Below are 41915 nucleotides of genomic sequence, written 5' to 3' on the forward strand. Positions count from 1 at the left end.
GCGTCATTCGTAAGGCGATCAAGAACCGGAAGATTTTTCGGACTGATGAGTCAGTCATGAAGGTAATCTATCTGGCCATGGAAAAAGCTTCCGAGAAATGGACCATGCCGATCAGGAACTGGAAAGCAGCCATGAACCGGTTTGAAATTATGTTTCCTGACCGGTTCAAGGAGTAATAGTTTTGGTGGCGTTTACACAGAATTATTTACAGGCTCGAGCTTAATTGTTGTAAATTGCTCAGCCCGGCATGTACCTCCATTTTATACCTACCCATGTGTTAAGAATAAAGACCGCTAGTATAGATATATAGTGGAATACTTTGACTAACCTTACTGTTAGTGTAAATAACACCACCATTGATGGGGGAGTGTAATCTCATTTGTCTTAGTGTATTAAGCCGTATAAGACATGCATTCTCTCAAGTTGCATTCTTTAAATAGTCATGAATTTTTTGATTTGATGTTAACTGTACTTGATAATCTATCTGATTCGATTGGTTGAAAAATGATGGACGAATTTTTGAGAAATCATAATCAGTCATCCAGTAGATGTGTGCTTTAAATGATTTGAAGCAAAACGCTTTTTACTTAAAGCTGTAGCTAACCTAGCTGATCAACCATAATGGCATTAGAATAAATCAGGCTGCCATCGGATATACTGCGCCCTACGAGGTGAAAATGTCCTCTTTGGTTTTCTTTGCTCAGATATACCCTTAATTGGCAGTCAGTCAGGTTTCCGCAGTCCCTGGAAGTTTTAAGCTCCATTGTGCTGATATCAATATCGATTAACATCTCATTCTGACCATTTTCCAACAGTGCTTCTTCTGCTTGCTCCAGAAGTAGGTGATAATGCTCATTAACCCTGAAATGTATCATCTCGACGGGAACTGCTTTTGAAGTGCGTTGCGCCTTTTTCCAGCCTTCAATAGTAAGTGTGTTCATTATTTTTCTCCTGTTTGTTACCAATATTATTACGTTGGAATACAGGAAAACGGTCACACCTGATTTGTATAAATCCGTTTTTTCTATTTATTAATATTTATATTTCTAATTACTTTAAATAAATGAACAATTATTAACCTTTGGGCTGATACTGCCTGGTCAGCAGCATAAGCCCAGTCAAGATTGGGGTTTTATGAGTTTCTCATCTTCTGGCGATAGTTTTGCATATCCGTCAGCTTCTGCTGAAGTTTTGACTTGAGAGAGAAGTTATCTCCTGACATTTTTAGAGCATACTGCAGGTGTTTGATGGCATCATCTATATTGCCATTCAGGTAAAAGTACTCAGCTCTTGACTGATGAAGGCCTACAATATCCTCTGCAAGCCCCTGAACTTCAGCCAGTTCAAACCAGATATCCGGATCGTCCGGGCGGAGGCGGCTGAGTTTTTGAAGCTCATTTCGTGCGCTGGTATAGTTCTGCTGTTTAAGCAGAATTTCTGTGCGAGTGGCCAGAAGAGGGTAGCTTTCCGGGTTGGTGCTCAGTGCCTTGTCGATACGTGCAAGGCCCTGGCTGGTTTTGCCGGATGCTGCTTCCAGCAGGGATTTGGTCATAATCAGATGAGGGTTGTCAGGGTATTGTTGCAGCAGGAGTTTCATCTGATGCTCTGCTACTGTGAAGTTTCGGGTTTTCATACTGGCCAGCACCAATCCATATCGAGTAGGAGCCCGGCTGGTTTCTGATGCGGCAGTTAATCCGGATTCTAATTCCTTGTTCAGCTGTCTGACCATTTCATGATGATTGTTACTGTTCAGGACAGCGGCGCGCATTCTCATGAACTGGTAGTTCAGTGAGCCTTTATTTGTTCTTATTTTCTGTGCTGACATCTGATCCGCACGAGCTCTCGAGTCGGCAATCCGATTTTCGGTTACCGGGTGAGTGAGCAGGAATTCGGGTGGTCGGCTGCCGTATCGGCTGGCTTTATTCATCTGCTCAAAGATTTCCGGCATTGCCTGTGGGTCAAAGCCTGCTTTGGCCAGAGTGGTGATACCTATGTTATCGGCTTCGCGTTCAAACTGGCGGCTGAACCGCAGGCGCGCACTCTGCATCCCGGCGACGGTTGAGGTCAGTGCTGCAGCACCGGCATCGCCACCCGCCGTTGCCATAATAAGAATAGAGCCAAGAATGGCGGCAGCGTTTGGGATGCTCTTATTGCGAGCCTCTTCTACATTTCGGGCATAGTGCCGTTGGCTCAAGTGAGCGAGTTCATGTGCCAGCACTGCGGCAAACTGGGCTTCAGTATCGGCATTGAGAAAAAGTCCGGTGTTGACTCCTACAATGCCTCCGGGTGCGGCAAATGCGTTCAGAATGGGGCTGTCAATTACCAGAGGAACGAGCCGATGGTCCTGAAGCTGGCTGGAGGCCGCGAGCCGGAAGATAAGATTTTCCAAATAGTCTTTTAGCTGAGGGTCAGAAACCATGGGGGTCTGGTTGCGAAGGGCTTTCAACCATGAACGTCCCAGCTCATACTCTTCCTGCTGTGAAATAATGCCAGAAGTGGTATCGCCAAGACTGGGCAGGTTAAGATTGCTGCTATGTACAGCACTGGAGTAGCTGGACAGTGCAGTAGTCAGTATCGTTGTTAGTAGAAGCGCTGACAGAATGCCCACTCGTTTCATAGAATATCCATACTCGTGTTTTCTACGGTACACTTTATCACGAATCCGTTTATGACGAAGCTGTCTAACACGGTGCTGTTATAAAAATGGTTGATCATGGGTAGGATATTACCTCTTTTGATCTTTTTCCCGCTAAAGTGCTTACACAGTTTTGACGCTTTTATATTGTAGATGTTCTGGTTTTTTTCCCGGTGTCGGCAGTAAGTGTTGTTTCCTGTGGCTGTTTCAAGAGGGAGTATCGCTATGATGGATGTTGATCAGGAACTTGATCTTAAAGGGATGAGCTGTCCGCTACCATTGCTGAAAGCAAAGCAGGCATTGAGCCGAATGCAGTCAGGACAGGTTATTAGAGTGTATGCTACAGATCCTGGCTCTGTCAGGGATTTTGCCAGCTTTGCCAAAATCAGTGGGCATGTTCTGATTGCCAGTGAAGAAGAACAAGGGGTTTTTATTCACACACTGCAGCATAAGTAAGTCAGACAGGCGAGAGCTCACCGGTTTATAAGGGGGCGGTAGCCAAACAATAACGGAGCATTTGATGCTGAATGTAATTAAGGGATGGTTGCACAGCTATCTTTCTGATCAGGAAGCGGTCGTTCTGCTGGTTATCCTGCTGGTTGGCTTTCTTGTCGTCCTGACAATGGGGAAAATGCTGGCTCCTGCCCTGGCTGCTTTGATTTTTGCTTTCCTGATGCAAGGTGTGGTGAACTGGCTTGAGCGGCGACGGATGCCTCATCTTCTGGCGGTCAATCTGGTCTTTATGGGGTTTATTGCAGCGTTGCTGCTGGTAATTTTTGTTGTAGTGCCCTTGGTCTGGGAGCAGGTAACTCACCTGTTAAATGCAATGCCGGGCATGGTCCGCGAAGGTCAGACTCTGCTGGTCAGTTTGCCTGATCTATATCCGGGCTTTGTTTCTGAGCATCAGGTTAGTTTACTGGTCACAACCATTAATAAGCACCTTGCCGACTTTGGTCAGTGGGCATTTTCTTTTTCACTCTCTAAGCTCCCCGGTATCGTTGCTCTACTGGTCTATTTGATACTGGTGCCTATCCTTGTCTTCTTTTTTCTAAAGGATAAGGATGTTTTGCTGGGTTGGATGATAGGTGTTTTGCCTCGCCGTCGAAGGCTGATTGACCAGGTTGCTGACGAGATGAATGACCAGATTGCCAACTATATTCGTGGCAAGGCTATAGAGATTGTTATTGTTGGAGGTGTCAGTTATGTGCTGTTTGCCATATTAGGGCTAAGCTACTCTGCACTTCTGGCTGTGATGGTCGGTTTCTCGGTTGTTGTTCCCTACATCGGGGCGACAGTGGTGACGATTCCCATTGCCATTATTGGTTTTTTTCAGTGGGGTGTGGGTGATCAGTTTGTCATTCTAATGGTGGCCTATGCGATTATTCAGGCTCTGGATGGCAATGTTCTAGTACCATTGCTTTTTTCTGAGGCGGTGAACCTTCATCCGGTTGCTATTATTCTTGCTGTTCTGGTTTTTGGTGGTTTGTGGGGGTTCTGGGGGATCTTCTTTGCAATCCCTCTGGCGACATTATTAAAGGCGGTAATGAATGCTTGGCCTGCAGTGGTGGATGTGGAATCAAGTTAAAAAAGTGGGCCTGGCCCACTTTTTTAATTTAGAGTGTGGCGCTTTTATTACTCCTCTTCGTCGCTCTCTTCGCTGTTGTCTGTCTGGGCCTGAGTATCTACCATTTGTGCGGCCTGCAGAACATCTTCAACGTGTCCCTTAATACGAACCTTACGCCACTCGTGTTGTAGTACACCATTACTGTCGATCAGGAAGGTGCTGCGCTCAATGCCCATATACTCTTTGCCATACATCTGCTTTAACTTGATGACGTCAAACAGCTTGCAGAGCGTTTCATCTTTGTCTGAAATCAGTTCAAAAGGAAAGTCATGTTTGGCACGGAAGTTTTCATGAGCCTTGATGCCATCTTTGGATACGCCAAAGACGAGCGTGTCTGAATCTTGAAATTGTGTGTAAAGGTCTCTGAAGGCCTGTCCTTCACTGGTGCAGCCGGGGGTGTTGTCTTTTGGGTAGAAAAACAGTACGACTTTACGACCTTTGAGCTCAGAGAGTTTGACCGTCGTGTCGCTGGTCGCTTGGGCGGTAAAGTCAGGAACGGGTTGGCCCAGAGTTACGCTCATGTTTTATCCTTAGTCGCTCTCATTTGGTTAAATAGCTGCAGGTTCTATTGGTCTAATACAGCAGCCCCAGAGGATTATAAATTTATCGGCTCAGGCAGCGAAAGTTCGACCACTCCCCCGCCTACATTTCTAAGGCGATGCTGCCTCCTCTTCAAAGCCATCTTATATGAGAAGAAAGAACCCTGAAGCCAATACGGAAGTCATTATTAAATTCAGGGGGATAGTTTAAACCATCACTGAAAAAAAGGCAGGTTCTGAAGCTGTATTCAAAAATTTGAGGCTTTTTCTCTCCATAAGCTTCTGCTTTTTCAGCAAAGAGCCGGGTGGTGGTGGATTTCGGCCTTGTGAATATAAAGGGGCATTAGTAACATTACGCGAGATTCTGCCTTTAGGAGTGAACTGATGATTACCGGGAGCCTGGTGGCAATTGTTACCCCCATGTATGGCAATGGTGAGCTGGACTGGGAGAGTATGCATGCACTTGTAGAGCATCATATCGACCAGGGAACAGATGGGATCGTGGTGGTAGGCACCACAGGTGAGTCAGCTACTCTGACTGTGCAGGAACACTGTGAAGCCATTAAACGGATGGTGGATCAGGTTAATGGTCGGATTCCTGTGATTGCCGGTACAGGGGCGAACTCGACAGCAGAGGCAGTACATCTGACAGCTGAAGCCAAGGCATTGGGGGTTGATGCCTGTTTACTGGTGACACCTTATTACAACAAGCCAACTCAGGAAGGTCTTTATCTTCATTATAAAATGGTGGCTGAATCGGTCTCGATTCCCCAGATTCTCTATAATGTCCCCGGTCGTACTGCGGTAGATCTTTTACCAGAAACTATAGGTCGCCTGAGTCAGCTTGATAATATTGTTGGTGTTAAGGAAGCTACGGGTATTATTGAGCGCGGCAGACAGATCCGGGAACTGTGTGGTGATGACTTTGCTATTTATTCCGGTGATGATGCTACAGGCATGGAGCTGATGCTCCAGGGGGCAAATGGTGTTATCTCTGTCGTCAATAATGTCGCCCCAAAAACTATGCATGAATTGTGTGTTGCTGCAATTGCAGGTGATCGAAGTAAAGCTGAAGCACTCAATGCCCAGATTGACGCATTGAGCAGTAAGCTCTTTCTGGAAGCCAATCCGATTCCAGTAAAATGGGCGTTAAAGGAGATGGGTATGGTCAAGGAAGGTATTCGTTTGCCATTGACACCCCTCTCGGAGTGTTATCACTCCGATGTTAGAAGTGCACTGCAAAAGGCGGGGTTGGTTTGATGGTTCCAGGTCAAAGGATTAGTGAGTTGAAAAGGCACACCCGGTTGGGCCTGTCTGTTGCTATTGGCGCATTGGTGCTGACAGGTTGTGCCAATCCCTTTGGCCAGCAAGGGTATCTGCGGGACCGTGCCGGAGACTACACCGAGGCGCAGACAGCTAAGCCCATTACATTGCCAGCGGGATCTCAGGCCAAAGAGCTGGGTGATGTTCTGGTCATTCCTGAGGCTGGTCAGGCTGGTCAGGCTGGTCAGAAACTGTCACGAGAGTTTGAGGTTCCAAGGCCTTCCCAGCGATTAATGATGAAAGAGGGTGATCATTACAGTATTGAGCGTGATGGCAGTCAGGAATGGTTGTCCGTTGATCGTCAGCCCGGAGAAGTATGGCCTGGTGTGCTTGGCTACATTGAGGCGTTGGGTGTTGGCATCGGTATCAAAGATGTTTCAAAAGGCGTTATTGAAACCCAATGGAATGACTTTGGTAACGATAAAGATCATGGTGTGATGTATCGAACACTGGGTAAGCTGTTTGGTGTCGATGACCTTGATCCGATGGAAGATCGCTTTCGCTTTGAGGTTCGTAATGGTTTGAAAGGGGGGACGACAGAGGTTCATGTCTATCATCAGGGGCGGCCATTCTCTAAAAAAAGAAAGCAGTCCCCGATTCCTGAGGGCTGGGATAACCTGGGAGAGCGAAGCAAGCGGTTGGATAACGGTGTGCTTGCAGAGCTGCTGGTTTTTCTGGCACGCAACGAAGCTAAATCATCGGTTTCTCTGCAGGCTCAGGGGGCTGATATCGCTTCGCTTACGGAGTCGGGTCGAGATGGTAATGGCAATCCGGTCCTGACCGTTCGAGGGCTGTCTTATGCCCGTGTATGGGACGCTGTTTCCAATGCTCTGAATCAATCTGGGCTGAAGGTTGTGGATCGTAACCGCTCCGCAGGCCTCTTCTATCTTGCCGATAGTGTTCCACAACTGAAACAGGACGAGAAAAAGAAGAGCTTCTGGTCAGGTTGGTTCAGTGATGATGAAGAAGACACTGATGTTTCTGATGAGAAGAAAACGTTGACGGTCAGGGTGAGTAATTACTCTGAAGTGGTTCAGCTTTCTGTAGAAAAAGATGTTAATACATCGGCTCCTGCAGATGTTAGTCGAAGGCTGCTCAAGGTTATCCAGGACAACCTTCAATAAAAGAAGCAGGCGTAGAGCCTGCTTTTTTATAACTGTTGATTTTCAAAGTGCAGGGTTCTGCTTTGCCATTTATGGTGTGTCGATCAGGCCATATTCTTTAGCCAGAACCTCGATAATCTCGGCCTTGGGGTTGTCAGAGATATTCAGAGGCTTCCCGGTAATTGTCTCGGCGATGTCTGTATAGGTCCTGGAGAGATCCATAAATGCACTTTCTGGTAATGCATGCTCCCGGGCAAGCGCTTCCCGTTCTGGCATTCTCTCTTTGTTCAGTAGAATATCCGGATCAGGGAAGTGGTTGAGCAGGAACTGCCTGAAGCTCTCTTTTGATTTCTCAATCACCTTGTCTTGTCGGTATGCTTCACCATCCCAGATTCTGGATGAGTCTGGAGTACCAACTTCATCCATATAAATCAGCTTTTCCTGCCCGCTGGCATCGGTAACGTAACCAAACTCGAATTTGGTATCAACAAAGATCTGGTCCAGGGCTGACAGAGACTGGCTGATAACGCTGAACCCTTCCTTTAGCAGTATTTCGTATCGATCAATGTCTTCTGGTGTACTGAAATTAAATGAGGAGAAGTTATCTTCAAGGTTTTTACGGGTAATGTTTACGTCATCGGCTTCGGGGACGCCGGGAACTCCCCTCATTACGCCTTTTGTTGATGGTGTAATTAATAGCTCTGGCAGCTGCTGGTCTTTTTTCAGCCCTTCCGGTAACCGGATTCCACAGAACTCGCGTTCTCCTTTACTGTAAGAGCGCCACATTGAACCGGTGATGTATTGGCGACAAATAGCCTCAACCATGACCGGGCGTGCTTTTTGTACTATCCATACCAGTGGGTGGGGGATATCCAGAATATGGCTGTCAGCCAGACCGTGTTCCTTGAACAGGTTAAACCAGTGGTTAGAAATCGCATTCAGTGCAGCTCCCTTACCTGGAATCCCTTTTAATCCACCTTCGCCATGCCAGATACAGTCAAAAGCACTGATACGGTCGGAAATGATCATAATGGCCAGTGGCGCATCGTGAGCAACATCATAGCCTTTTTCATGAACAAGACGCCTGCTGTCAGCTTCGTTAAGCCAGTAGACGGAGCGGACTTTGCCGGAATGAATAGGAAGGTCGGTTCTAATCGGGAGATCGTTGTTAACGGCCAGGACCTTATCAGCAAGACTCATTGCAACTACCTGTTCTGTATTGTCGATTTATGACGAATGATGGTGGTACAACTATACCCAACGCTATTTGAGGTGCTTGCAGGCAACAAGTGAAAGAGTGTCGACCTTCAGCAGCCTGAATGCTGGTGAGTATTTTCCTGGCTGATGACAGCTGAGCTATGAAAGGCCTTTTATCATGCAGGCTAACTACTTAACTATATGAAGGTAGAACTGGTAGTTGGCAGCACGTAAATGCTCAAAAGCTCTTTCACAGGGAATGGCTCATTACTGTCTGAGTCTGTGCATCCTTGAACAGAACCTAACCAGCGCAAGGCGTGACCGGGGGTGTTCAGACTCGAAATCATAGCAAATAACCGATGCTCTCTGTACAGGAAAAAAATCCATAGTACGACTTTACGGGCTTGGAGTTGCTCAACAGGGGCTGGTTTATTAATAACTGTTTGTTATTAAGGCTTTGGTTCGGGATCTTTGGCGGGAGCCTTAAGGTGCTGGTTAGAAGAGGGCTCTAATTTTTTTTATGCACAAATGTCAAGCGATTGACGTGTATTTTTTTTTGGCGCCATAAGTGACTGATTTTGTAAGTACTTATCCTAAGTGCATGAAAAATATAGAGAAAAAATAGGTTAAAAAATGAACAGTTTGATAAAGGGGTAGTAAACATCAGTCTTTGTGACGGGTTGTGTGGGGTCATCCACAAACTTATCCACAGTTTCTGTGGGTAAAGTAAAGATGGCTGTCTCGGGTTGAAGCCTATTTATGCAAAGTACCGCTAATTCCAAGATATTCTTAAAGAAAAGTTTTTTTCTGTCGGGGTGATTTTGCGGTGGATTGCGGCGAAGTGTTCAATCACATTCCTTCAGGTAGAGCCTGATCATTAAAAAATGAAGGTTTAAAAATGCTGGCAGAGGCCTTATCGCCAGGTGAAAGTATCTTTATCATCCCTACATAGCTTAAAGTTGCACTGTGGTTATTGCAGCCAGAAGTGCGGCATAGGGTCAGCAGGATTTTCAAGGTGGCAAATGTGATGAATGAGCAAAGCTTCGTGGTGGATGTGACAGAAGCGAATATTCAGGAAGTGCTTCAGCAGTCCGTCGATCAACCAGTACTTCTTTATATAGGTATGCAGAGTGATCCGGCCTGTTCGGCTCAGCTGGGTGTTCTGGAAACGCTGGCTGCATCTTATCAGGGCAAGCTGATACTGGCGAAAGTGGAAGCAGAAACAGAACAGATGTTGGCTCAGCAGTTGGTGAATCAGTTGCAGGTAAGAGCATTGCCTGGGCAGGTGGTTTTACACCAGGGCCGGCCGGTTCAGGTGTTCAGCGGACCTCAGTCAGAAGAGGTGCTTCGTGAAGTGCTGGATCCACTGACCATGAGTCCGGCAGAAATGATTCGCCAGCAGGTTGAGACGTTGATGGCCGAAGGTGAGGCAGGCCAGGCACTGGAGCTCCTCCAGAATATTCTGAAAGATGAGCCTGATAACCATGCACTACAGGTGTTGCAGGTTAATCTGCTGTTGGAGGTTGGGCGTATTGATGAAGCCCGTCAGTTGATGGCTGTACTTCCGGGAGATGCGGAAGGTATTGCCCAGCCTAAAGCCAAGTTGTCCTTCTATGAAATGGTTGCAGATGCACCTGCCCGTAGTGAGTTGGAAGCCCGGCTGGCCGACAATGAAAATGATCATGAGGCTCGTTACCAGCTGGCGATTCGGCTGGTGATTGCTGATGAGAATGAAGAAGCGCTGGAGAATCTGCTGACGATTGTTCGTCGGGATCGTGAGTTCCGCGAGGACGGTGCCAGACTGCTGATGTTGAAGGTGTTTGATCAGCTGGGCCAGGGCAACCCGGTTGCCAAACGCTATCGTGGAAAGCTCTTTGGCCTGATGCACTGATTGTTTTGAACCACAAAGATCACAAAGAGAGCACAAAGTTTAAAAATCTTTTCTTTGTGCTTTTTGTGAACTTCGTGGTTCAACATCTTAAACGGTCTCTTTTTCTGGAATATCCACAGAGAAGCTGGCCACCTCATTTCTTTCCAGCGCTTCTTCGCTCATTCCTCCAAGGTTTTCCATCAGTTCGTCCAGCATCTGTTGCAGCGTGAGTGTCATGATGGAGAAATCAGCGTCAAACTGCTCGGCTGCTGTTTCAGCATTGACTTCATCAAGCTGCTCCTGAATAGAGTCGGTGAACTTCAGTTTGCGAATCACCAGATCATCACCAAGAACGAAGCTCAGGGCATCATTCCATATCAGTGCCATCTTGCTGACCTGTTTACCAGCTTGCAGGTGAACCTCAACCTCTTCACCAACCAGCTCCTGCTTGCTGACTTTGACCTGACCTCCTTCATCTCCAGGCTCGCGGAGCTCACATTCATCACCTAGCACCAGTTTGTCAGGCATGGAGACTTCCTGAGCCAGCCAGCGCGTCATGGCATGAGAGGGCATATTCTTGAGTGGCGGATTAATAATCGGCAGGCTGCCAAGACATTCGCGCAGACAGGATGTCAGCTCTTCCGCTTTCTTGAATGAAGAAGCATCAACAACCAGCCAGCCTTTAGCGGGGTCAATATAAGCAAAGGTGTTCTGACTGCGGCTGAATGCTTTTGGCAGCAGCTCCATCAGTACATCGTCTTTTAATGTTTTCTTCTCTTTGCTGAAAACCTGACGATCCTGCTCCTGTTCAATTTGTTCAACTTTCTCTTCCAGTGCGTCCTTGACCACGCTCGCTGGAAGGATCTTCTCTTCCTTGCGGGCGGTAATCATAATGAAGCCATTTCCAGCATGGGTCAGCAGTTCACCATGCTTGCCTAATGGTGGGACCCATCCATAGGTGCTCATATCCTGACTGCCACAGCTGCGAAAGCGTTTCTGACGGAGTTGCTCTTCAAGGTCTTCGGCAGACGTCTTGAATGGCTGGGTAAAACGATAAAAGATGAGATGTTTGAACCACATGATCGTTCCAGAATCCTGATTAGTAGGAAGTTTGGCCACTTTCCATATTGTCGGGCTGCACTTCCGAGTATGAGCTCAAGGCTGTGATGGAAAGGCACATGGTAGCAAACCCTGACCGTAAAATAGTGACTGATGTTTATAAAGATAAAGAGGGTATAAAAAAAAGTCTTTAATAACTGTTGCGTATCAACAGGTTAGCTGCTTATAATTCGCCGCGTTGTTGAGAGGGGCTCTCGGGAAACTTGAAGTGCCAAAGCAAAGTTCTTAACAATCTCTTTAAAAGAGTTCAGGGTGATTAGCTCAGCTGGGAGAGCATCTGCCTTACAAGCAGAGGGTCGGCGGTTCGATCCCGTCATCACCCACCAGATTCAGAGATGTTGTTAGCATCCAGTGTTCATAGTGCAGTTGTTGTTAAAAGGCTTCTGTTGTTTATGAAATCAGCGGACCGGTAGTTCAGTCGGTTAGAATGCCGGCCTGTCACGCCGGAGGTCGCGGGTTCGAGTCCCGTCCGGTCCGCCATCTCTATTTTGCTTTTGATGCCAACAAGTCTTGAACAGGGCTTGATATCGAGGGGGGTTCTGGTAAAGTCTCCCTCCCGTAGCGCTGGTGGCAACACTGGGGTGATCGGAAAAAGTTTCAGCGGACCGGTAGTTCAGTCGGTTAGAATGCCGGCCTGTCACGCCGGAGGTCGCGGGTTCGAGTCCCGTCCGGTCCGCCATTTTATTCCTGCGTTCAAAGCGTGTGAATAAAAAAAATTGGGTGATTAGCTCAGCTGGGAGAGCATCTGCCTTACAAGCAGAGGGTCGGCGGTTCGATCCCGTCATCACCCACCATATTCAACAACATCAGTTGTTAACAGAGTGACCATAAATTGAGCTTTAATGTTTGATTTATGACAGCAGCGGACCGGTAGTTCAGTTGGTTAGAATGCCGGCCTGTCACGCCGGAGGTCGCGGGTTCGAGTCCCGTCCGGTCCGCCACTTTATTCCTGCGTTCAAAGCGTGTGAATAAAGAAAAATTTGGGTGATTAGCTCAGCTGGGAGAGCATCTGCCTTACAAGCAGAGGGTCGGCGGTTCGATCCCGTCATCACCCACCACATTCAACAACGTCAGTTGTTAACAGAGTGACCATAAATTGAACTTAAATGTTTGATTTATGACAGCAGCGGACCGGTAGTTCAGTTGGTTAGAATGCCGGCCTGTCACGCCGGAGGTCGCGGGTTCGAGTCCCGTCCGGTCCGCCATTATTATTGAGATAGTACTGAAACCCTTACGATAGTTGTCGTAAGGGTTTTTGTTTATGGGTTCTATATCTAATGAGCTCATTTCTTATCCCATTTTTCTTAAAGATTTCTTTTTGCTTTTTCTCCGTGATGTGGGAAAGCTTCTTGCCCTTCAGTATTTCTTCACCTTTGAAGCATTCGTAAAACCCACTTGAGAAAACAGCGTGGCTTAGTAACCTCCTTTGATGCTTTCTTCATGGCTATCCATTTTGATCCTATATTTATAAGACGTTTTCTGTGTTTAGAGTCAGGGTAACGTGATATATCGATTTTTCTTTCTTTCAGTATTCATGGTGCTGCTGATATCTCAGGCCTCTGCACAAGTAAGATTAACTGATGCTTCATTGAAAGAGGTTGTTATTGATATCTCGTCTTTGAGTGATAGCCAGAAAAAAATCTACGTCTTCCCCAGTGGTGTGGGTCAGTTGGCTCTGTGCAGTGATGCTAAGGGGAGTGTTACTGAGAAAATTGAGTTATCAGACGAGCCTTATACGATGGGTAGATTATTTTCGGTTTTGCCCGTTGGAGGTGGAGCGGCTGTTCAGCACTATACAGTGGGGGTGTGGCCAAAGAACACTAGTGAAGCGGAAGATGAGGTGGTTAAAGGTCAGTTATACCCGGTCTCATTTCGTTCAGGCTGCCGCTCAGCTCAACACAATGCCAGGCTTAGTTTGACATTTCTAAACCTTGGCAGTCTTCCGGGGGGGCGCTATGAGAGTCGATTACAGGTTAAGGCCGAAGGGCAAACAGATGCCATATATCTTCCAGTTAAGATTATGGGTGGAGAAGTAATCCAGATTTCAGACCTTAAGGATCTGACCTTTGAAAAGAGTGGCTCCGTCTGGGAAGCAAGCAATTCGAACATTTGTGTTTACAGCACGGCTCCAGGTTACAGTCTTGAAATTCAGTCTCGTAATAATGGACAGGTAAGGAATTTTCAGAGTGTTGGTGCGTCCTATTCTGCCTATTGGAAAGTGGGGGCAGGGCCGGAGAATTCTTTATCCAATGTACTTGTTACCGGAGGTGTGGCGTTAAGAGGATTGAAACCTGATAACGCCCAGGGTTGTCCAAATATCAGGTCCACACTCAGGGTATCGTTACTAGACTCTGCAGTTACGGCCTTGCCTGCGGGCATCTACCAGGATGTTATTACGCTCACGGTTCGGCCAGAATAAAGGTGTTCAGTTTTCTAACAGAGGTTTGGGCAGCAATGCTGCCCGAAACACTAAGGCTAATGTTAGGGCTTGGCTGGCTCTTCAGTATCCAGTAACTCCTCGGCATCAGAACGGGGGTCAATCTGCGCGACAATAGGGGTAGTGCGCGGTACGGGGATAAAGTGCTGCTCTTCGCTGGTGTAGATCGCAGGACGGTAAGCCATCCGAATCAGGAAGAAGATACCAGTGGCGCCCATTATCGTGATGAAATACAGCATCAGACCTTCTGGAATATGGCCCATAAACAGTGAGGCGAAGATCGGGCCAATACACGCCCCAAAACTGTAGGCGAGAAGAAGCCCCTGGGTTCCTGCAACAATATCGTCCGGGTGCATATGGTCACAGCCATGGCTGATGGCAAGTGGGTAGAGCGTGAAGGTTGCACCACCAAACAGAAATAACAGGGGATAATACAGCCAGCTCTCGTGGGAGCTGAGGATGAGTGCAAAGCAAACGGCACAACCCGCCAGGGCAACCAGAATCAACATTTTACGCCGATCGATAATATCGGAGAGGTAGCCCACGGGAAACTGCAGTGCCATTCCGCCAAGCATGGTGATGGCCAGAAAGATCGCTACGGTGTGATCATCGCTGCCGCTCAGGTCGGCCAGATAAATGGGAAGCATTGAGTACAAACCGCCCAATACCAAGCCTCCGGCAAAACAGCCGAGTACCCCAGACGGTGTCAGTTCGAAAAGCTTTCTGAACCCCAGTGTAGATGCCTCTTCTATCTCTGGCGTTGGGATTCGGGTCATTGCCGGTGGGAAGATTGACAATGACAGAAGAATACCAATCAGGATAAAAGGGGTCAGACTGCTGCTATCAAAGAAGCCGACAAAAAGCTGCCCGATAGCGTTCGCTCCATAGAGTGATACCATATAGAAGGACAGTACCCGGCCACGGTTAGAGCTGTCACTTTCACAGAGAAGCCAAGACTCAACCACCACAAATATACCAGCAACCGCCATGCCATTCAGGAAGCGGAGTACCAGCCAGCTGGTGGTATTTTCAGACAGGGCAAGGCTTAGTACGGTGGCACAGAGTAACGCCATGAAGCAGGCAAAAGAGCGAATATGGCCTACCCGGCAAACGATACTTTCTGAGCGAAATGACCCTGCCAGTAATCCCAGGTAGTAGGCGGTACCCATCAGACCGGCCATAAAGTCATTGCCATCTGTCGCATTGATTCTCAGAGGAATCAGGGTCGTCAGGTATCCGCTGGCCAGAGCGAAAATAAACATGCCTGACAGTGGCGCAACAAAACGTATCATAGTTTGTAGCCCGATAACGGTGTTAACAATTAGAGGGGGTGAGCGATTTATTTCAGGTTTTATCGGCCTGACAGGAAAACGGAATAGAAAATCCCGACAGGGGCTGTAGATGCTCTCAGAAACGCTCTGGTTTCGATAATTATGGCCCAGAATCCAGTATTTTGATGAACTCTTAACTGCAGGGCAGAGGAATGTAACCCCATTATTTGCAGGAAAAATTCTTAAGTATTCCAGGTCACGGGTTGCACATTTCAGCTTTTTCAGTTGAGCCCGATTTCTCGGGTGGATAGTAATACCAATGCCTTTCGGTATCCATAGGTGGCAGATGGAGAGCGCATAATTTTTTTAATTAAGTCAATTGACTTAATTTTTTTGCTGTGACTTAATGCAGCTATGAATACAGAAAAGTCAGAAACACCTGTCGTCAATGAGCCAAAATTCAGTAAAGCCAAATTGAGCCTCATGCTGGTGGCTGAAAAGATGATTGCTGAAAAAGGGTTGAATGCTATTTCTGAAAGAGAAATTGCCCGGGAAGCTGGCCAGAAAAATAATTCGGCGGTGCAGTATCATTTTGGGAATAGGGAAGAGTTGATTTCCGCCATTCTCGATCTGCGCATGATTCCTCTCAATGCCCGGCGACATGACATGCTGATGACCATTCAGCCAGGTCAGGCAGGCTCTTTAGAAGCGTTGGTGGGGGCGTTGGTGATGCCCTATATTCACCATCTGATCGAGCACCCAGGTGAAAATTATTACGTCAGTTTGATTACGCAGTTAGCCCTGAGTGGCCAACATCAACAACTGCTGTTTGATGGACCCCGCTCCAGCTCTCTGCAGTTAATGACTCGAATGATGCGTGATTGTCTGCCTGAACTGGAACAGACCGAATTCCACTCCCGTATGAATTTTACCGGTACACAGCTGATACATACCGTGGCGTTATGGGATTTGCTCAGACGACAGCAATCTAAATTATGGACCAATGAATATTTGCTGGAGCAGTCGCAGCAATTAATTGCCTTTATTGTTGGTGGTTTGATACAGCGATGAGTTGAACTCACTAATCTAAGCACAACCAAAAATAATAAAAAAAGGAAAACGTTATGTTCCCAATCCCTGCGCCGGAACAGCAATTGCTGGGTATTGTTGTTCTTGCTGTTTTTATTCCTGCTTTTCTGCTTGAGTTGTTGTCCGGTCGAATTCACCGCGGCGAGCGGCCACTGAGGGATGCTGGATTAACGCTGGCCGGTATTGCAGCTCATGCCGTGTTCTCTTCACCGGTGGTTGGAACATTGTCGGGTATTATAGTGTTGATGTTTTTTCAGGACAGTGCAGGAGTCATGGCTGGAACAAACTTCTGGCTGGCGTTTGCGGTAATTTTTGTCGTACAGGAGTTTCTGCACTACTGGATGCACCGTTTTGCCCATGAGTGGCGCTGGTTCTGGAAGCTTCATCGTACTCATCATACGGCGGAGACCCTGAATGTCGGTGTTTTATATCGCTATAACGTATTCTGGGTATTGCTGCTGCCACAGAGCTGGTTCGGACCACTGGCCATCTATCTTGGTCTGGGAGAGCCTTATGTGGCTGCGGTTCTGGTGACCTACATAGTGAATACTCTGACGCATACTACCTTTCGATGGGACTTATGGCTGCGGGAGAAAATGCCCTGGTCTGAGCCATTCTGGCGTGTAATTGAACATGTAATTACTCTGCCGGATACTCATCATGCTCATCATGCATTTGGCAAGGGGGCTCACCCCAATGGGAATTACGCCATTACTTTATTTATTTTTGATACGCTGTTTGGCACGGCCAAAATTCCAAATACGCGGCAAAAGCGTTTTGGCTTACCCATTGGAAAACGTTTGCACTGGGCGGAAGAGTTATTTTGGCCAGTGATTAAAAAGCCTCTGATGCCTCTTACCAAAAAGAATGCTGGTTAAGAATAAAAAGCTTCTATTTTGGCATGAGTTGATTGTTGTCAGATTGTAGCAGTATCGTTTGAATGAAATAAGTGAAGCCCGTCAGCAGTACATTACCTCCCAGCGCAATAAGGCCGGCATTGACGCCGGCTATCTGTTTGATTCCCAGGGCCAGCAAGGTTCCGAGGATAGTCAGTCCAAAAGCCAGGCCTGCCAGAACTGAAGCAGCGGGAAGTTTGCGCCAGTGCAATGCAATGATAAAAGCGGGAAAGCACTGAATCAGCAGTTCGAGTTTGAGCTCCATAAGGCGCCACAGCGTGATATCACGATGTAGTGCCAGAATGGATACCAGGGCCATCAAGGTAATGGTGATTGTGGTATCATACTTGAGCCCTTCCCGTTGAGTGGTTTTCAACAGGTCATGCCGGATCATGGAGACTACGGAAAGAAGAACAGAGTCAGCAGTAGACATGATGGCGGCAAGAATGGCCAGCAGTACCATCATGGCACTGACCCGGTTCCAGATATTACTGGCTGCCCACTGCTCCAGCAGTCTGGGAAGTACCTGGTCTGCTTGAAATCCTGAGTCAAGGCTGAACAGGGGAATAGCCACCCATCCTGTGAAAAGAAATACGGTGCTGGTAAACAGAGCGACAATGCCCATGGCAGCCATTGACTGGTGGAGCGCTTTATCTGAAGAGGCGGCAAAAATGCGCTGCAGAGTCTGTGGGTAGATGGTGACCGATAAGCCCCCGAGAACCATCAGGCTGAACCACTGAACCTGGGTGGTGAAGCCGGGTACTTTTACACTCTCAGGTCTATGCTCCGCGATGGCCATGGAAAGTCTGTCGATTCCTTGTGAGGTATCAATAATCCACAGCCCCAGGCAGGCGAAGCCTGCCAGCATAATCAGTCCCTGGATCATGTCTGTCCAGGCGACAGCCCTGAGACCACCTAAAATATCGTAAGTCAGGATGATCAGGGCAAAGGCAATGACCCCTGCTTCATAGGGGATGGCTTCCTGAGTCATGACAACAATGATCTCACCGGCCGCCTTTAGCTGGGCATAAAGGAAGTTGCCCAGAGAGAGTATCAGTACAATGGAGACCAGGATTCTCAGGCTATGGGTATGGCTGCCAAAGCGGAAGCGAATCCAGTCTCCGGGTGTCACAAAATGGTGTTTAACACTCAGTGGCCGGAGTTTGGGGATCACCAGATGAAATGAGGATGTGATGGCAGCTACCAGGCCGGCAAACATGACCCAGGTGAATCCGGATCGATAAGCCTGGCCGCTGACGCCCAGAATGTTACCGCTGAATGTTGTGGCATAGATGGTCAGGAAGAGAACCATAAACCCGAGGGAACGGTTCGCCAGGTAGTGATCAGTGGCATTGTGTCGAAGGCTGCACCTTTTGGCTTTAATGCATATGGGGATCAGAATAAGCAGATAGATGATGATATTGATCAGACTGAAGATAATAGGAGGCATGGACTAGTTATCGTTATCATTTTGGGGGTAACAGGTTGCCCAGATGAGGATATTGATCAGTGGGACCAAGGTGTAGCAGAGTAGCGCAACAGCTACCCAGTCCGGTAAGCCTGTAAAAGAACTGTGCTGCATTATGTCTGTATTATTATTGTACCAAGGTACTGAGATAATCAGAGTAAGCGGCAAAAGGCAGATTAGAGTTGCCCGGAATATTTTCTTCATTCTTATTGATTTCAGCTGGAATTGGATGGACAGACCATCAGTATTAATGAATATAGACGAAATTTTTTTTTTTTGAGGAGGCTTCAGGAAGAAGTAGCAATAATTGCACAGCCCTCTTTATTGTCATGTCCATCCTTGCTCTGCCCATAAAAATTCACCAGCCTTTTTATTCGAGGGCGCCCTTGGGACATCCGGTACCGATTTGTGTCTCTCAAGCTGTATACGCAACCGCAGTATTCCTGTTGATAGAAGGCTTCCCGTTTGGAGAGCTCAATCATTCTCTGGCTGCCTCCTTGTTTACGCCAGTTGTAAGTCCAGTAGGAAATGCCAGGATAATGCCTTGCAGACCGGGTGCCGCAGTCATTGATCTGTTCCATGTTCTTCCAGCGTGAAATCCCCAGTGTGCTGGAGATCACCGTAAAGTTGTGTTCATAAGCGTAGAGCGCTGTCCGTTCGAATCGCATATCAAAACAGGCTGTGCAGCGTTTACCCCGTTCTGGTTCATTCTCCATGCCCCGGGTTCGTTCAAACCAGTTGTCCGTATCATAATCAGCATCAATAAACGGAATGTTGATCTTGTCACAGAATCTCTTGTTTTCATCCTTACGGAGCTGGTACTCCTCAGCCGGGTGGATGTTCGGGTTGTAAAAGAACACGGTCTGCTCAATACCTGATGCTTTAATCGCTTCCATAACTTCTCCTGCACAGGGGGCGCAACATGAATGCAGCAGGACTTTCTCAGCACTGTCAGGAGTATTTAGAAAAGGACGTTGATAAGTATCAAGAGAGAGAGGGTTATTCTTCATGGCAGCCCTTCCGGTCTGATAGGTAGAGTGTATACACAACCAATGAGTTTAGAAGATGTGGCAGGTTTGGCGTGGGTATTTCATATCAGGGGTGTTCTCTATAACTCATAAGACCATTTGACAGTCAGACGTTCAGGCAAAGCGTACTGCTTATCTGGCGCAGTTAGACTTCGTCGTTTGCATCTTTATGTGCCTCGAGAAACATTGGTTGGCTGGTCATGGTGCTCATTGAGAACATCCAACGGAAATCCATGTTTATTATTTTCTGAAATTTCTACCGTTATATTGGGATACGAAAGTATCTAACCGTTATTGAAGTCTACTACTAACCTCATTTCACTGACTTTCAGGTTCGCAGTAAGCAGGCCTGCTGAGTTCACGTAGATCTGGACTTTTTGATGGTGATTAATAATGAAATGTATTTATAGAGCGACCCAAGAGAGAAGGCGTGGTAGCAAACATTCACTTTTGTTACTGCTCTGTACTCTTCTTGTTGGCAGCCTTCAATGTTCTTTGTCCTGGGGGCTTGTGCTTGGAGATATAGCTCCTGATTTTAAGGCACATCTTTCAACTGCGGACAAACCGGTATGGTTCTATGACTGGATACAGCGTGAAGGGGGACGGTATACCGTACTTTTTTCTCACCCCCAGGACTTTACACCCGTTTGTACGACAGAACTGGCAGAAGTTCAGAAACTGGTGCCCTCTTTTAAAAGCAGAGGAGTGAATGTGATTGGTCTGAGCCTTAACACGGTTGAAACGCATCAGGAGTGGCTGAAAGATGTTGCAGCCGTCGCTGACGTTGCTGAGATTGAGTTTCCTCTGATTGCTGATATCCAGCTTAAGGTAGCCAAGCTTTATGGCATGTTACCATCCAAAGTCAAAGGCGGATCACCCCGTACAGCGAAGGACAATAAAACGGTCCGCTCAGTTTTTATTATTAATAATAAAACCAAAGAGATTGAAGTTACCTGGACCTACCCCATGCAGATTGGGCGAAGTTTCGATGAGCTGTCCCGGGTTCTGGACGCACTTGATGAAATAGCAATACAGAATGGTGAGGTGGCGACACCTGCAAACTGGCACAAAGGGGATAACGTTATACTGGCTCCAGGTATTGAAAGAGAGCTCATTGATCAGAAAGACCTTCCTTCCGGAAAGCCATATATGAGATATGTTTCAGCGCAAATTCAGAGTGAGATTAAGGCAGAAGAGCAGGCAGTAGTGATGCAGGAAGAGCCGGAGGTGATGCAGGTCGAAGAGTAAGCGCAGGAAGTGATAAGTACCCAACCATATGAAATCATATTTTCTGATCCAGTGGTCAGTCGCTCTCGGCAATCTGGTCCTGCGTTGCCCTACCAACTGCATCCATGCAGGCGTGCTGCGCGTTACAGCTACGATCACATAGCTACGGCTATGCTCACTCAGCTGAGCCTTGCATAGTAACTAACCACTAAGCCAGAAATATTCGATTTCATATGATCAGGTACTTAGGGCAGGAAAAAGCTGGGTTTGCGTTCGTAGAGCATGAATATTATAAATTCCGGTTAATTTTCCTTTTTTTCTTTTGTTGCCTTCAGTAAATTTTCAGAACCACTGCTGAAGGCGTTCTCTTATGTCTGACCCCATAAAAAACAAGATATCCACCAGCGCTCTGGCTCGCTCTCTGGAATTGCCGGTTGGTGATTTATTCCGAAAAATGGAGCAGGCAGGTTGGATTGAGCGTATTAATGATGGTTGGGTATTAACCAGTAAAGGCCTTGAAGAGGGTGGCGAGTATACAACACACGTCAAATATGGCACATACATTGTCTGGCCAGAGGTTGTCACGATTGGCAAAGAAACGGCTTCTATAAGTGTCAATACAGAAGGGAACCTGACAGCTACTGGACTTGCTCAACATTCAGGTGTTTCTGCCAGACAGATTAATTTAATGCTTGCTGAGTTGGGCTGGATTAAACACGATGAGTCTGGATGGAAAGTGACTTCAGCGGGAATTCGCTCTGGTGGTGAGCAGCGGTGTAGCTCGGTGAATGGGCGTAGCTGGGTTTGCTGGCCAGCTTCTGTACTTGACCAGCCTGTGGTGCGTTTTTCGCTGAAAGAGATAAAGGCTGATTTGACCCATGCTATCGGCCTGGATTTAGAGGCTGATGACCCTATAAATCATTATCGGGCAGAATTCCCTGCCAAGCTTCGCTGTGCTGACAGTCATCTGGTTCGGTCTAAAACCGAGCTTTTGGTCGATAACTGGCTCTATCTTGCCGGAGTGAACCATGCATATGAGCGGCGCCTGCCTATTGACGAGAATATCTATGGTGAGTTCTATCTGCCTGCTGGCAATGTTTATCTTGAGTACCTTGGGCACTCCGGTGATAACCGCTACCATCAGTCGAAGTTGGAAAAGCTGGATGTCTATCGGAAATATGAACTGGACGTTATTACCCTGGACGATGATCAGGTCAGGCAGTTGGATGTCTACCTGCCGAAGCAGTTGTTGAAATATGGTATTCGAATCTATTGATGTATTGGATAAGCCGGTTCCCGTTCAGTCAGTGAATACGCAGTGGCTATATGAAACGGGTGTCTCCCTCGATATTTTGCGCCTGGATGAGCTTGACCCCGAGATCAGTGGTAATAAGTGGTTCAAACTGAAGCACAATTTTATTGAGGCTCAGCGGGGAGGCAGATCTACCATTCTCAGCTTTGGTGGAGCCTGGTCCAACCATATTCATGCACTGGCTGCGACTGGTCAACGGTTTGGTATGCCAACTATTGGCATTATCAGGGGAGAGCCGGGCGAATCACTTTCAGCAACGCTGACCGATGCCGTTAACTGGGGAATGCAGTTACATTACCTGTCCAGAAGTGATTATCGTCGAAAAAATGAGGTCGTCTTTCTCCATCATCTTTTACATCAATTAGGCTTGCCGGCGCAGGAGGTACATGTTGTACCTGAAGGCGGGAGTAATTCTCTTGGTGTTCAGGGCTGCTGCGAAATTCTTGCAGCAGGAGGGGCCTCTCTGGGAAGCTATGATGAGATCTGGCTGGCCTGTGGAACGGGAGCCACTCTGTCAGGGGTGGCGCTGGCCGCTTCAAAAGACATGCCGGAGACGAGGGTAACCGGTGTTGCTGTCCTAAAAGGAGGCGATTTTCTACGCAATGATATCGATAAACATACGATTCAATCATTGGATAACTGGAGACTGTTGACGGACTATCATCATGGCGGGTACGCTCGTATTACAAAAGAATTGCTTGCATTTATAAAATCGTTTGAGAGTGAGACGGCAATCCCTTTGGACCCGGTATACACCGGGAAAGTCATGTTTGCCATATGGTATTCACTGACTGAAAACCTGAAGCAAGGTCTTCCCTGCAGGGGCAAACGCCTGTTAATGATTCATACCGGTGGGCTTCAGGGACGGCGAGGTATAAAAATATAACAATGAGTCAGGTTCTGTTGAGGATAATGGTCTTCACACATATGATATTTCAGAGCCCCTGTGATTAAAGAAGTGCTGCATGGTTAACGCTTGTCGCTCAAGCCTCAAAGCCGGTTGACCTGAACCGAGGGTTGCCTGCACTTCTTACAGTAAAACAACAATGGTGCAGTAATGAATACTTCAATAGCCCGACAGATTGCCAGAATTATTCTTGAAGGGTTTAGTGACTATCGAACGCGCTTTACTGACATCACTCTGGGTGCTCGGGACCGTTTTTTGAAAGCGGACTGGAGCGCTGCGCAAAATGCCGCTTCTGACCGAATTAACCTTTACCATGTTGCTGTCACCGACGTGATGACAACACTGGCATCTCAGATTGAAGCGTCATATCTCCGGAATAGTATCTGCTGGCAGGATGTTCATGATGCCTACCTGGATTTGGTCTCTTACCGGACTGATCCTGAACTGGCGGAAACGTTTTATAATTCAATCTACCGGAAGGTGTTCAAGGGAGAAGCGGTGAACCCTCGTCACTGCTTTATTCAATCTGAATTTGATGGCTTTAAAGTTCAGAGTGCCAGGGGCATATACCGGTCCTATTATCAGGAGCAGGGTCTGGTCAGCCTGGTTGGACGGATACTGGATGATTTCCAGTTTGAACTGCCCTGGGAGTATCGTCGCAGAGATATTCGCAATATTATCCATGCGCTGCAAAAGACTCAACCGTCATGGGTAAGGCGCAGTAACGTTCGGGTGGATGTTCTGAAGTGGGTCTTTTACCGGAATAAGGCTGCTTACTTGGTGGGAAGGCTGGTGGCAGGTGACGACCTGCAGCCCTTTGTTCTGGCAGTTCTGAATAATGAACAGGGGGAACTCTACGTCGATGCACTGCTCTGTGAGAATGACTGTGTCAGTGTGCTGTTCAGCTTTACCCGTTCTTATTTTCTGGTTGATGCTCGAATTCCCTCTGAGTGTATTGAGTTTCTGCACACTCTTATCCCTGAGAAAAATCGTGCCGAGCTTTATAACTCCATTGGTTTCTTTAAGCATGGTAAAAGTGTCTTCTATCGGGATTTTCTTAAGCACCTGCAACACTCTTCTGATCAGTTTGTCATAGCGCCGGGGGTAAAGGGTATGGTGATGTCTGTATTCACGCTGCCTTCTCTGGATATGGTGTTTAAGGTCATCAAAGATCGTTTTGCCCCCCCTAAAGATATCAGTAAGGCAATGGTTAAAGACCGATACTATCTGGTTAAAACCCACGACAGGGTGGGACGGATGGCAGATACCCAAGAGTACTCTAACCTGATACTGCCACGTTTTCGGTTCAGTGAGGAGTTATTGGATGAGTTACAGCAGGTAGCCCCCTCTACCGTCATTATCTATGACGATAAGGTTTTGATTCGCCACTTATATACCGAGCGACGAATGATGCCCATGAATATCTATGTTGAACAGCTGGTTGAGGATGGCAATGACCTGGCATTGGAAGCGGTTCTTGATGAATATGGCCGGGCGATCAAACAGCTGGCCGCTGCCAATATCTTCCCGGGCGATATGCTGTTGAAGAACTTTGGGGTGACTCGCCACGGTCGTGTGGTCTTTTATGATTATGATGAGATTATTTATCTAACCGAGTGTAATTTTCGTGACATACCTGAGGCGCTCTACCCAGAGCAGGAGATGTCAGCTGAGCCTTGGTATTCCGTCTCACCGGGTGATATTTTTCCAGAAGAGTTTCCGGTTTTTCTGTTCCCTGATCTGGCGATCCGCAAACGCTTTACCCGTCTGCACGGGGATCTTTTTACGGCCAGTTACTGGCGGAGTATTCAGCAGCAGATTACCCAGGGGCAGGTTATGGATGTATTGCCATACACTCCATCGCTGCAACTGAAAAAGCAGCATGTCGACAAGCCTGTATCCCGTCAGGAAGCAGAGCCTGTTGTATAACAGACTCTGCTTATGTTATTCAGGCTTTTTTCAGATATTTGGTCAATAGAACTATTCGGACGCCATTGACGCGACCTTCAATCTGTTCAGGGTTGCCTGTTAACGAGATGTTCCTGACAGCGGTGCCGCGCTTGGCGGTAAAGCCGGCACCTTTGACGGGAAGATCCTTGATCAGGGTGACCGTATCGCCAGCACTCAATACGCTGCCATTGCTATCCAGTGTTGGCACCTCTGACTCCTCACTGCTTAACCCGGACTCAGCCCACTGACGGGTTTCATCATCCAGGTACATCATATCCAGCAGGTCCTGGGCCCAACCTTCGGATGACAAGTGGCTTAGCAGGCGAAATGCCATGACCTGAACTGCGGGAACCTGACTCCATATGCTGTCATTCAGGCAACGCCAGTGATTGGTGTCCATTGTGTTGGACTGGTTGATCTGTCCAAGGCAGTTGTCACAAACGAGAATGCATTGATCCGGCTTGGAAGTGTTGCTCTCAGGAGGAACAGGGTAAACATTCAGGTCATCTTTTGAGCTGCAGAGTTCACATTGAGCGCCACTGCGCTCCATTAATGTATGTTCGGTAGTCATAGGAGGGAGCTTCTGACTAAATAGAAAGGAAGCGTAGTATGCCTGTAATTTCTGTAACCTCCAATTGGATATTCTACGCAGTGCAAATGAGTTAAACAGCTCTAGCCCTTTTTCTGATACAGGTCAACGGCTTCGATTTCATCGTCGAAGTCTTCACTGAGAATCCTGAGAATAAATGATTGACAGCTATCGAATTCTTCCAATTCGTCAATTAGGCCTGGAACATCTGATAATGCAAAGCAGTGTCCGGCTTGCTCAGTCTGAAGGATAAATGTCTGCGTATAATCTTTCTCTTCTTTAGTGTCGATACCTTCGGTAAAATAATACGCGATCAGGTATCGACCTGGAGAGCTTATCTGCGTGGTTAAAGTTTCTAGTAAGCAGCTTTCCATTTCTGGCTCTGTTATTATTTAATGAGTAGCCATCAGCCATCAGCCAGCTGTTCAGCCTTATGTAAGTGACTGCTTAAATCCAGGGTGATTAACTGCTCTTCTTCATCATCGAATACTTTTTTCGCGCAATGATCTCTAATCTTACTGATCCATTCGGAGTGATCTGGTTGTAGCCTTTCTGAGGAAGTTTCTTCATGAAGGAGAGTGCTCTTTGGGCTCGGAGCTTGTTTTAGGTGATAATTTTCAAAAGTTTTTAAGTCGGGGAGTGTGCTTCTAATACAGTTCTCTTTAGGCGTTTTGGGAGGTTTAACTATCACAGGCTGTAATATCTGTATTGTCTTTGCAGTAGTTGGTGTAAGCCTGTAATTCGTTACTTCTGAGTGATAACCTCCACCGCTACAATAAAGAGAAGTCGCAAGTAGGTGATTCATGACAGCCCTTCTTGTTTTACTACTTCTATACCCGTAAGACTTTTAATTGATGAATAAGTTTCGTAGCACTTACTTTTTTATTTCACAATCGTGGTTGTATATTGCAGTAATATTATTATTAATAATTACTCTGGTTTTTTAACTTATATTCGCAAAGTTAGCCTCAAGAGAATGCTTTCAATTCACAGTAATGCTTGAGTCACTTTTATAGCGTGACCTGTCCAGTCATCAGGTACAATAAATACATTCAAACCTCTTTCCAGTTCATTATGAATGGCTCTTATATAGAGAGGTCGTTTTTGTTGTGTGAGCTGGGGCATCAATTCATCATGATTAAGACGTTTCCCGGAAGGCTCCCTGTTCAACCACTGTATCTTATGAGGAATCTGGTAGCTCATCTTATTAGTCAATCGTGTGCTCAACAGGAACTGGCTTTGTGTCAGCCAGTTTCCCTTCAAGTGTTCTGGATTGCAGAGTTCAGGTGATTGGCACAAACGATGAGCTTGGTGTTGCGTTTTTGACTCTGTATCTGATTCGATTACTTCTGTCAGTTGAACTACTTGTGACTCTTCAGTGTTCATTGGGTAAAGAGGATAGAAAAACCTACCCTGTATCAGAGTCTCTTTCTGCACAGGCTGTTCAATACCCAGTTTTATTAAAGTTTCTTGTCCTTCATTGGTCTCACTCAATATGGCTTGATGATGGAGTAGACGATCCATTTTTCGGTCAAGCCGGTCCTTAAGCCCGGGGCCTACCCAGTTTCGCCATGGAGACCCATTGGCATTGCCAGTTTCGTCAGGAATGCCCAGATAAAATTTAACGGCCAGCTCCCGATGTATGAACTGGTTTCTCAGCTGGTAGATAAGATCATATTCACCCAGTGTGGCAGACTGGCTATTTCTCTCGCCTTTTACCTGCAGGTTAGAGGCTATGACCTGACTGCCAGGAAGCTGGCTCAAGAGGAACTGCCAGAGCGTTTCGTAGAAAATGCCCAGCAGGGGATTACCTTTCCTGTTAACCAGGCTGGCCAGAAGCTCCAGTTGCTTTCTTTCAGGCATAACCGGGGGTATTCCTGTGGGCAGGGGAGAGTCCAGAAAAAGAGGGCTGGCCGACCGATTAAATAATGGAGGGCTGTTTTGTACCCACTCTACTGCCTGGTGTAGAGTATGATGTATGCTTTGGTGTAAAAATCCGTTCATGACTAACGTATACTAACTCACATTCTAAGGCGACATCACTGAGTTTATGGAACACTTCAAAATTGTCGGAGTAACCGGCCGCCAGGGGCGTATTCAGGTGGAGGATACTCTAAGGCATCTGGCAGACTTTCTGCAGAAGCGGGGGGTGACCGTACTTCTGGATGAACAGCTGGACAGTCTGCTGCCAGGTCACTCCTTTACCATGATCAGTCGTGAGCAAATGGGTCAGCAGTGTGACCTGGTGATCGTCGTGGGCGGTGATGGGAGCATGCTGGGTGCTGCCCGAACACTGGCACTTTATGATATCCCGGTGATCGGTATTAATCGCGGTCGTCTTGGATTTCTGACCGATATCTCTCCGGATGAGCTGGATGACCAGCTGGCAGAAGTGCTGGAGGGACGTTACCTGGCCGAGAGCCGGTTTCTTCTTGAAGCCCGTGTCCGCCGTAAAGGTAAGATTATTGGTCAGGGAGATGCATTGAATGATGTGGTTCTGCACCCAGGTAAATCGACCCGGATTATTGAGTTCGAACTTTATATCGATGGGCAGTTTGTCTATAAGCAGCGGGCGGATGGATTGATTATCGCTACGCCAACCGGTTCAACAGCCTATGCACTTTCTGGTGGCGGTCCGATTATGCATCCCCGACTGGATGCCATTGTTTTGGTGCCCATGTACCCCCATATGTTAACTAACCGTCCTCTGGTGGTGGATGGGGACAGTGAGTTGAAACTGGTCATTCGCCATGAAAACACCATATATCCGCAGATCAGCTGTGATGGGCAGATTCATATCACCTCTGCACCCGGTGATGAGATTACTATCCATAAAAAGTCCCAGCGTCTGAAGCTTCTTCATCCACTGAACCATAACTTTTATGAGTCCTGCCGTTCCAAGTTACGTTGGAACTATCAGGAAGAGCGCTGTTAATTTCAGGAAGGCTAACCGGGAATAGCTCCCTTATCGAGGATGGTAGAAAATTGAGGATAAAAGCTCCGTTTTGTGAGGTGAGTAGTAGTTCTATTTACTGAACAAAATGGGTCTTTTAGAGCAATTTACTGACACCATACGACTGTATGGACGCAGGAGCTAGAGCAACGCAGGAGCAGTTGCCGTGCAGGGTATCTATTCTCGTGTGGCTTCCCTTATTAAGGACTTTATTACACGTTATGCATAGGGCATTGGAACTCCCCGGAGACATCGACCTGAGCAACCTTTCCTACTTTCTGTATGCTCAGGGTATCCCCCACAAGGTAACAGAAGAATCAGGAAAACAGGTGGTCTGGACTGAGAATGAGGAAAAGTCCCGTATTGTGATCAGCCTGTACCAGCAATGGCAGTCCGGTGATTTGAAATTGCAGGCAGCTCCTCCCAGAAGGGGGGTGAACGCGGGTGGTTTTCTAAAAAGTATTCCCTGGCAGAGAATGCCAGTCACCTTTCTGTTTATGGTGGCCTGTATTGTTGTAGCGTTGATCACCCGTGCTGGTGCCAACTGGCATGCAACGGCCTGGTTCTCATTCATTCCTTTCGAGGTAGCCAATGGATATCTTTACTTTGGCAGTTTGAGTATGGGGCTTGATCAGGGACAATACTGGCGCTTGATCAGTCCGATCTTTCTTCACTTTGGCCTGACGCATCTGGCGTTCAATATGCTGGCACTTTATATTTTTGGCAGTCGACTGGAGGTTCGTCAGGGTGGTGTTCATTTACTGGCCATCATTGTGTTTACTGCTGTGATTTCCAATTTTGCCCAATATTTCTGGGGTGGGGATGACACTATTTTTGGTGGCTTTTCCGGTGTTGTGTATGGCCTGATGGGGTATTGCATGACGCGGGAAAAGGTTGACCGAAACTGGCAGTTTGGGCTACCGCCTATTTACTACGGCTTTATGCTGGTCTGGCTGGTTGTTGGCTATACCGGGGTTCTGGGCAGTATTGGCTTTGGTAATATGGCCAATGCGGCGCATACAGGAGGCCTTGTTGCAGGGTGTGTGCTGGGTGCCATTGCTGGTTTGCTGTTTAAAGAAAAAGATTGAAAAGGATTCAATACAATGCAGTTAGATGCTTTTCTGAAAAAGATGACACCCGCCATTCATCAGTCCCTAAAGCTGGCTCTTGAACTGGGTAGGTGGCCTGATGGTCGTGTGATGACTCAGGATGAACGGGATGCCAGCCTGCAGGCAGTCATTGCTTATGAGTATGAAAACCTGCCGGAATCAGAACGAGTGGGTTATATGCCAGCTAAATGCAAATCAGACAGCAAGGCTTCCATCGGCAATGTGCCTGCTGAAGAAGCAACCATCCTTCGTTTCAAAAACTGAAGATTTACTAGGAGGCTGGCCGAGAATAGACTGCCCTGCACGGCAACTGCTCCTGCGTCCATGCAGTCGTGCGGAGCCAGAAAATTGGTCTGAAAGTTCGCTTTTGTTCGTTAAATAGCTCGCTATTCGCCTCACAAAACCAAATTTTCATCCTCAATTTTCTGACTTCCTCGCTACGGGCGCTATTCTCGGTCAGCCTCCTGGGTCGCTTTGTCAGCCAATGACAGGGCGGTTTTTACTTTATTTAAGAGTATAACTGTGTCCGAAAGTACAATCACCGGATCGCTCAGTAAAATGCATTCAGACCTTCTGACAGGGGCTGAAGAGAGCGGCAAGAGCCAGGTTACCTACCAGCTGCCCATTGGCGATCAATTGCTGCCATTGAATGACCTGCTTGGGCGCAAGCTGTCCATGCAGTACCACGGTGAAATTCATTGCTGCCACTGTGGCCGAAAAACCAAGAAGAGTTTTAATCAGGGATTCTGCTACCCCTGTTTTAAAAAGCTACCCCAGTGCGACAGCTGCATCATGAGCCCGGAAAAATGCCATTATGATCAGGGCACCTGTCGTGATGCAGCCTGGGGAGAAAAGTTCTGTATGACAGATCATGTCGTCTATCTGGCTAACTCCTCTGGCCTGAAAGTGGGTATTACCCGGGCAACCCAGATCCCAACCCGCTGGATCGACCAGGGTGCCACTCAAGCCATGCCGTTTATTCGTGTGGCTACCCGTCAGCAATCTGGGCTGCTGGAAACCATTTTCAAGGAATTTATTAATGACCGGACCAACTGGCGGGCTATGCTGAAGGGACCGGCTGATCCTCTGGATCTTCAGGCTACGGCTCAAGAGCTACTGGAAATGAACGGTAGTCGGGTTTCAGCACTGCAGGAGCAGTTTGGAATTCAGGCGATACAGCCATTGGCAGGTGTAAAGTCTGAAGAGACAGACAAGTCTGCCGTACTTAATATTGATTACCCCGTGATTGAATACCCTGTCAAAGTGACATCCCGATCCTTTGACAAGGAACCATTGATTGAAGGTATGTTGCTGGGGATTAAGGGACAATATCTGATTTTGGATAATGGTGTGGTCAATATCCGCAAACATACCGCCTATCAGGTGAGCGTGGCTGTTAATTAACCAACTGTCGATGAATCACAGAACCGAAGCTGTTCGCTTGTGAAATAAATAGTGGGATGAACAAGATGAAAGACTCGCAACCAAAAGCGATTTACCTGAAAGATTATCAGGCACCTGACTACTGGATTGATCAAACGAACCTGACTTTCGATCTTTATGAAGATCATACGATGGTAACTTCGGTTCTGAGTATTTGTCGTAACCTTGATAACAATCCAGGCAAACAGAGTGAAGATAACCTTCCTGAGCTGGTGTTGGTGGGGGATGACCTTGAACTGGTTGCTGTTGAGATCGATGACAAGCCATTTTCAGACTTCAAGGTAGAGGGTGGCCTTCTCAAGATTGTGTCACCCAACGAGAGTTTCACTCTCAAGACCGTTTGTCGTATCAAACCACAGGAAAATACATCCCTGGAAGGGCTTTATAAATCCAATGGCATGTTCTGTACCCAGTGCGAGGCAGAAGGTTTCCGTAAAATTACCTACTACCTGGATCGTCCGGATGTGATGTCCCGGTTCACCACCCGAATTACGGCAGACAAAACCGCATATCCGGTGCTCCTTTCGAATGGTAATGACATTGAACGCGGAGAACTGGACGACGGCAGACACTACGTTACCTGGGAAGACCCGTTCAAAAAGCCAAGCTATCTCTTTGCCCTGGTCGCTGGTGACTTGCAGTATGTAGAAGATCACTTTACGACCATGAGTGGTCGTGAGGTGACGCTGAGACTCTTTACAGAAGCGCATAATATTGACCAGTGTGATCATGCAATGATCTCTCTGAAGAAATCCATGAAGTGGGATGAAGAGGTCTATGGTCGGGAATACGATCTGGATATTTTCATGATCGTGGCCGTTGATCACTTCAATATGGGGGCCATGGAAAACAAGGGGCTGAATATCTTCAATTCAGCCTGTGTTCTGGCTAGCCCGGACACCGCAACTGATGCACGATTCCAGCGGGTTGAAGCGATTGTTGCCCACGAGTACTTCCACAACTGGTCCGGTAATCGTGTGACCTGTCGCGATTGGTTTCAGCTCAGTCTTAAGGAAGGTTTTACCGTTTTCCGGGATTCTGAATTTTCAGCAGATATGAACTCCCGGGGTGTGAAACGGATTGAGGATGTTAATGTTCTCCGTACCGCGCAGTTTGCCGAAGATGCTGGGCCAATGGCTCACCCGGTAAGACCTGAGTCGTTCATTGAGATTTCCAACTTCTACACTGTCACCGTTTATGAAAAAGGGGCTGAAGTAGTACGGATGATCCATGGAATTCTTGGCCCAGATGATTTTCGTAAGGGATCTGACCTTTACTTTGAGCGCCATGATGGTCAGGCCGTGACCTGTGAAGATTTTGTCAAAGCCATGGAAGATGCCTCTGGTCGAGATCTTGGCCAGTTCCGCCGTTGGTACAGCCAGGCAGGGACACCGGTGTTGACGGTCAGCGATGAATACGATGAAGAGAAAAAGCAGTACCAGCTGATTATCGAGCAATCCTGTCCTTCGACACCGGGACAGAAGGAAAAACTTCCGTTCCATATTCCAGTTCGTATCGGGCTTCTGGATGGTGAGGGGGATGACTTATCTCTCAATAAAGCCGGAGATACCGAACTGGTACTGGATGTAAAACAGGAAAAAGAGGTAGTCACTTTTGAAAATATAGAAGAGCGTCCACTGCCTTCGATATTGAGAGGGTTTTCTGCACCGGTACGGGTGAAGTATGACTACTCCCGTGATGACCTGCTGTTCCTGATGGAAAATGACAGCGATCATTTCAACCGTTGGGATGCCAGTCAGCGCCTGGCCAGTGGCGTTATTGATGAAATGGTCGCTGCCATGGAACAGGGTAAGGAATGTGGTCCAGATGAAAGCCTGATCAAGGCGTTTGGCACGATTATCTGTGATGACTCTCTGGATCTGGCTGTGAAAGCTGAAATGCTTTCATTGCCATCAGAAGCTTCTCTTGCGGAACAGGCTGTAGAGGTCTACCCGCAATATATTCATCAGGCAAGGCTCCGGGTTAAACGTGCTATTTCAGAGGCTAATAAGACGGCCCTGGAGACTTTGTGGCGGTCACTGAGTGTCGATAAACCCTATCGTCCTGAGGCTGAAGATATTGCTGAGCGCACGCTGAAAAATATCAGTCTTTCCTATCTGACCAGTCTTGATGATAAAGGTATGCTGGCGCTGGCGGAGCAGCAGTATCATGGCGCATCCAATATGACGGATCGCTTTGCTGCCCTTGCCAGTATTGTCAATGCAGGCTGCCAGGACAAAGAACTGATTGAGGAAGTGCTGACTGATTTCTTTGAACGTTACCAGGATGATACCAATGTTATGGACCAATGGCTGTCGGTACAGGCCTCCAGTCCATCACTGGGAACTCTGGAGCATATTCTGACGCTGATGCAGCATGAAATCTTTGATGCAACCAGCCCTAATAAGCTGCGTTCGGTCCTGGGCGGTTTTGCCGGAAATATGAAGCAGTTTCACCGTGTGGATGGTCTGGGGTATGAGTTCCTGACTGACCAGTTGCTGGATCTTGATAAGAAGAACCCGCAGATAGCTTCACGGTTGATGACTCCGTTAACCCGCTGGCGTAAATTTGAGCCTGGTTGCCGTGAACGCATGCGCAAGGCACTGGAGAGAATTAAAGCAACCCCAGGTCTTTCATCTGATGTTTATGAAGTGGTCACCAAAAGCCTCTGATTCTTCTCTTTGTAAGCCGGCTTCTTGAATATAAGGAGCCGGCTGGTTCCTGGTCAGCACTCATTATTCATTGCATCACTTGAACAGGCTAACCTGTCCTGTAAATATTGGAGCTTGAACTAACGAGTGAAAATATTTTCGCAATAGTCTCTTTGGATGAGAATTTTATTTGCTCTATTCGGTAAAGTTGGTCGCTATATTGATGCTCTGCCATGCACTGAACACAAAATAACAAAGTGGGCAGGAGATCTTTTTTGTAAACAATCGTTTCATTTGTCGCACCCATAGCTGGATGTGCTTCGCTGTTAAATAATGTTTGTTTATAATCGTCGCACTAAAAACAAGAATATTAAGACAAGGGGAGTCGTATGCCTGTTGCCTCTGGTTTCATTAGGGGGAGTCACCGCAGGGGTGGTTCAGTCGGTCTGGACACTCTTGAACAAAGTGGTATAAAGGCTGAGCCTGCAAAGTTCTCCCGCCTGTCTTCGGCGCTTCATGCTGTGCTTGTTGCAGTACTCTCTGTCGCAATCCTTTCAACCCCTCAAGTACACGCTTCGTCACCAGATGTGGATCTTGATCGCCCGGCAATTAAATCCCAGAAAGCGGCTAACAGTCTATTGTTGGATGTTACAAGAACCGACGGTGGTGTCAGGCTGGTTTCTGTCGGTGAGCGCGGTCACATTGTCTATTCCGATGATCATGGGGTCAGCTGGCAGCAGGCCAGTGTACCCACAATGCAAATGCTGACGGCGGTCCACTTTCCCTCAGAAATGGTTGGGTATGCTGTCGGGCATGATGCCATTGTTCTGAAGACAGAGGATGGTGGTGAAACCTGGCAGCAGGTATATGTTGATCGTGAAGCAACAGTTCCTCTTCTTGATGTGTGGTTTAAGGACAGTCTTCATGGCTTTGCCGTGGGTGCGTACGGTTACATTATTGAAACAGTCGATGGTGGTCAGAACTGGGACTTTATCGATGATCGCATCGGCAATGAGGATGAGTTTCACTACAATGCCATTAACGACGATGGTCAGGGTAATCTCTTTCTGGCAGGTGAGGCTGGTATTCTCTTCCGCTCTACTGACGCAGGCCAGTCCTGGGTAACCCTGAGCAGCCCTTATGAAGGTTCCTGGTTTGGCCTGAGTGGTGATAATGGTCGAGTTCTGGTTCATGGCTTGAGGGGAAATATTTATCAGAGCGTTGACCTGGGGGAGACCTGGCAACCGCTTAGCTCTGGTACCGATCAAACGCTCTTTGGTTCAGCAAAGCTGGTGGATGGCAGTATTGCATTGGTTGGTAATTCCGGGGCGGTGCTGACAGGGTCTGGTTATGGTGCGGGGATGGCTTCAGGCGTTAAAAGTGGTCTGTCGGTTTCGCACAGACCTGATCGGATGACGCTGAGCGCTCTGGCACCCAGTAGTGATGGGTTTATTGTCGTTGTTGGCCAGGGTGGCGCCTACCGGATGACCCTGGAAGGCAATGTGTTGGAGTAGAAGTGGTTACAGTGCTGTTTGAGTTTGTATGACAGTGAACGTGTTTGATGTAAGCCATAAAAAGAACAATTAAAAAGAATCCGGGGCAGCCAGTTATGTCGTCTTTTAATCATTCATCGTATCAAGGCAGTGAGCCAATAATGGAGCGGATGATTTTCAATAATCGTCTGCGGGTTTGTCTGTTTTTCCTGTTGGTTTCACTGTTTCTGACCTGGAAGCTGGTCACTGGACTGAGGGTAGATGCCAGTTTTCAGAAAATGGTGCCGCTGCAACACCCTTTTATCCAGAATATGCTTCGTCATATGGAAGAGGGTGGTAACTCCGGTAATACCATTCGAATAGCTGTCGCTGCCCGGGATGGTGATATTTTTTCCGCTGAGTATATGGAATTACTTAAGCAGATTAATGATGAAGTTTTTTACCTTCCGGGTGTTGATCGAGCCAATATGAAGTCCATCTGGACGCCATCGGTTCGCTGGATTGAAGTGACGGAAGAAGGGTTTACCGGTGGACCGGTTATTCCTGAGTATTACGATGGTACCCGGGCCAGCCTGGATCTGCTGCGGGAAAATATCTTGAAGTCTGGTCAAGTGGGGCAGATCATAGCCAATGATTTCGGCTCGAGTATTGTCAGTGCACCACTGTTTGAGAAAAATCCGGAAACCGGTGAAAATCTGGATTACCAGTATCTTTCTGATCAGTTGGAAGAACTGCGCAGCAAATACGCAGAGAAAGGTGTTGATCTGCATATTACCGGGATTGCCAAGGTCTTTGGTGACCTCTTTGAAGGCGTTAAAGCCATTGTCTGGTTCTTTATTATCGCCATTGGTGTTACCAGTATTCTGCTGTTCCTCTATTCCCGTTGCCTGAAAAGCACCATTATTCCGCTGTTGACATCAGTGACTGCGGTTGTATGGCAGATGGGCCTGCTGGCTACCCTTGGCTATGGCCTTGACCTCTACTCAGTACTGGTCCCTTTCCTGGTATTTGCCATCGGTGTGAGCCATGGTGTTCAGATTATTAACAGTATCAGTGTAGAAACTGCTCAGGGTGCCAACTCGCTGACCGCTGCACGCCGAACATTCAGAACCCTGTATATTCCCGGTATGGTGGCACTGATTTCTGATGCCATTGGTTTCCTTACCTTGCTGGTGATTGATATTCAGGTGATTCAGGATCTGGCAATCACCGCCAGTGTCGGGGTTGCTACCATTATTTTAACCAATCTGGTTCTGCTTCCTGTTCTGATGTCGTTTATCAAAGTCAGCAAGCGTTCTGTTGACTATGCAAGAAAGAGTCAGAAGGAAGAGGCGAAAGTCTGGAAAGTGGTCGCAAAACTGGCCAGCCCAAAGGTGATGCCGGTATCTATCCTGATTGCACTGCTGGGCTTTGCCGCCGGTGCTTATAAGGCAACCGATTTGAAAATTGGTGACCTTGATCCTGGTGCTCCGGAGTTTCACCCGGACTCTCGCTATAACCTGGATAATCTGTTTATTAACAGTAACTATTCCACCAGTGCTGATCTGTTCATCACCTTTCTGGAAACTCAGCCTGAAGGCTGTACCACCTATCCGGTGATGGATGCGATCGACCGGTACATGTGGCATATGGAGAATGTACCGGGTGTTCAGTCGGCCTTATCACTGGTAACGGTATCCAAGCAGGTGATCAAAGGGCTGAACGAGGGGAGTATGAAATGGCAAAGCCTTTCCCGTAACCCTTATGTGTTGAACAGCTCTGTGGCGAGTGCAGCAGGACTGTTTACTGTTCCAGTGCTCCGGTTATTCTTTTCCTTGATGACCACAAGGCAGAAACGCTGGAGCGTGTCGTAGAGGCAACAAAAGCCTTCGCCGCTATCAATAATACCGAAGACTTCAGGTTTGTCATGGCCAGTGGTAATTCCGGTGTAGAAGCGGCTACCAACGAAGTTATCGCTCAGGCGCAAAATAAAATGCTGTTCTGGGTCTATGCGGTGGTGAGCATTCTCTGTCTGATTACATTCCGTTCAGTGAAAGCGGTTCTATGCATCATTATTCCTCTTGGGCTGACTTCGGTTCTCTGTCAGGCGCTGATGTCTTACCTGGGAATTGGTGTGAAGGTGGCAACACTTCCGGTGATTGCCCTTGGAGTTGGTATTGGTGTGGATTATGGAATATATATCTACAGTCGTTTAGAGAGTTTCCTGAAGCAGGGCATGTCTCTGGAAGAAGCCTATTACTCAACGCTGAAGATTACCGGTAAAGCAGTAACCTTTACGGGTGTGACGCTGGCGATTGGTGTGGGCACCTGGATTTTCTCTCCACTGAAGTTCCAGGCGGATATGGGTATTCTCCTGACCTTTATGTTTGTCTGGAATATGATTGGTGCAATCTGGCTGTTGCCGGCCCTGGCAAGGTTGCTGTTGGGCAGCAAGGCGAAGGGGCGGAATATCAGTAGTGCGACACCAGCTGCTTCTGTTTAAAAAAGGTCTTTGCTCTTAACAATAAAGCCGGCATTTTGCCGGCTTTATTGTGTTCAGTTGGCTGGCTTGGACTGAATGGAGATTCATTATGGCAACACTTATCTATGTTCATGATCCCATGTGCAGCTGGTGCTGGGGTTTTGCTCCTGTCTGGCAAACGGTATACAACACTATTCAGCAGGATTATCAACCCGGTGAACTAACGGTTCGACTGGTTGCTGGTGGCCTTGCTCCGGATTCGGATAAGCCAATGGCAGCTGAGATGACGGATCAGATTCGAACTTACTGGCAGAAAATCGAACAGTTACTGGGAACGCGTTTTAATTATGACTTCTGGACGAAGAATATTCCGCGACGCTCTACCTATCCGGCCTGCAGGGCAGTAATTGCTGCCAGGGAGCTGTCAGTGGTTGATTGTGAGATGGCAATGATTACTGCGATTCAACAGGCTTATTACCTTCTTGCAGAGAATCCATCTAACAATGAAGTCTTGTTGGGCTGTGCGGAAAAAACAGGCATCAATTCAAAACACTTCGAGCAATTTATGAAATCGCCAGAGTGTGATGCTTTATTGATGGAGGAAATAGGATTTGCTCGAAGTATTGGGGGTAATAGCTTTCCCAATCTTTTTCTCGAGGTTGCAGGAGGTGTTCATGAGATTCCTGTTGACTACCAGAATCCGGAAGCCATTTTGAAGTCCATATCAGACCTGATGAGTTAGTCAAATGCATTCTGGTTTTCGTAGTCTTATCAGACGATGATGCTGTGTGGTTCTCTGGTTTTAATCACACGAGATTAATGCTGACCAAACAATAAAAACAGTGGTAATAACATGGCAAAAATAAAAAGCCTGATTGGCTATGCAGCAACAGCACTGGTATTTACCGGTGTGGGGGTGATGCTCAGTGATACCGAGCTGGGTGATCAGGTGCGTAGCAGTGCCAAGGTTGCCAAACAGTCGGCCCTGAGTACCGTTGCTGATCGGTTCAGCGGGGATATCCGTGAGCGGGTATTGATTGAAAACCCGGAATTGATTCAACGTGTCATGGTGGGTGGTGGCTTTGGGGGGAATTTCTCCAAAAATATTGGTCAGCATATTTTTGGCAAGAATTATGAGCCAGCGATTCAGGATGCGCTGGAGATGACTGAAGTTAAGCAGGCAGGTGATCGCATGTGGATTATTCATATGCCGATCGTTAACTCCATCCTGCTGGAGACTGACGAAGGGCTGGTGGTTATTGATACCGGCATGGCACCGGCTGGTCCTGCGTTGATCAAGGCAATTCGCAGCGTCAGTGATAAGCCTATTCATACCATTATTATCACCCATGGCCATACCGATCATGCCTATGGCACCTACGCATTGGTTGAAGACAGCCCGAATGCCCAGATTATTGCCCATGAGAACATCATTCCCCGTTTTGAGCGTTATATAAAGTTGCGGGGCTCACTGGCTAACTACATGAGTCAGCCTGTAGATGAGTTGCCGGCTAAAAAGGACGATATTGTCTGGCCTACCAGAACCTTTAAGGATCGGCTTGAGTTAACCATTGGTGGTGAAGCGTTTGTTCTGCAGCATCATCGTGGTGAAACAGACGACCATCTTTATGTTTGGATTCCAGGGCGTAAGGCGATTGCCGTGGGTGACTTCTATCAGGGGTTCCTGCCCAATGTTGGCAATGGTAAGCGCAGGCAGCGCTATGTTGAGGATTGGGCGGTAGCCATGCGTGAAATGGCCGAACTGAAGCCTGAGGTTTTATTGCCATCCCATGGTGTCGGTATTACCACAGGGGGCGAGATTCAGGAGAACTTTGTTGTTCTGGCTGAAGCGCTTGAATCCATCACTGAGCAAACACTGGATGGTTTGAACCAAGGCGTAAGAAAAGACCTGATTGTTGATGGCATAGCACTCCCTGAGGAACTGGCTAATCACCCAACCCTTCAGGTTAAATACGTCAGCGCCAAGGATATTTCCAAAATGCTGATCAAGCAGTACACCGGATGGTGGAATGATATCCCGTCTGACTGGTCACCAGCACCCTGGGCCACCCGTGGTGCCGAGATCGCTGGCCTGGCCGGTGGTGTTGATCAGTTAGTGGTCAGAGCTCGTGAGGTTATGAAAACCGATCTGGCCCTGGCCAGTCATATGGCTGACTGGGCCTGGATGGCAGATTCTGATCATCCTGAAGTACAGCAATTGACCATTGACGTATACAGGGCGCGGGTTTCTGATCCTGCTACCAATACTCAGGAAATGCTCACCTATATTGACCAGATGGCCAGGGCTCGCCAGAAGCAGCTTGAAGCCCGTCGTTAATGTCTGCTGAATCAGGCTGGCTTGTTGCTGGCCTGATTTTTTCTCTAAATTTCTGCTTAATTTCTGATGCTTAGCCTTTTTTGTTATTGATGGCTCTGCGCCCTTTCAATACCATGTGAATAGGGGTTTAGGTTCTGTTGACGTAGGGTTCCTTTCTCAGCTCAAGCCAGAATGCTTCTGACTAGGCGTAAGGGCGCAAATAACCTAAAGCACCTGATAACAATAATAATTAACGAAGTTCAGGAATTATTCCCATGGAAGCTGTACTCCGCCATTTCTCTGTTTTCTTTTTGCTGATCTGTTTAAGTTATACCGTTGTAGCCGATGATGCCGGGATGGCCGGTGCTCATTCTTCTGAAGGCTATGGCCCGATTTTTGGCAGTGGATGGGTTCCTGAGGGTACCAAAATACCAAAAACCTGGGGGCTTTCCATTACTACCATGTCCATGGAGCAGGATAGTAAGCTCAGTGGTGTGACCTTTCGGGGGAGGGCAGGGGAATATATTAAAGATCTGTCTTTTAACCGGGTCGAGGATGACAGTCAGGTTTCGAATATCCGACTGGATGCCTGGGTGCTGCCTTTTATGAATGTTTACCTGATGGCGGGTTATATGGAAGGGAAGACACTGGTAGACAGCACTACGGTATTTGATCCAACGCCCAACTTCCCCGGTGGGGAGTTAAGCACATCGATGACCATGTATCAAAAGTATTATGGTATTAACTGGGGGCTTGGTGCAACTCTGGTTTATGGCAAAGGACCATGGGTGACCACTTTGGATATCAATGCTTCAAGAGCTGAGCTGAACGTTGTACGATCCAGAGTGAATGCGGTTATGGTGACTCCCCGTATTGGCTATACCTCTCGTATAGGAGGGTTTCCAGTAACCTGGATGGCGGGTGTCAGCTATCTCTGGCTGGATCAGCGGATTACCGTAGAGCAGCAGCTGCCAGGCGTATCGGAACCTATGGTGTTGGAGCTGGATGTTAAAGCGGATAATCCGTGGAGCCCGACACTAGGGGCGACTATTCAGTTTTCAAATGAGTTTCAGGGAGTTTTGGAGGCAGGCTTTGATGGAAGGCAGATGTTAATTGGGTCTTTGGTTTATCGGTTTGCTCTTTAGTATCACTTGAAAGCTGATGCCTTCGATTTAAGATCGCTTCAGGTGTATGCATTATGGTATCCATCCATTTAGCCTGCTCTTCTAACAGTATATCCTTGCTGGAGTTTCTATAGAGGATTGAAAAGGCAATAGGTCTTGCTTCGTGCGCCAAAGCTAAATGAATGGCCATTTGTCCAGTTCTATTGGTAATTGTAAGTTCTTCTTTTCTTGCATATAAGATTAAGGTCATGGCAACCTCTGTTTGGGCATTTTCAATGGCAAGATGTAAAGGAGTATCACCGCTCCTGTTTTTCTGAAAGAGTGGAAGATCTAGCTTTTTAGCAAATGAAAAAAACGTGTTTAACAGCTGATTTGATTTATGCCGAGGCATTGAGTCATCGGATCCTAGTTTTTTTTGGAGTCGCTTAACTCTAATACACTGCCCAAAACCAGTGACTGCAATCAGATGAGCGGGTGTGTTACCATCATAATCAGCATTCCATAGAGCAGGAGTTGTTTCGATCTGTTTTTGAAATTCATTAAGATCACCAGCATGAAGAAGTTCTGTCCAGTGTGGGGTTCCTGTTTTCTTATTCTCTTGTTCTATAGGGAAAATGCTTTCGGTTTCACTGCTTGAGTCAGTATCAATTGTTATACCAATTCCATTTTTAAATTATGAAATAACAGCCCATGAACGGGAGCATAGACTTTTCAATCGGCCAACTTCAGAAAGTAATTCATTCCATGCCTCACAGCATTTATTGATAATATCTTCATAGT

36 protein-coding genes, 7 tRNA genes and 1 pseudogene are annotated in these 41915 nt (G+C 47.3%); 31 read left to right on the forward strand and 13 right to left on the reverse strand.

Translation table 11 applies throughout. The features are described from left to right. Positions 1 to 176: pseudogene (locus AK963_RS31790) on the forward strand (IS256 family transposase); the annotation flags it as partial. A gap of 423 nt (positions 177 to 599) precedes the next feature. Here the strand turns inward: AK963_RS31790 and AK963_RS04525 are convergent. Together AK963_RS04525 and AK963_RS04530 are read right to left on the reverse strand one after the other, a co-directional pair. Continuing rightward, positions 600 to 941 carry a hypothetical protein gene (locus AK963_RS04525; RefSeq protein ID WP_066014290.1) on the reverse strand — a complete coding sequence of 114 codons (342 nt, stop codon included), beginning with the start codon at positions 939 to 941 and terminating at the stop codon, positions 600 to 602. A 191-nt stretch (positions 942 to 1132) separates the two neighbouring features. Beyond that, a complete protein-coding gene (locus tag AK963_RS04530; protein WP_066014291.1) occupies positions 1133 to 2617 on the reverse strand; it encodes a M48 family metalloprotease in 1485 nt (494 codons plus the stop codon). A 243-nt stretch (positions 2618 to 2860) separates the two neighbouring features. On the opposite strand from AK963_RS04530, the gene AK963_RS04535 reads away from it, so the two are divergent. Both AK963_RS04535 and AK963_RS04540 read left to right on the forward strand, forming a co-directional pair. Further along, positions 2861 to 3091 carry a sulfurtransferase TusA family protein gene (locus AK963_RS04535; RefSeq protein WP_202969719.1) on the forward strand — a complete coding sequence of 77 codons (231 nt, stop codon included), beginning with the start codon at positions 2861 to 2863 and terminating at the stop codon, positions 3089 to 3091. A 64-nt stretch (positions 3092 to 3155) separates the two neighbouring features. After that, positions 3156 to 4220 (forward strand): AI-2E family transporter, encoded by a 1065-nt coding sequence (locus AK963_RS04540; RefSeq protein ID WP_066014292.1) that lies wholly within the window; start codon positions 3156 to 3158, stop codon positions 4218 to 4220. 47 nt (positions 4221 to 4267) lie between these two features. On the opposite strand, the gene AK963_RS04545 is transcribed toward AK963_RS04540, so the two are convergent. Then, positions 4268 to 4780 (reverse strand): peroxiredoxin, encoded by a 513-nt coding sequence (locus tag AK963_RS04545; RefSeq protein ID WP_066014293.1) that lies wholly within the window; start codon positions 4778 to 4780, stop codon positions 4268 to 4270. A gap of 402 nt (positions 4781 to 5182) precedes the next feature. Here AK963_RS04545 and dapA point away from each other — a divergent pair, with 402 nt between their 5' ends. Beyond that, a complete protein-coding gene (gene dapA / locus AK963_RS04550) occupies positions 5183 to 6058 on the forward strand; it encodes a 4-hydroxy-tetrahydrodipicolinate synthase (protein WP_066014294.1) in 876 nt (291 codons plus the stop codon). A gap of 26 nt (positions 6059 to 6084) precedes the next feature. Further along, a complete protein-coding gene (bamC, locus tag AK963_RS04555) occupies positions 6085 to 7245 on the forward strand; it encodes an outer membrane protein assembly factor BamC (protein WP_175404437.1) in 1161 nt (386 codons plus the stop codon). 69 nt (positions 7246 to 7314) lie between these two features. Here bamC and AK963_RS04560 read toward each other — a convergent pair whose 3' ends face one another. Next, positions 7315 to 8424 carry a phosphoribosylaminoimidazolesuccinocarboxamide synthase gene (locus AK963_RS04560; protein ID WP_066014296.1) on the reverse strand — a complete coding sequence of 370 codons (1110 nt, stop codon included), beginning with the start codon at positions 8422 to 8424 and terminating at the stop codon, positions 7315 to 7317. Between the two features lie 1024 nt (positions 8425 to 9448). Between AK963_RS04560 and AK963_RS04565 the strand changes: the two genes are divergently transcribed. Further along, entirely contained in the window at positions 9449 to 10312 is an 864-nt protein-coding gene (locus tag AK963_RS04565; RefSeq protein ID WP_238593640.1) for a tetratricopeptide repeat protein, read from the forward strand. A gap of 87 nt (positions 10313 to 10399) precedes the next feature. On the opposite strand, the gene rdgC is transcribed toward AK963_RS04565, so the two are convergent. Beyond that, positions 10400 to 11371 (reverse strand): recombination-associated protein RdgC, encoded by a 972-nt coding sequence (gene rdgC, locus AK963_RS04570; protein WP_066014298.1) that lies wholly within the window; start codon positions 11369 to 11371, stop codon positions 10400 to 10402. Between the two features lie 289 nt (positions 11372 to 11660). Here rdgC and AK963_RS04575 point away from each other — a divergent pair. The 8 genes from AK963_RS04575 to AK963_RS04610 all read left to right on the forward strand — a co-directional run bounded on the left by AK963_RS04575 (position 11661) and on the right by AK963_RS04610 (position 13829). Continuing rightward, positions 11661 to 11736: transfer RNA gene (locus tag AK963_RS04575), tRNA-Val, on the forward strand. Between the two features lie 77 nt (positions 11737 to 11813). Further along, a tRNA-Asp gene (locus tag AK963_RS04580) sits at positions 11814 to 11890 on the forward strand. A 122-nt stretch (positions 11891 to 12012) separates the two neighbouring features. Then, a tRNA-Asp gene (locus AK963_RS04585) sits at positions 12013 to 12089 on the forward strand. A gap of 39 nt (positions 12090 to 12128) precedes the next feature. Then, positions 12129 to 12204: transfer RNA gene (locus AK963_RS04590), tRNA-Val, on the forward strand. Between the two features lie 70 nt (positions 12205 to 12274). Then, a tRNA-Asp gene (locus tag AK963_RS04595) sits at positions 12275 to 12351 on the forward strand. Between the two features lie 41 nt (positions 12352 to 12392). Continuing rightward, positions 12393 to 12468, forward strand: a tRNA-Val gene (locus AK963_RS04600). 70 nt (positions 12469 to 12538) lie between these two features. Continuing rightward, positions 12539 to 12615 (forward strand) — tRNA-Asp (locus tag AK963_RS04605). Between the two features lie 383 nt (positions 12616 to 12998). Beyond that, positions 12999 to 13829, forward strand: coding sequence for a hypothetical protein (locus AK963_RS04610; protein WP_139117245.1), 831 nt, complete (start codon positions 12999 to 13001; stop codon positions 13827 to 13829). Between the two features lie 62 nt (positions 13830 to 13891). Here the strand turns inward: AK963_RS04610 and AK963_RS04615 are convergent, their stop codons facing one another. Beyond that, positions 13892 to 15139, reverse strand: coding sequence for an MFS transporter (locus AK963_RS04615; protein ID WP_066014300.1), 1248 nt, complete (start codon positions 15137 to 15139; stop codon positions 13892 to 13894). Positions 15140 to 15532: 393 nt separating this feature from the next. Between AK963_RS04615 and AK963_RS04620 the strand changes: the two genes are divergently transcribed. Both AK963_RS04620 and AK963_RS04625 read left to right on the forward strand, forming a co-directional pair. Beyond that, on the forward strand, positions 15533 to 16189 hold the full coding sequence (locus AK963_RS04620; RefSeq protein WP_066014301.1) for a TetR/AcrR family transcriptional regulator: 657 nt from the start codon (positions 15533 to 15535) through the stop codon (positions 16187 to 16189). A gap of 53 nt (positions 16190 to 16242) precedes the next feature. Continuing rightward, the gene (locus AK963_RS04625; RefSeq protein WP_066014302.1) at positions 16243 to 17085 is read left to right on the forward strand and encodes a sterol desaturase family protein; all 843 of its coding nucleotides are present in this window, start codon (positions 16243 to 16245) and stop codon (positions 17083 to 17085) included. 13 nt (positions 17086 to 17098) lie between these two features. Here AK963_RS04625 and AK963_RS04630 read toward each other — a convergent pair whose 3' ends face one another. Continuing rightward, complete coding sequence (locus AK963_RS04630) at positions 17099 to 18553, reverse strand: sodium:solute symporter family protein (protein ID WP_066014303.1); 1455 nt, start codon at positions 18551 to 18553, stop codon at positions 17099 to 17101. 305 nt (positions 18554 to 18858) lie between these two features. After that, complete coding sequence (locus AK963_RS04635) at positions 18859 to 19581, reverse strand: epoxyqueuosine reductase QueH (RefSeq protein ID WP_066014304.1); 723 nt, start codon at positions 19579 to 19581, stop codon at positions 18859 to 18861. A gap of 411 nt (positions 19582 to 19992) precedes the next feature. On the opposite strand from AK963_RS04635, the gene AK963_RS04640 reads away from it, so the two are divergent. The 4 genes from AK963_RS04640 to aceK all read left to right on the forward strand — a co-directional run bounded on the left by AK963_RS04640 (position 19993) and on the right by aceK (position 24974). Next, a complete protein-coding gene (locus AK963_RS04640) occupies positions 19993 to 20847 on the forward strand; it encodes a redoxin domain-containing protein (RefSeq protein WP_083232459.1) in 855 nt (284 codons plus the stop codon). A gap of 349 nt (positions 20848 to 21196) precedes the next feature. Next, complete coding sequence (locus AK963_RS04645) at positions 21197 to 22102, forward strand: hypothetical protein (protein WP_083232460.1); 906 nt, start codon at positions 21197 to 21199, stop codon at positions 22100 to 22102. Beyond that, a complete protein-coding gene (locus AK963_RS04650) occupies positions 22083 to 23024 on the forward strand; it encodes a 1-aminocyclopropane-1-carboxylate deaminase/D-cysteine desulfhydrase (protein ID WP_083232461.1) in 942 nt (313 codons plus the stop codon). The genes AK963_RS04645 and AK963_RS04650 overlap by 20 nt, the downstream gene beginning before the upstream one ends. A gap of 171 nt (positions 23025 to 23195) precedes the next feature. After that, positions 23196 to 24974, forward strand: coding sequence for a bifunctional isocitrate dehydrogenase kinase/phosphatase (gene aceK, locus AK963_RS04655; protein WP_066014306.1), 1779 nt, complete (start codon positions 23196 to 23198; stop codon positions 24972 to 24974). 19 nt (positions 24975 to 24993) lie between these two features. On the opposite strand, the gene AK963_RS04660 is transcribed toward aceK, so the two are convergent. The 4 genes from AK963_RS04660 to AK963_RS04675 all read right to left on the reverse strand — a co-directional run bounded on the left by AK963_RS04660 (position 24994) and on the right by AK963_RS04675 (position 27447). Continuing rightward, complete coding sequence (locus AK963_RS04660) at positions 24994 to 25566, reverse strand: PhnA domain-containing protein (protein ID WP_066014307.1); 573 nt, start codon at positions 25564 to 25566, stop codon at positions 24994 to 24996. A gap of 101 nt (positions 25567 to 25667) precedes the next feature. Then, complete coding sequence (locus AK963_RS04665) at positions 25668 to 25958, reverse strand: hypothetical protein (RefSeq protein ID WP_066014308.1); 291 nt, start codon at positions 25956 to 25958, stop codon at positions 25668 to 25670. A gap of 32 nt (positions 25959 to 25990) precedes the next feature. Then, positions 25991 to 26389 (reverse strand): hypothetical protein, encoded by a 399-nt coding sequence (locus tag AK963_RS04670; protein ID WP_066014309.1) that lies wholly within the window; start codon positions 26387 to 26389, stop codon positions 25991 to 25993. Between the two features lie 182 nt (positions 26390 to 26571). After that, positions 26572 to 27447, reverse strand: coding sequence for a DUF1853 family protein (locus tag AK963_RS04675; RefSeq protein ID WP_066014310.1), 876 nt, complete (start codon positions 27445 to 27447; stop codon positions 26572 to 26574). Between the two features lie 187 nt (positions 27448 to 27634). Between AK963_RS04675 and AK963_RS04680 the strand changes: the two genes are divergently transcribed. The 11 genes from AK963_RS04680 to AK963_RS04725 all read left to right on the forward strand — a co-directional run bounded on the left by AK963_RS04680 (position 27635) and on the right by AK963_RS04725 (position 41156). Then, entirely contained in the window at positions 27635 to 28519 is an 885-nt protein-coding gene (locus tag AK963_RS04680; RefSeq protein WP_066014311.1) for an NAD(+) kinase, read from the forward strand. 239 nt (positions 28520 to 28758) lie between these two features. Continuing rightward, positions 28759 to 29625, forward strand: coding sequence for a rhomboid family intramembrane serine protease (locus AK963_RS04685; protein ID WP_066014312.1), 867 nt, complete (start codon positions 28759 to 28761; stop codon positions 29623 to 29625). A gap of 15 nt (positions 29626 to 29640) precedes the next feature. Then, a complete protein-coding gene (locus AK963_RS04690; RefSeq protein WP_066014313.1) occupies positions 29641 to 29910 on the forward strand; it encodes a YeaC family protein in 270 nt (89 codons plus the stop codon). Between the two features lie 294 nt (positions 29911 to 30204). Then, on the forward strand, positions 30205 to 31050 hold the full coding sequence (locus tag AK963_RS04695) for a DUF2797 domain-containing protein (protein ID WP_083232464.1): 846 nt from the start codon (positions 30205 to 30207) through the stop codon (positions 31048 to 31050). A gap of 56 nt (positions 31051 to 31106) precedes the next feature. Continuing rightward, positions 31107 to 33761 (forward strand): aminopeptidase N, encoded by a 2655-nt coding sequence (pepN, locus tag AK963_RS04700; RefSeq protein WP_139117246.1) that lies wholly within the window; start codon positions 31107 to 31109, stop codon positions 33759 to 33761. A gap of 368 nt (positions 33762 to 34129) precedes the next feature. Further along, positions 34130 to 35254: a WD40/YVTN/BNR-like repeat-containing protein gene (locus AK963_RS04705; RefSeq protein ID WP_083232465.1), complete on the forward strand. Its 1125-nt coding sequence runs from the start codon at positions 34130 to 34132 to the stop codon at positions 35252 to 35254. 140 nt (positions 35255 to 35394) lie between these two features. Continuing rightward, positions 35395 to 37086 carry an efflux RND transporter permease subunit gene (locus tag AK963_RS04710; RefSeq protein ID WP_238593639.1) on the forward strand — a complete coding sequence of 564 codons (1692 nt, stop codon included), beginning with the start codon at positions 35395 to 35397 and terminating at the stop codon, positions 37084 to 37086. A 23-nt stretch (positions 37087 to 37109) separates the two neighbouring features. Further along, complete coding sequence (locus tag AK963_RS37020; RefSeq protein ID WP_476588282.1) at positions 37110 to 37715, forward strand: MMPL family transporter; 606 nt, start codon at positions 37110 to 37112, stop codon at positions 37713 to 37715. Between the two features lie 88 nt (positions 37716 to 37803). After that, positions 37804 to 38436: a DsbA family protein gene (locus tag AK963_RS04715; RefSeq protein WP_066014314.1), complete on the forward strand. Its 633-nt coding sequence runs from the start codon at positions 37804 to 37806 to the stop codon at positions 38434 to 38436. Between the two features lie 111 nt (positions 38437 to 38547). Beyond that, complete coding sequence (locus AK963_RS04720) at positions 38548 to 40032, forward strand: MBL fold metallo-hydrolase (protein WP_066014315.1); 1485 nt, start codon at positions 38548 to 38550, stop codon at positions 40030 to 40032. Positions 40033 to 40286: 254 nt separating this feature from the next. Next, positions 40287 to 41156, forward strand: coding sequence for a hypothetical protein (locus AK963_RS04725; RefSeq protein ID WP_066014316.1), 870 nt, complete (start codon positions 40287 to 40289; stop codon positions 41154 to 41156). Here AK963_RS04725 and AK963_RS31795 read toward each other — a convergent pair. Then, the gene (locus tag AK963_RS31795; protein WP_139117247.1) at positions 41059 to 41526 is read right to left on the reverse strand and encodes an ankyrin repeat domain-containing protein; all 468 of its coding nucleotides are present in this window, start codon (positions 41524 to 41526) and stop codon (positions 41059 to 41061) included. The genes AK963_RS04725 and AK963_RS31795 overlap by 98 nt on opposite strands. Between the last annotated feature and the right edge of the window lie 389 nt (positions 41527 to 41915).

It is taken from the genome of Endozoicomonas atrinae (genome assembly GCF_001647025.1).
In the GTDB taxonomy this organism is placed as follows: domain Bacteria; phylum Pseudomonadota; class Gammaproteobacteria; order Pseudomonadales; family Endozoicomonadaceae; genus Endozoicomonas; species Endozoicomonas atrinae.

Bases quoted from the DNA above. Each gene is read 5' to 3' on its own strand.
- dapA (WP_066014294.1), top strand. From the start codon at position 5,183: ATGATTACCGGGAGCCTGGTGGCAATTGTTACCCCCATGTATGGCAAT.
- AK963_RS04615 (WP_066014300.1), bottom strand. From the start codon at position 15,139: ATGATACGTTTTGTTGCGCCACTGTCAGGCATGTTTATTTTCGCTCTG.
- AK963_RS04545 (WP_066014293.1), bottom strand. From the start codon at position 4,780: ATGAGCGTAACTCTGGGCCAACCCGTTCCTGACTTTACCGCCCAAGCG.
- AK963_RS04690 (WP_066014313.1), top strand. From the start codon at position 29,641: ATGCAGTTAGATGCTTTTCTGAAAAAGATGACACCCGCCATTCATCAG.
- AK963_RS04530 (WP_066014291.1), bottom strand. From the start codon at position 2,617: ATGAAACGAGTGGGCATTCTGTCAGCGCTTCTACTAACAACGATACTG.
- AK963_RS04725 (WP_066014316.1), top strand. From the start codon at position 40,287: ATGGAAGCTGTACTCCGCCATTTCTCTGTTTTCTTTTTGCTGATCTGT.
- AK963_RS04680 (WP_066014311.1), top strand. From the start codon at position 27,635: ATGGAACACTTCAAAATTGTCGGAGTAACCGGCCGCCAGGGGCGTATT.
- AK963_RS04630 (WP_066014303.1), bottom strand. From the start codon at position 18,553: ATGCCTCCTATTATCTTCAGTCTGATCAATATCATCATCTATCTGCTT.
- AK963_RS04620 (WP_066014301.1), top strand. From the start codon at position 15,533: ATGAATACAGAAAAGTCAGAAACACCTGTCGTCAATGAGCCAAAATTC.
- AK963_RS04535 (WP_202969719.1), top strand. From the start codon at position 2,861: ATGATGGATGTTGATCAGGAACTTGATCTTAAAGGGATGAGCTGTCCG.
- AK963_RS31795 (WP_139117247.1), bottom strand. From the start codon at position 41,526: ATGCCTCGGCATAAATCAAATCAGCTGTTAAACACGTTTTTTTCATTT.
- AK963_RS04625 (WP_066014302.1), top strand. From the start codon at position 16,243: ATGTTCCCAATCCCTGCGCCGGAACAGCAATTGCTGGGTATTGTTGTT.
- AK963_RS04540 (WP_066014292.1), top strand. From the start codon at position 3,156: ATGCTGAATGTAATTAAGGGATGGTTGCACAGCTATCTTTCTGATCAG.
- AK963_RS04665 (WP_066014308.1), bottom strand. From the start codon at position 25,958: ATGGAAAGCTGCTTACTAGAAACTTTAACCACGCAGATAAGCTCTCCA.
- AK963_RS04670 (WP_066014309.1), bottom strand. From the start codon at position 26,389: ATGAATCACCTACTTGCGACTTCTCTTTATTGTAGCGGTGGAGGTTAT.
- AK963_RS04710 (WP_238593639.1), top strand. From the start codon at position 35,395: ATGGAGCGGATGATTTTCAATAATCGTCTGCGGGTTTGTCTGTTTTTC.
- rdgC (WP_066014298.1), bottom strand. From the start codon at position 11,371: ATGTGGTTCAAACATCTCATCTTTTATCGTTTTACCCAGCCATTCAAG.
- AK963_RS04640 (WP_083232459.1), top strand. From the start codon at position 19,993: ATGAAATGTATTTATAGAGCGACCCAAGAGAGAAGGCGTGGTAGCAAA.
- AK963_RS04675 (WP_066014310.1), bottom strand. From the start codon at position 27,447: ATGCCTGAAAGAAAGCAACTGGAGCTTCTGGCCAGCCTGGTTAACAGG.
- AK963_RS04650 (WP_083232461.1), top strand. From the start codon at position 22,083: ATGGTATTCGAATCTATTGATGTATTGGATAAGCCGGTTCCCGTTCAG.
- aceK (WP_066014306.1), top strand. From the start codon at position 23,196: ATGAATACTTCAATAGCCCGACAGATTGCCAGAATTATTCTTGAAGGG.
- AK963_RS04695 (WP_083232464.1), top strand. From the start codon at position 30,205: ATGCATTCAGACCTTCTGACAGGGGCTGAAGAGAGCGGCAAGAGCCAG.
- AK963_RS04565 (WP_238593640.1), top strand. From the start codon at position 9,449: ATGAATGAGCAAAGCTTCGTGGTGGATGTGACAGAAGCGAATATTCAG.
- AK963_RS04705 (WP_083232465.1), top strand. From the start codon at position 34,130: ATGCCTGTTGCCTCTGGTTTCATTAGGGGGAGTCACCGCAGGGGTGGT.
- AK963_RS04685 (WP_066014312.1), top strand. From the start codon at position 28,759: ATGCATAGGGCATTGGAACTCCCCGGAGACATCGACCTGAGCAACCTT.
- AK963_RS04715 (WP_066014314.1), top strand. From the start codon at position 37,804: ATGGCAACACTTATCTATGTTCATGATCCCATGTGCAGCTGGTGCTGG.
- AK963_RS04525 (WP_066014290.1), bottom strand. From the start codon at position 941: ATGAACACACTTACTATTGAAGGCTGGAAAAAGGCGCAACGCACTTCA.
- AK963_RS04660 (WP_066014307.1), bottom strand. From the start codon at position 25,566: ATGACTACCGAACATACATTAATGGAGCGCAGTGGCGCTCAATGTGAA.
- AK963_RS04560 (WP_066014296.1), bottom strand. From the start codon at position 8,424: ATGAGTCTTGCTGATAAGGTCCTGGCCGTTAACAACGATCTCCCGATT.
- pepN (WP_139117246.1), top strand. From the start codon at position 31,107: ATGAACAAGATGAAAGACTCGCAACCAAAAGCGATTTACCTGAAAGAT.
- AK963_RS04720 (WP_066014315.1), top strand. From the start codon at position 38,548: ATGGCAAAAATAAAAAGCCTGATTGGCTATGCAGCAACAGCACTGGTA.
- AK963_RS04645 (WP_083232460.1), top strand. From the start codon at position 21,197: ATGTCTGACCCCATAAAAAACAAGATATCCACCAGCGCTCTGGCTCGC.
- AK963_RS04635 (WP_066014304.1), bottom strand. From the start codon at position 19,581: ATGAAGAATAACCCTCTCTCTCTTGATACTTATCAACGTCCTTTTCTA.